The sequence below is a fragment of the Vibrio sp. ABG19 genome (assembly GCF_029962385.1).
In the GTDB taxonomy this organism is placed as follows: Bacteria; Pseudomonadota; Gammaproteobacteria; order Enterobacterales; family Vibrionaceae; genus Vibrio; species Vibrio ostreae.
Genome location: NZ_CP071708.1, coordinates 3,051,855 through 3,109,525, shown reverse-complemented (window position 1 = coordinate 3,109,525; position 57,671 = coordinate 3,051,855). Strand labels below are relative to the sequence as shown.

General features: G+C 48.7%; 44 protein-coding genes (1 of these 44 only partly in view). 33 read left to right on the top strand and 11 right to left on the bottom strand.

Annotated elements, in window-relative coordinates:
- Both J0X00_RS20295 and J0X00_RS20290 read left to right on the top strand, forming a co-directional pair.
- A protein-coding gene (locus J0X00_RS20295) for a Bcr/CflA family multidrug efflux MFS transporter (RefSeq protein WP_282477604.1) crosses the window boundary here: on the top strand, positions 1 to 799 show its 3' portion. Its footprint begins 410 nt before the window's first position; only the last 799 of its 1,209 coding nucleotides appear in the window; the start codon falls outside the window, past its left edge; the stop codon is at positions 797 to 799.
- Complete coding sequence (locus tag J0X00_RS20290; RefSeq protein ID WP_218563032.1) at positions 799 to 1,467, top strand: DUF2913 family protein; 669 nt, start codon at positions 799 to 801, stop codon at positions 1,465 to 1,467. The genes J0X00_RS20295 and J0X00_RS20290 overlap by 1 nt, the downstream gene beginning before the upstream one ends.
- Before the next feature lie 492 nt (positions 1,468 to 1,959).
- On the opposite strand, the gene J0X00_RS20285 is transcribed toward J0X00_RS20290, so the two are convergent.
- Positions 1,960 to 3,393 (bottom strand): DUF2867 domain-containing protein, encoded by a 1,434-nt coding sequence (locus J0X00_RS20285; RefSeq protein WP_282477603.1) that lies wholly within the window; start codon positions 3,391 to 3,393, stop codon positions 1,960 to 1,962.
- Between the two features lie 99 nt (positions 3,394 to 3,492).
- On the opposite strand from J0X00_RS20285, the gene J0X00_RS20280 reads away from it, so the two are divergent.
- The 5 genes from J0X00_RS20280 (at position 3,493) to nhaA (ending at position 10,711) form a co-directional block, all read left to right on the top strand.
- A complete protein-coding gene (locus J0X00_RS20280; RefSeq protein WP_282477602.1) occupies positions 3,493 to 4,869 on the top strand; it encodes an MATE family efflux transporter in 1,377 nt (458 codons plus the stop codon).
- 123 nt (positions 4,870 to 4,992) lie between these two features.
- Positions 4,993 to 5,664 carry an ABC transporter ATP-binding protein gene (locus J0X00_RS20275; protein ID WP_282477601.1) on the top strand — a complete coding sequence of 224 codons (672 nt, stop codon included), beginning with the start codon at positions 4,993 to 4,995 and terminating at the stop codon, positions 5,662 to 5,664.
- Positions 5,645 to 8,098, top strand: a complete 2,454-nt coding sequence (locus tag J0X00_RS20270; RefSeq protein ID WP_282477600.1) for an ABC transporter permease — start codon at positions 5,645 to 5,647, stop codon at positions 8,096 to 8,098. The genes J0X00_RS20275 and J0X00_RS20270 overlap by 20 nt, the downstream gene beginning before the upstream one ends.
- Entirely contained in the window at positions 8,098 to 9,228 is a 1,131-nt protein-coding gene (locus J0X00_RS20265; protein ID WP_136484800.1) for a lipocalin-like domain-containing protein, read from the top strand. The genes J0X00_RS20270 and J0X00_RS20265 overlap by 1 nt, the downstream gene beginning before the upstream one ends.
- 298 nt (positions 9,229 to 9,526) lie before the next feature.
- Positions 9,527 to 10,711, top strand: a complete 1,185-nt coding sequence (gene nhaA / locus J0X00_RS20260) for a Na+/H+ antiporter NhaA (RefSeq protein ID WP_136484802.1) — start codon at positions 9,527 to 9,529, stop codon at positions 10,709 to 10,711.
- 149 nt (positions 10,712 to 10,860) lie between these two features.
- Here nhaA and J0X00_RS20255 read toward each other — a convergent pair whose 3' ends face one another.
- Both J0X00_RS20255 and J0X00_RS20250 read right to left on the bottom strand, forming a co-directional pair.
- A complete protein-coding gene (locus J0X00_RS20255) occupies positions 10,861 to 11,472 on the bottom strand; it encodes an OmpA family protein (protein ID WP_282477599.1) in 612 nt (203 codons plus the stop codon).
- Between the two features lies 1 nt (position 11,473).
- A complete protein-coding gene (locus J0X00_RS20250; RefSeq protein ID WP_136484805.1) occupies positions 11,474 to 12,751 on the bottom strand; it encodes a TolC family outer membrane protein in 1,278 nt (425 codons plus the stop codon).
- 376 nt (positions 12,752 to 13,127) lie between these two features.
- Here J0X00_RS20250 and J0X00_RS20245 point away from each other — a divergent pair, with 376 nt between their 5' ends.
- From J0X00_RS20245 to nspC, 4 genes are all read left to right on the top strand, one after another.
- Positions 13,128 to 17,306 carry a VCBS domain-containing protein gene (locus J0X00_RS20245; RefSeq protein WP_282477598.1) on the top strand — a complete coding sequence of 1,393 codons (4,179 nt, stop codon included), beginning with the start codon at positions 13,128 to 13,130 and terminating at the stop codon, positions 17,304 to 17,306.
- A 555-nt stretch (positions 17,307 to 17,861) separates the two neighbouring features.
- Complete coding sequence (locus J0X00_RS20240; protein WP_136484809.1) at positions 17,862 to 20,747, top strand: pyridoxal phosphate-dependent class III aminotransferase; 2,886 nt, start codon at positions 17,862 to 17,864, stop codon at positions 20,745 to 20,747.
- A gap of 15 nt (positions 20,748 to 20,762) precedes the next feature.
- On the top strand, positions 20,763 to 22,007 hold the full coding sequence (locus J0X00_RS20235; RefSeq protein ID WP_136484811.1) for a carboxynorspermidine synthase: 1,245 nt from the start codon (positions 20,763 to 20,765) through the stop codon (positions 22,005 to 22,007).
- A 137-nt stretch (positions 22,008 to 22,144) separates the two neighbouring features.
- Positions 22,145 to 23,278: a carboxynorspermidine decarboxylase gene (gene nspC / locus J0X00_RS20230; protein WP_282477597.1), complete on the top strand. Its 1,134-nt coding sequence runs from the start codon at positions 22,145 to 22,147 to the stop codon at positions 23,276 to 23,278.
- 101 nt (positions 23,279 to 23,379) lie between these two features.
- Here the strand turns inward: nspC and J0X00_RS20225 are convergent, their stop codons facing one another.
- Both J0X00_RS20225 and J0X00_RS20220 read right to left on the bottom strand, forming a co-directional pair.
- Positions 23,380 to 24,978 carry a methyl-accepting chemotaxis protein gene (locus J0X00_RS20225; protein WP_282477596.1) on the bottom strand — a complete coding sequence of 533 codons (1,599 nt, stop codon included), beginning with the start codon at positions 24,976 to 24,978 and terminating at the stop codon, positions 23,380 to 23,382.
- Positions 24,979 to 25,369: 391 nt separating this feature from the next.
- Positions 25,370 to 25,882 (bottom strand): ACT domain-containing protein, encoded by a 513-nt coding sequence (locus J0X00_RS20220; RefSeq protein WP_136484817.1) that lies wholly within the window; start codon positions 25,880 to 25,882, stop codon positions 25,370 to 25,372.
- A gap of 334 nt (positions 25,883 to 26,216) precedes the next feature.
- On the opposite strand from J0X00_RS20220, the gene J0X00_RS20215 reads away from it, so the two are divergent.
- The 6 genes from J0X00_RS20215 (at position 26,217) to J0X00_RS20190 (ending at position 31,784) form a co-directional block, all read left to right on the top strand.
- Complete coding sequence (locus J0X00_RS20215) at positions 26,217 to 27,233, top strand: TRAP transporter substrate-binding protein (protein WP_136484819.1); 1,017 nt, start codon at positions 26,217 to 26,219, stop codon at positions 27,231 to 27,233.
- A gap of 69 nt (positions 27,234 to 27,302) precedes the next feature.
- The gene (locus J0X00_RS20210) at positions 27,303 to 27,860 is read left to right on the top strand and encodes a TRAP transporter small permease subunit (protein ID WP_282477595.1); all 558 of its coding nucleotides are present in this window, start codon (positions 27,303 to 27,305) and stop codon (positions 27,858 to 27,860) included.
- Positions 27,853 to 29,172, top strand: a complete 1,320-nt coding sequence (locus tag J0X00_RS20205; protein WP_136484823.1) for a TRAP transporter large permease subunit — start codon at positions 27,853 to 27,855, stop codon at positions 29,170 to 29,172. Before J0X00_RS20210 ends, J0X00_RS20205 begins: the two co-directional genes overlap by 8 nt.
- A 69-nt stretch (positions 29,173 to 29,241) precedes the next feature.
- Positions 29,242 to 29,739, top strand: coding sequence for a gluconokinase (locus J0X00_RS20200; protein ID WP_282477594.1), 498 nt, complete (start codon positions 29,242 to 29,244; stop codon positions 29,737 to 29,739).
- 279 nt (positions 29,740 to 30,018) lie between these two features.
- Positions 30,019 to 31,260: a CinA family nicotinamide mononucleotide deamidase-related protein gene (locus tag J0X00_RS20195; protein ID WP_282477593.1), complete on the top strand. Its 1,242-nt coding sequence runs from the start codon at positions 30,019 to 30,021 to the stop codon at positions 31,258 to 31,260.
- 278 nt (positions 31,261 to 31,538) lie between these two features.
- Complete coding sequence (locus J0X00_RS20190; protein WP_136484829.1) at positions 31,539 to 31,784, top strand: 30S ribosomal protein S6 modification protein; 246 nt, start codon at positions 31,539 to 31,541, stop codon at positions 31,782 to 31,784.
- A gap of 252 nt (positions 31,785 to 32,036) precedes the next feature.
- Here J0X00_RS20190 and yfaE read toward each other — a convergent pair whose 3' ends face one another.
- The 4 genes from yfaE to ubiG all read right to left on the bottom strand — a co-directional run bounded on the left by yfaE (position 32,037) and on the right by ubiG (position 37,062).
- Complete coding sequence (yfaE, locus tag J0X00_RS20185; RefSeq protein ID WP_136484831.1) at positions 32,037 to 32,315, bottom strand: class I ribonucleotide reductase maintenance protein YfaE; 279 nt, start codon at positions 32,313 to 32,315, stop codon at positions 32,037 to 32,039.
- Positions 32,315 to 33,448, bottom strand: a complete 1,134-nt coding sequence (gene nrdB / locus J0X00_RS20180; protein ID WP_136484833.1) for a class Ia ribonucleoside-diphosphate reductase subunit beta — start codon at positions 33,446 to 33,448, stop codon at positions 32,315 to 32,317. Before nrdB ends, yfaE begins: the two co-directional genes overlap by 1 nt.
- A 71-nt stretch (positions 33,449 to 33,519) precedes the next feature.
- Positions 33,520 to 35,802, bottom strand: a complete 2,283-nt coding sequence (gene nrdA, locus J0X00_RS20175; protein WP_282477592.1) for a class 1a ribonucleoside-diphosphate reductase subunit alpha — start codon at positions 35,800 to 35,802, stop codon at positions 33,520 to 33,522.
- A 552-nt stretch (positions 35,803 to 36,354) separates the two neighbouring features.
- On the bottom strand, positions 36,355 to 37,062 hold the full coding sequence (gene ubiG, locus J0X00_RS20170; RefSeq protein WP_136484837.1) for a bifunctional 2-polyprenyl-6-hydroxyphenol methylase/3-demethylubiquinol 3-O-methyltransferase UbiG: 708 nt from the start codon (positions 37,060 to 37,062) through the stop codon (positions 36,355 to 36,357).
- 350 nt (positions 37,063 to 37,412) lie between these two features.
- On the opposite strand from ubiG, the gene gyrA reads away from it, so the two are divergent.
- From gyrA to J0X00_RS20120, 10 genes are all read left to right on the top strand, one after another.
- Positions 37,413 to 40,127, top strand: a complete 2,715-nt coding sequence (gene gyrA / locus J0X00_RS20165) for a DNA topoisomerase (ATP-hydrolyzing) subunit A (RefSeq protein ID WP_282477591.1) — start codon at positions 37,413 to 37,415, stop codon at positions 40,125 to 40,127.
- 678 nt (positions 40,128 to 40,805) lie between these two features.
- Positions 40,806 to 40,985, top strand: coding sequence for a hypothetical protein (locus tag J0X00_RS20160; protein ID WP_136484842.1), 180 nt, complete (start codon positions 40,806 to 40,808; stop codon positions 40,983 to 40,985).
- 171 nt (positions 40,986 to 41,156) lie between these two features.
- Positions 41,157 to 41,804: a GTP cyclohydrolase II gene (gene ribA / locus J0X00_RS20155; RefSeq protein WP_136484844.1), complete on the top strand. Its 648-nt coding sequence runs from the start codon at positions 41,157 to 41,159 to the stop codon at positions 41,802 to 41,804.
- A gap of 173 nt (positions 41,805 to 41,977) precedes the next feature.
- Positions 41,978 to 43,237, top strand: coding sequence for an imelysin family protein (locus tag J0X00_RS20150; protein ID WP_282477590.1), 1,260 nt, complete (start codon positions 41,978 to 41,980; stop codon positions 43,235 to 43,237).
- Between the two features lie 117 nt (positions 43,238 to 43,354).
- Positions 43,355 to 44,737 (top strand): di-heme oxidoredictase family protein, encoded by a 1,383-nt coding sequence (locus J0X00_RS20145; RefSeq protein WP_282477589.1) that lies wholly within the window; start codon positions 43,355 to 43,357, stop codon positions 44,735 to 44,737.
- Between the two features lie 8 nt (positions 44,738 to 44,745).
- On the top strand, positions 44,746 to 45,771 hold the full coding sequence (locus J0X00_RS20140; protein WP_282477588.1) for an imelysin family protein: 1,026 nt from the start codon (positions 44,746 to 44,748) through the stop codon (positions 45,769 to 45,771).
- Complete coding sequence (locus J0X00_RS20135; RefSeq protein WP_136485000.1) at positions 45,761 to 46,837, top strand: DUF1513 domain-containing protein; 1,077 nt, start codon at positions 45,761 to 45,763, stop codon at positions 46,835 to 46,837. Before J0X00_RS20140 ends, J0X00_RS20135 begins: the two co-directional genes overlap by 11 nt.
- A 174-nt stretch (positions 46,838 to 47,011) precedes the next feature.
- Positions 47,012 to 48,565, top strand: coding sequence for a L,D-transpeptidase family protein (locus J0X00_RS20130; protein ID WP_282477587.1), 1,554 nt, complete (start codon positions 47,012 to 47,014; stop codon positions 48,563 to 48,565).
- A 178-nt stretch (positions 48,566 to 48,743) separates the two neighbouring features.
- Positions 48,744 to 49,292, top strand: a complete 549-nt coding sequence (locus J0X00_RS20125) for a YcbK family protein (protein WP_136484856.1) — start codon at positions 48,744 to 48,746, stop codon at positions 49,290 to 49,292.
- A gap of 104 nt (positions 49,293 to 49,396) precedes the next feature.
- Complete coding sequence (locus tag J0X00_RS20120; protein WP_282477586.1) at positions 49,397 to 50,053, top strand: MBL fold metallo-hydrolase; 657 nt, start codon at positions 49,397 to 49,399, stop codon at positions 50,051 to 50,053.
- A gap of 57 nt (positions 50,054 to 50,110) precedes the next feature.
- On the opposite strand, the gene J0X00_RS20115 is transcribed toward J0X00_RS20120, so the two are convergent.
- Entirely contained in the window at positions 50,111 to 50,803 is a 693-nt protein-coding gene (locus tag J0X00_RS20115) for a DUF2982 domain-containing protein (protein WP_136484860.1), read from the bottom strand.
- Positions 50,804 to 51,024: 221 nt separating this feature from the next.
- On the opposite strand from J0X00_RS20115, the gene J0X00_RS20110 reads away from it, so the two are divergent.
- The 6 genes from J0X00_RS20110 (at position 51,025) to J0X00_RS20085 (ending at position 56,894) form a co-directional block, all read left to right on the top strand.
- Positions 51,025 to 51,414 (top strand): MarR family transcriptional regulator, encoded by a 390-nt coding sequence (locus J0X00_RS20110; RefSeq protein ID WP_282477585.1) that lies wholly within the window; start codon positions 51,025 to 51,027, stop codon positions 51,412 to 51,414.
- Between the two features lie 366 nt (positions 51,415 to 51,780).
- A complete protein-coding gene (locus J0X00_RS20105; protein WP_136484864.1) occupies positions 51,781 to 52,869 on the top strand; it encodes a TRAP transporter substrate-binding protein in 1,089 nt (362 codons plus the stop codon).
- A 94-nt stretch (positions 52,870 to 52,963) separates the two neighbouring features.
- Positions 52,964 to 53,503 carry a TRAP transporter small permease subunit gene (locus J0X00_RS20100; RefSeq protein WP_282477584.1) on the top strand — a complete coding sequence of 180 codons (540 nt, stop codon included), beginning with the start codon at positions 52,964 to 52,966 and terminating at the stop codon, positions 53,501 to 53,503.
- Between the two features lie 11 nt (positions 53,504 to 53,514).
- Positions 53,515 to 54,798 (top strand): TRAP transporter large permease subunit, encoded by a 1,284-nt coding sequence (locus tag J0X00_RS20095; RefSeq protein ID WP_282477583.1) that lies wholly within the window; start codon positions 53,515 to 53,517, stop codon positions 54,796 to 54,798.
- A 106-nt stretch (positions 54,799 to 54,904) separates the two neighbouring features.
- Positions 54,905 to 56,272 carry a cache domain-containing protein gene (locus J0X00_RS20090; protein WP_282477582.1) on the top strand — a complete coding sequence of 456 codons (1,368 nt, stop codon included), beginning with the start codon at positions 54,905 to 54,907 and terminating at the stop codon, positions 56,270 to 56,272.
- Positions 56,256 to 56,894 carry a response regulator transcription factor gene (locus tag J0X00_RS20085; RefSeq protein ID WP_168797009.1) on the top strand — a complete coding sequence of 213 codons (639 nt, stop codon included), beginning with the start codon at positions 56,256 to 56,258 and terminating at the stop codon, positions 56,892 to 56,894. The genes J0X00_RS20090 and J0X00_RS20085 overlap by 17 nt, the downstream gene beginning before the upstream one ends.
- Positions 56,895 to 57,032: 138 nt before the next feature.
- Here J0X00_RS20085 and J0X00_RS20080 read toward each other — a convergent pair whose 3' ends face one another.
- Complete coding sequence (locus J0X00_RS20080) at positions 57,033 to 57,509, bottom strand: MarR family transcriptional regulator (RefSeq protein ID WP_136484875.1); 477 nt, start codon at positions 57,507 to 57,509, stop codon at positions 57,033 to 57,035.
- Positions 57,510 to 57,671: the final 162 nt, after the last annotated feature.

Sequence of the window (57,671 nt, the reverse complement as noted above, 5' to 3'; positions counted from 1 at the left end):
TGAAGATTTTGCCCGCGCGATGTCGTTTGTCACCTTGGTGATCACGATTGCACCGCTGGTCGCGCCGATGATTGGCGGTTATCTGGCGGTTTGGTTTGGCTGGCGGTCGATCTTCTGGTTACTGGCTGCTTTTGCTGTGGTTGTTATTGCCATGGTGTTGTGGAAAATTCCGGAGACCCTGTCTGACGAAAACCGACAGCCGCTGCATTTTCGCAGTACGATGAAGAACTATCTGCGTCTGTGTCGCAGTGGTCAGGCGATGGGGTTAATTATGGCCGGAGCTTTCTCGTTCTCGGGCATGTTTGCCTTTTTGACCGCAGGTTCATTCGTCTATATTGATCTGTACGGCGTGAGCCCGAGCGAGTTTGGCTATCTTTTTGCGCTGAATATCGTCGCGATGATCGGTATGACGACTCTCAACGGCCGTTTGGTGAAAAAAGTCGGTTCGCATGCCATGCTGCGTTTTGGTCTTTTTGTACAGTTAGTGGCTGGGCTGGGGCTGTTTATCGGCTGGTTCACCGGCGCTGGCCTGTGGGGGACGGTGCCGTTTGTGGTGATGTTTATTGGGACCATCTCTACTATCGGCAGTAATGCAATGGGGCTGCTGCTCAGCGGGTATCCGCGCATGGCCGGGACGGCGTCTTCTTTAGCGGGCACGTTACGTTTTGGCACCGGCTCGGTTGTTGGCGCATTGGTGGCAGCGATGCCTGGCGGAGAAAGTTGGCCAATGATTTTCGTTATGGCCGGATGTTCGTTATTATCTGCGAGTTTTTATTGGACATTAGGAAGAAAAGCATAGTGTCAGACTACTATCTGGAAATTCAGAACGTCGTAAACGCGGCGTTAGCAGAGCTGAGCGCAGAGCATAGCGCCGGAAAAGTGGCCGATGCTCCGGTCGCAAACAACCATTTTCTGGTGCACTGGGTGACTAAGGCGATCAAAAGTCAGCGTTTCCACCGCTGTGTGAGTGACGATTTGCTGCGTTGGCAAAAGGCTGGCCGCTCAAAGGGCAATCAGTCTGAGCTGCTTTTTACGTTTAAGCGCATTTCTGCTTACTACGCGCAATTTTTTGCCGGTGATGCCGCCGCGGAGTGCAACGTCATTACAGATAAAAAAATTGAGCAGTTCCTCGATACGATGGAGCAAGCGGATTGGGAAGTGTCAACTTCAGAGCCTCTGGTAGGTTGCGGTAAAGTACAGATCTTTACCGACGGCCAGAACTCGCTGGCACTGTGTGCCGAGCAGTGCGAGTCGTGTTTTGACGGTGAGCTGCTGGTTAAACCGATGAGCTGGTTTGTCCGTGGTTACCACGCCGGCTTTATTGAGAAGGCGGCCGAAGCAGGTTTTATGGTACATAAGCGCACTGATTATAAGTCGAACGTGAAGTACCACGGCGAGTATTTGATCTATCCGGGTAATCAGGGTCAGCAAGTGGCTGAAATCCCTCTTAGCTTTAAAGCTGATTAAGCCGGTAAATCACGCTTGAGTTTTGTAACAGGAGAGGAATACCTCTCCTGTTTTTTCATCTTTAAACAACCTACCTCAGAAACGGTAACGCCAATAGACGGCCCCAAATATCCCCTCATAGCTTTGCATCACATCCCCCATGTTCTCTTCCTGCACGAACAGGTAGTCACTTTCACGGTATTTTTCATAGCGGATATTAAGTAATACATTCTGGTCGTCGGAGATTTGATAGTCACCGGTCAGCTCGAAGCGATGTGCGCTTGCTCTGTTATCAGGATAGCGGTAACTGTTTGAGCTGCGAGAATATATTGCTGAGTAATAAAGGCGTGTCCGTTTACATCATGTCCGTTTACACCACTATCGAGTGCAAAGTTGACCGAAGCATCATAGCCGTAATCTTTGCCATCACTGATGCCGATATCCGGAGTCGGGTACTGGTCATCGGCGTACCAGGTTTCGACAACCAGCTGCAGGCCGGGGATACCCTTGGGGCTAATCGTCGTGCTCCGCCAATTGGCAGATTGCTCTCACCATGCCGTTAAAAATAAACAGGTGGGCCGGCATCATGGCAAACCAGTAAAGTAATCCTGCAAACCCTTTTGGGTGCCACCAGGCGGTAATATTCAGCTCCCTTACGTCACCTCGATCTTTAATCGTTACTTCTAAGCGACCAAGCCCCGGACCTTTCATACCAAATAACAGGGAGAGGAAATGCGGCTTTTCGACCCAAATCACTTTCCAGGAGTCGATAAAGTCACCCACCTTAAGTTCCGGGCCGGGAGGCGATACCCGGATTGGCTTGCCTCCACCGACCAGAAAATCCAGCCATTCTCGGGTGCGCCACAGAATGTTGGCAAAGAAATAGCCCTTCTCCCGGCTACCGATCTGCTGTGCCACCTGCCACAATGCGTCAGCAGAGGCGTGTGTCCTTATAGTGGCTCCGGCACATTTAGGATAATAGCCGTAGCCGGCTTGCCAGCGCTGCAAAGCGGCGGGGTCGAATCCCCAGACGTTGCTGCGCACGAAAGTGCCTTCCTGTTCGATGGTGGATTTCGCTGCGTCATAGTAGCTGATTAACGGTTGCGGATAACGAGTGCGAATCGTGTCGGAATCGGTGACGTAATCATGTTCCAGTCCGGCTAATAACGCCCGGCCAATGCTTGATGGTACTGAGGTGACCAGACCCAGCCAATAGGACGCCATGGCTGGCGTCAGCATGCGGGTTGACCAGAGTCGAAAAGGTTTGCCGGTCAGCTGACAGATGACTCTGAACTGATCACGATAAGAGAGTGTATCCGGGCCGCCGGCTTCCAGTATCTGATGTCCAGATGGATTTTCCTGTGCCAGTTTGAGCAGATAGTGATTCAGATTTTCCAAAGCGATCGGGTTGGCTTTGGAGTCGACCCATTGAGGCGCAATTAACAGAGGCAGGTTATAGACGAAATCACGCATGATCTCGAACGCTGCTGAGCCTGGGCCGACAATCACCCCTGCGCGCAATTCTGTCACCGGGACGTGACTCTGGCGTAGAATATCACCGGTCTCTTTCCTTGCCTTAAGATGGTTCGACTGGCCTGTGGCTGGTTGCAGCGCGCTGAGATAGATGACGTGGCGTACCTGGCTTTGGTCCAGTGCGGATTTAAAGTGATGAGCAAGGGATAACTCATATTCGATAAAGTCATGGCCTTGCGCCATACCGTGCACCAGAAAAAACACCAGCTCGAACTGAGGCACGAGCTGAAGTGTTGCCTGCTCATCAGCCAGGTCCAGATGGGTAATCGTCAAGTGCGGATGGGGTGAGGTTCTTAGCGTCAGGTAGTCGGTCTGTCGAGCAGCCGCGGTGACATCGTAACCTTGTTCCAGTAATAGAGGGAGGAGCTGCGATCCCACATATCCGGACGCGCCCAGAACCAGAACTTTCTTCATGATCGCCTCTTGCAATGGAGTGGTGTGATTAGGTGCATAAGCGTATAATAACGGTTCATTTTTAGCCTTGCTATCAAACTCTTGTCCTGAGGTGGTCGGTTGTCTGTTGTATCTCAAGTTTTACATTACACCAAAGGTGATTTCTTTCGTCATCTGATTGCGATTGCGCTGCCGATCAGTTTGCAAAGCATCATGTTTTCCAGTCGCGGCTTAGTCGATGTGTTGATGCTGGGACAACTGGGCGAAGCTGAAATTGCCGCTGTCGGCGTCGCTGCGCGTGCAACCTTTGTGACCACGATTATGTTGGTGGGCGTGACAACCGGTGGCGCTCTGCTGACCGCACAGTACTGGGGGGCCGGTAATCAGCGCGGGGTGCGCGAAAGTACCGCATTAACCTGGCTGGTTTCTATGTTTTTTGCGCTGTTCACTGTGGCACTGTTTCTGATTTTTCCCAGTGAGATTATGGCACTGGCCACTGAGTCACAGCGTGTTAATGGGCTAGGCTCCCAGTACTTAATCATCACTTCTTTCAGCATGCTGGCGGTTGCATGCGTCAGCAGTATGGCAGTCGGATTACGAGCCATGCATAAACCGGGTATCAGCACTTTTTTCAGCGGGGTTGGGATCCTGGCGAACGTTTTCCTCAACTGGTTACTGATATTCGGTAAATGGGGATTTCCTGCCCTTGGTATTCAGGGGGCGGCGATTGCGACTGTGATCAGTGGATTGGTCGAAGTCGGCTGCCTGTTTGGTTATTTGTATGCCAAGCAGCATTTGTTGGCGTTCCATCTTGGCGATATTCGCGCGGTACTGGTGTGGAAAACGATTGTCCGGTTTCTTAAGCTCTCTTTGCCGACCACCGTCAATTTTCTCGGCTGGGCGGGTGGGCTGTTTGTCTATCATGCCATTATGGGGCAAACCGGTGTTCAGGGTTTAGCGGCACTGTCTGTGATGACGCCGGTAGAGTCAATCTCGCTCAGTCTTTTGATTGGGATGTCGAATGCGGCCGCGGTGTTAGTCGGCAACCAGCTTGGCGCCAGAAACTTTGACGCGGTTTATTATCAGGCGATTGGTATTGCGGTAGTGAACGTGGTCGCCGCCGTGGTGGTGGCATTTTTACTCAATCTGGTGCAGATCCCCATTCTGAATTCGTTTAGTGCACTGACTGAGCAGACTCGCGATCTGGCGGACAAATTCATCGTGATTCTGAGCCTTGGAATAGTTCTTCGTTCTGTGCCTATGATGCTGATTGTCGGGGTATTACGAGCTGGCGGCGATGTCAAATTCTGTCTTGCCCAGGATACCGTCGCCCAGTGGTTGATTGGCATTCCTCTGGCGGCATTTGCAGCCATCTATTTACAGGTGGCGCCGGAATGGATTTATCTGCTGTTTCTTACCGAAGAAGTGGTGAAATGGTTTGGTTCTATTTGGCGTACAAAAAGCAAGCGCTGGATGCGCAATTTGATCGAAAACTAGATATATGACATCTTACCAATGCATCTTGATGTATATTTTGTGACCCCATGTCCAAAATACTTTCTAGAGTGCGGGAATTAGTGTAGATTCTCAGTCCTTAATTTATCGACGGTGAGTGATTTAATGTTACAACTGATAGACCTGTCCAAAGGATTTATGGATGGCGATGAGTTTCACCCTGTATTACAAGGGGCAGAGTTGACGTTAAATCGGGGCGATCAGTTGGCATTAATGGGCGAAAGCGGCTCGGGCAAGAGTACGCTGCTCAATCTGATTGCAGGTCTCGACACCGTCGATTCGGGTGAAATCTGGTTTCCTGATTTTGCCATGCACAAGAATGCAGAGCATAAACGCACTGCCTTTCGCCGTAATAATATTGGTCATATTTTTCAGCAGTTTAATCTGTTACCAACCTTGAATGTTGCCGACAATATTCGTTTTTGTCGTCAGCTTAAAGGGCTGCCAGAGGATCAGGGATTATTGCGCCAGATTTTATCGGCGCTGGATTTAATGCCTTTGCTTGGTCGTTATCCGGAAGAAGTCTCCGGTGGGCAGCAACAGCGTGCTGCGATTGCGCGCGCCTTGTATATGGAACCGACATTATTGCTGGCCGATGAGCCGACCGGAAGCCTGGATGAACGTAATGCTGAAGCGGTAATGCGCTTGCTGACCTCACTGGCGCATCAATTCGAGTGTTCCCTGCTGTTAGTGACCCACAGTGAAAAAGTCGCGAGCCATATGGAAGGGTGTATCCGCCTGCAAGGAGGGCAGTTACATGTTATGGCCCGTAGTTAAAGCACTACTCGGGCATTACCGTCGTTACCCGCTACAAATTTTTCTCGTCTGGCTCGGCCTGACACTCAGTGTTTCCCTGTTAGTTGGCGTTACCGCAATCAACAACCATGCTCGTCAAAGTTACGAACATGGCGAAAAGCTGTTTTCTAACCCTCTTCCTTATCGAATCCGTACCAAACACGTCGCCAATAAAATTCCTCAGGGCTTCTACGTCCAGTTGCGTCGGGAGGGTTTCAACCAGTGTGCTCCGTTTGACAGTTACCGCCTGACAACCAAATCCGGTGCTGATTTCACTCTGCTCGGTATTGATCCGGTCGCCATGCTGCCGCTGGGGAATGGTCTGACATTAGATCAGATGAGTATGTTGGCGCTGATGCAAAAACCGTCCCCTTTGATGGTGAGTCAGGATTTTGCTGCGCTGCAAGGCTGGTCCGCCGGCGATCCGGTGACTCTGGACGATGGCACTGAGCTCGGCCCTGTGGTGATTGATACGCACAACTTGATTAACGGCACTCGGATTGTTGCGGACCTGTCATTAGTTCGTGAGCTAAGACCAAGCGCTGGCTTGTCGGTTATCGCCTGCACGGATATGCCGCCGGAGAAGCTACAACAACTGAAAAGAGCTCTGCCAAATGGAATGACGTTAGTGCGCAGTTCGCGCGCAGAGCTGGAATCTCTCACTCAGGCTTTCCATATGAATCTGACCGCGATGGGAATGCTGGCGTTTTTGGTAGGGTTATTTATTTTCTACCAGGCGATGTCGCTGTCGCTCATCCAGCGTCAGCCTTTGGTTGGTATATTACGTCAAACCGGGGTCTCTGGCTGGCAACTGGCGAAAGCGTTATCACTTGAGTTGCTTGTTCTGGTTATTCTGAGCTGGCTGTGCGGCAATGTGTTTGGCCTGATCCTGGCCAATAAGTTAATGCCAGCGGTATCGGCCAGCCTGGCTAATCTGTATGACGCCAACGTAGGGCTGGCGATAGACTGGGATTGGAGCTGGAGTTCATACAGCTTATTTATGGCAATTTTCGGGGCGTTTGCTTCTTGTGCATGGCCATTGATCCGGTTGCTAAAATCGCAGCCGATACGACTGACAACCCGTCTTTCCCTGATGCGTTTTGCCCGTTCTGAATTCACGTTACAAGCCTTGATTGCGAGCTGCCTGTTTGTGGCAGCAATGGCGGTGTATCAGGCGCCGAAAACTCAGTCGTCCGGCTTTGCCATTATCGCGTTACTGCTGATCAGTGTGGCTCTGATGACGCCATTCATAATCTGGAATGTATTTAAGAGTTTCTCTTACACCATGCGCTGGGTAAAAGTACGCTGGTTCTTTGCCGATGCAGCAGCGAGTATGAGTTATCGTGGCGTAGCGACAATGGCATTTATGCTGGCTATGGCGGCCAATATCGGGGTGGAAACCACGGTCGGCAGTTTCCGTGAGACGACAGAAAAATGGCTGTCACAGCGTCTGGCGGCTGACTTATATCTCTATCCAACCGTGAGTTCGGCTGCCCGGATGAGTGAATGGCTGTCGAAACAACCGGACGTCGATAATGTCTGGTGGCGCTGGGAGAAAGATTTCTCGACCAATAATGGTGCTTTGCAGGTGGTCAGTACCGGTACTTCGCAAGGGGAACTGGATGCTCTGACTGTGAAGCTAGGTGTGCCTGACTACTGGTATCATTTGCATCATTCGCGTGGCGTGATGGTCAGCGAATCCATGGCGATTAAACTGGGCATACGACCGGGTGATTATATCGATCTCTCGATGCCATTGGGCCAGGGCTGGCTGGTGGTCGGCGTCTATTATGACTATGGTAACCCTTATAATCAGGTGCTGATGTCTCATCGCAACTGGCTGTACGCTTTTGCTGGTACGGGGAATGTCGCTCTGGCCGTGAAGATGAAAGATGATACTCAGGTCAACGTGCTGAAAAAGCGTCTTGATTCGGTATTCAGGCTCGATTCGGAACGGGTGTTCGACAACCATAGCCTGCATAAAAAAGCCATGCGGGTCTTTGACCGGACTTTTGCTATTGCCGATACCCTGGGTAACATCACCTTGTTAATTGCGGTGTGTGGTATTTTCTTTGCGACCGTTGCCGGTGAAGTCTCCCGTCAGCGGCATATTGCTTTGCTGCGTTGTCTGGGCATGTCTGGAAAAGAACTGGTCGCAGTCGGGGCGTTACAGCTGTTTGTGTTTGGCGCGATTTCTCTGATTATTGCGCTGCCGTTGGGGATTGTATTGGCTAAGTTAATGATTGATGTTGTGATTCGTCAATCGTTCGGGTGGACAATGGCATTGCAAATGATTCCGTCTCTTTATATGCAAACCGCCATGTTGTCGATGCTGGCTCTGATTATTGCAGGGGCTCTACCTGTGATGCGATTGGTTCGTCGCTCGCCAATGAAATCATTAAGGGATGCGCTGTAATGGCAGTACTGAATAAAAGACTGGTGAAGCTGTTGGTGGTTACGACCGTATTGGCGGTTATCGCATTGATCGGTTCATTACTGTATGCCATCTTCGCTCCGACCCAATACCAGCCCGATGACAACGATTTGGATTCTCTGTTTGCCTCACAATCGCAAAAAGTATTTGAATCGGCACTGCCGGGTAAGTCTGTGGTTTTACCCGCAGACTTCGCTATGCATCCGGACTATCAACATGAGTGGTGGCACTTTTTTGCCAATGTCAAAGATACGCACGGCAACGAATATGGTGTGCAATGGAATTATTTCCGTATCGCGCGTGATGATCTGGAGCATCCGGGCTGGGATAACTCCCAACTCTATTTTTCACATGTGGTGATCTCGACCCGTGATCACGTCTGGCGTGAACAACGTATGGCCCGCGGTGGTATCGGACTCGCCGGGCTCAATGCAAAACCTTTTCGGATGTGGATTGATAACTGGTCCTGGAGTGCTAAAGATGAGAACCCGTTCCCCGGGCGTTTGAGCGTTAATACCGATTCTTTCGCGTTGTCGCTGAAGATGGAACAAACCGGACAGTATGTGATTCCCGGTGAGCAGGGTTATCAGGCCAAGCATAACCTGATGCCGGTTGCGTCATATAATATTCAGGCGCCGTTTATCAAGGTACGTGGTTCGCTTAAACTTAGCAATAATATGCCTCCGGTTGCAGTTGAAGGGACGGCGTGGATGAGCAAAGAGTGGGGCAGCGGTTTGCTGGCAGAAGGTCAGCGTGGCTGGGACTGGTTCGTGCTTGACCTCGATCAGGATACCACACTGACAGTCAGTCGATTCCGACACAATCTGCAGTTACCCTATGTATTCGGAACCTTGTCGACCCGCAATGGTAGAGTGATCACACTGAATGAATCTGATGTGATGATCACCCCTTTGCACATGATGTCTTTGGCGAACGGTAAATTAGTCCCGTTACAGTGGAATATTTCGATCCCAAGCCAGAATATCAATATTACCACCAGTGTACTCAACCAACATTTGTGGCTACCCTTCGCTCTGCCATACTGGCAGGGGCCGATTTACTCGTTCGGAACACACCGTGCTCACGGTTTTATGCAACTGACGGGTTACTAAACTATCATTTTCTGTAATACGTTAAAAACGACAAACACTTCATACTTATGAGTCGGAACGGGAACATCTTAGATCTTCCCGTTTTGTTATTTTCCCTCAAAAGCGGTTTTCTTTACTCGATTTCCTATACTTAGAGTTTGGGATTGTTTAAACGGAATAAACGTAACATGAAGCTTAACTGTTCGGGATTTTCGAGGTTTATGTTCATTACAAGCGATTTCTCAAGCGATAAGTGAGTGGATACACTCAATTTATTCTTTTGTTTATCGTTGACTAACATAACGACAAGGACGATTTAATGACTGACACAATTCGTGACTTTTTCAAAATGGAATCAGCCGGAGGGATCATCTTAGTGATCGCTGCGGTGGTTGCCATGACCATTGCAAACTCACCTCTCAATGAATTCTATCAGGGTGCACTGCACAGCTACCTGTTTGGTATGTCTGTTTCTCACTGGATTAACGATGGCCTGATGGCTGTGTTTTTCATGTTAATTGGCCTGGAAGTAAAACGTGAGCTGCTGGAAGGGGCACTGAAGTCGCGTGAAACGGCCATTTTTCCGGCTATCGCCGCTGTAGGTGGTATGCTTGCGCCGGCACTGATTTATGTGCTGTTTAACTCGGGAGATCCTCAAGCTATTCAGGGGTGGGCGATCCCGGCGGCAACTGATATCGCGTTTGCTTTGGGTATCATGGCGTTGTTGGGAAATCGGGTGCCGGTGAGCCTGAAAGTATTCCTGTTGGCGCTGGCCATCATTGATGACTTGGGTGTGGTTGTGATCATTGCGCTCTTCTATACCAGCGATTTATCAACCATAGCGCTGACAATTGGCTTTATCATGACGGGTGTGCTGTTCCTGCTTAATGCTAAACACGTTACCAAAATCAGTGTTTACATGGTGGTTGGCCTGATTTTGTGGGTTGCGGTACTGAAGTCGGGTGTTCATGCGACACTGGCCGGTGTGGTGATCGGTTTTGCAATTCCTCTGAAGGGCAAACAGGGTGAGCACTCTCCGCTGAAACATATGGAACATGCACTGCATCCTTATGTGTCGTTTGGTATTTTGCCTCTGTTTGCATTCGCTAACGCAGGTATTTCACTGGCCGGTGTTTCTCTGGCTGGTCTGGCTTCAACCCTGCCTTTAGGTGTTGCGCTTGGCCTGTTACTGGGTAAACCTCTCGGGATTTTCACCTTCAGTGTTGCAGCGGTAAAAATGGGTGTGGCTAAATTGCCGGAAGGTATTAACCTTAAGCACATCTTTGCAGTATCTGTGCTGTGTGGTATTGGTTTCACCATGTCGATCTTTATCTCCTCACTGGCGTTTGGTAGCGCCAATGCAGACTACGACACCTATGCTCGACTGGGTATTTTGATGGGTTCCACCACAGCAGCGATTCTTGGTTACGGCTTGCTGAGTCTGTCACTGCCAAAGAAGAAGGTTGAGAATGCGGCGTCTGCTCAAGTAGACAACAGAACCTGATAAGGGCAAGTGTCCGAAAAATATAAACGAAAGGCCCCGAAGGGCCTTTTTTGTTGTGTCTGGCTTCGTTCTTTACCACTTTTGCTGTTCATGACTTTCATTATGACGCCCGTTTCGTGGTGGCGAAGGCCCAAGATGAAGATGGTCAGCTATTTCTTTTTGGTGGTAAAAATCGTCCATTCTTCAACTACTTTTTCTTTTAAGCCCACAACGGTTGCTGTAACGCGCCTGTTTACCGCATGCGCTGAATTGGAATCGCCATCGTCGACTAAGCGGCTTTCACCATAGCCGACAATCCTCACGCGCTTAGCGTCAATACCGTAAGAGAGTAATTTGCGTTCTACCGCGTCTGCGCGTTGCTTCGATAAGTCCAGGTTATAATCATTTGTGCCGACTTTACTGGTATAGCCCTGAATCTCAATAGAAGCACTGGGATATTTTTTCAGAAACATCGCCATTTCCTGAATTTGATCGGAAAATACCGGGTTGATTTCATAGGAGTCATGGGCAAACAAAATATGTAGCTGGCGCTTATCTGAATCCTGAATCACTTCACCGCAACCATCATTATCGATCAGTGCTCCTTTGGGTGTATCCGGACACAGATCACGTGCGTTGATCACGCCATCCCAATCGTCATCTTGCAGATCGGCAACCTGATTCGCCAGCGGCGTTTTGATGTAATCATATTCGTCACCAGCCAAGCTGGGACAAGCTGCCAGGCTGATCATGACAGAGAGTGAGAGAATGGTTATTTTCATATCAGTACTCCACTTTCTTGGTCCATTCCTGCGGAATATCGACCAGCAGGGCGTCAATCAATACGCCAACCGCATTCATAACACGATATTTTGCGTATTGCTCGGCATAGTGCGCATCCAGATAATCCCGGCGAGCTTCAAACAGTTCATTTTCTGTGTTTAGCAGGTCAAGCAGGGTTCGCTGGCCGATCTGATACTGCTTCTCGTAAGCAATCACGGTTTGCGATGCAGAATCGACATGGTCTGCCAGAAAGTCCTTTTGTTGCAGAGTTAAGTCGAGCGCGCTCCAGGATAGTCGCAGTCCTTCTTCCACCTGACGGTAGGCGTTATCGCGTAAATCTTTTGAGCGATTGAGCTGATATGCAGCACTTTCACTGCGGTCACTGTCGCTGCCCCCGTTATACAGGTTGTAGTTTAAGCGTAGCATCGCGATGGTTTCGCTCGCTCCGCCGCGATCACCACCTGCATCATCACGCCAAGTCTGGCGTGCTTCAAAATAGATGGTCGGATAGTAGGGGCTTTTCGACTGCTTATACTGGAAGCGGGCAGCGTCGACATCCGCGGCTGAGACCTTGATGACCGGATGGTTGTCCAGAGCAAGCGCCATAGCATCGGTCAACGACAACGGAATTTTAGCGGCGTCTGCGCGGGGATAAATCAGGCCGAGTGGAGCCTGACCGACCAGACGTTCAAACTGTGTGTGAGTGTCAAACAGATTATTCTGGGCAGCTAATAAGTTGCCCTGTGCCCGGGCTATCCGTGCTTCAACCTGCGTCAGGTCCGCAGTCGAGCCGATACCGGAGTCTACGCGTCGCTTGATATCCCGGTAGATGCGTTTATGCACAGCCAAATTACTTTCTGACAGAGCCAAAACTTCTTTTGCTTTAACTGCATTGAGATACACATCAGTCACCTGTAGCGCAAGATTAGAGGCGTCATCAAGCAGTTGTAACCGCTCGGACTCTGCATCAGCGGCGGTACGGTCCATATCGTTCAGAGTGGCATTACCATCCCAAATCAATTGGTTAAGAATAATACTGGCTTCTTTGCGGGTCAGGTCTGTGTCTTCGTTGCCGGTGGATGAAGCAGGGCGGATACCTTCGTACCCGATGCCTGCATCAAGGTCCAGCGTAGGGAGATAAGCTCCGGCGGCAGCATCACTCTCTTTAACACTACTGACGTATTGGTTGTAACTGGCTTTTATTTCAGGATTATTTGCCAACGCAAGCGCTACAGCCTGCTCAAGTGTCTGAGCTGAAGCTTGCAAGGATATAGACAACAAACATCCTGCCAAAAGGGGAATGGTCCGTTTCACAGGGTCGCTCCTATTAGTATTTGAATGATTTGTTGAGGCATTCTGATTCGTACTGCAGACACGAATTTACAGCGATTGCTATCTCAAATCGGAGGTTACTGGAAGCTTAGTTGATAATTTAGAAAGTTGAGAGATTAGTTCAAAAAAGTGCTAATGAATAATTTCTATATATATTGATATCTTAGTCAGTATTAGGATTAAAACTCTAAATATTGAGTTGATTGTCATTAGTGAGGTCACTACGTTTGTGTTATGAGAATAGTTGATTAGGTGTCGGGTCTTTTCAGACCAGGCATCTGCATGCATATCGAGCCTATTCAAACTTCAAGGAATGATGCTCATGAACACACGTACTCTCGCTTCTACGATGCTGGCTAACGTTACCCTGATCATTGATAGAAATGGTCAGTTCCGCGAACAAGCTGCAAATATGCCCCTCAGACCGGGCGACGTTGTCGTTCAGGTCAGCGAAGGTCCTAATCCACAAGTCACTGCCGAGTTGGTGAGCCCTGCCAATACTGCAAACACCAATCTGGACGGAGAAATAGCCCAGATTATTCAACAGTTAGAACTGGGAGCTGACCCGACGCAAAATCCTGATTTGGCGACCGCAGCAGGCGGAACTAACGGTTCCAGTCTGACGACTTCTGCCAGTATCAGTCGTACCGGCGATGAAGTGCTGGCGTCCACCAGTTTTGATACTTCCGGCCTGGAAGGTCTGGGGTTGTCGGCAACGCAAAGTCTGGCGCTGACCGATTTGGTCGCAGATACCGTTACGACATTACTGTTGAGTGGAAGTGATAGTGCTGAGGCGGATGAAACGGATGAGCCGGTGACTCTGGAAGGTGTGTTGCAGATAGAAGGTGCCGATGGACTGGCATTTATTGCGCAGCAGGATGTGGCGGGAGATTATGGTCAGTTTTCGATTGATGCCGATGGCAACTGGGTGTTCGTTGCTAATAGTGCCTTCGATGAACTTAACACCGGTGATTCGATTGTTGACCAGTTTCAGGTGGTGGGTACGGATGGCAGCACCCACACGGTTACTGTGACAATTAATGGTACTAATGATGTGCCGGTGTTTGTCGATGTGAATGACGCGGGTGATTATTCATTTAGTTATGATGAGGGTCAGACAGAAGGACAGACGATTGGCCAGGTAAGTGCTATTGACCCCGATAATGAGGTTCTGGCTTTTTCGATTAAGAATAACGTTCAGGACGAGCAGGGTAATGATCTATTCCAGATTAATAGCGAGACTGGTGAAATCAGTTTGACCGCTGCGGGTGTTGCTTCGCTTGCCAATGATTACGAACTCCCGGCTAACACGCACGGCATAGTGGTGACGGTAACGGAAGTTGACGGTAACGGTACGCCTCAGTCGGCGGATGTTGATGTCATATTGAGTGAACGTGATATTGACGACAATGCGCCGGTATTTAACCCAAACGATCCGGATAACCCGGACGGGGCGCAATACGCGTTTGAATATAACGAAAACAGCACGGTTAATGATGTGCTGGGCACGGTGCAGGCCACGGATGCGGACGGTGAAGAGGTCACCTACAGCATCAAACAGAACGTGTTTGACGGCGACAACAACGCGCTGTTTACCATTGATGCCACCACAGGGGCGATCCGTCTGACTGACGCGGGCGTGGCGGCGTTTGCCAATGACTTTGAACTCGACCCGAACGAGCACAAGTTGATGGTGACCGCGACCGAAGTGGCGGGACTGGGCGAGCAGCAATCGACTGATATTCCGGTCGCGCTGAGCGAGCTCAATCTCGATGATAACGCGCCGGTATTTAACCCCAACGATCCGGATAACCCGGACGGGGCGCAATACGCGTTTGAATATAACGAAAACAGCACGGTCAATGATGTGCTGGGCACGGTGCAGGCCACGGATGCGGACGGTGAAGAAGTCACCTACAGCATCAAACAGAACGTGTTTGACGGCGACAACAACGCGCTGTTTACCATCGATGCAGAAAGCGGAGAGATCCGTCTGACCGACGCGGGCGTGGCGGCGTTTGCCAACGACTTTGAACTCGACCCGAACGAGCACAAGCTGATGGTGACCGCGACCGAAGTGGCGGGGCTGGGCGAGCAGCAATCGACTGATATTCCGGTCGCGCTGAGCGAGCTCAATCTCGATGATAACGCGCCGGTATTTAACCCCAACGATCCGGATAATCCGGACGGGGCGCAATACGCGTTTGAATATAACGAAAACAGCACGGTCAATGATGTGCTGGGCACGGTGCAGGCCACGGATGCGGACGGTGAAGAGGTCACCTACAGCATCAAGCAGAACGTGTTTGACGGCGACAATAACGCGCTGTTTACCATTGATGCCACCACAGGGGCGATCCGTCTGACCGACGCGGGCGTGGCGGCGTTTGCCAATGACTTTGAACTCGACCCGAACGAGCACAAGCTGATGGTGACCGCGACCGAAGTGGCGGGACTGGGCGAGCAGCAATCGACCGATATTCCGGTCGCGCTGAGCGAGCTCAATCTCGATGACAATGCGCCGGTATTTAACCCCAACGATCCGGATAATCCGGACGGGGCGCAATACGCGTTTGAATATAACGAGAACAGCACGGTCAATGATGTGCTGGGCACGGTGCAGGCCACGGATGCGGACGGTGAAGAGGTCACCTACAGCATCAAGCAGAACGTGTTTGACGGCGACAACAATGCGCTGTTCACCATCGATGCCACCACAGGAGAGATCCGTCTGACTGACGCGGGCGTGGCGGCGTTTGCCAACGACTTTGAACTCGACCCGAACGAGCACAAGCTGATGGTGACCGCGACCGAAGTGGTGGGGCTGGGCGAGCAGCAATCGACCGATATTCCGGTCGCGCTGACCGAGCTCAATCTCGATGATAACGCGCCGGTATTTGACCCCAACGATCCGGACGAAAACCGCTACGTGTTTGACTACTATGAAGGTCGGGTGATCACCAGTGAACTAGGTCGAGTATCGGCTTCAGACGCCGATGGGGAAAGAGTGACTTATAGCATCACTCAAAATGTCTACTTTAACGGCATGGCATTATTTGCCATCAATGCCGTCACCGGTGTAATTAGCTTAACTTCAGAGGGGGTCGCGGCGTTTACGAATAATTATGAGTTGGCTACGAATACGCATAACCTGGTAGTGACAGCTACAGAGGATGAAGGCTTGGGCATGGTTAAGTCGACAGATATTGAGGTGATACTTAACGAGTTAAATATCGATGATGCCCCGATTGCGGAGAACTTTACCGTTCTGCTCAGCGATAACGTTGAAAGCACGATCGTGTTCGATTCGGATGACCCACAGCAAGACCATATTTCGGATATAGACGATGATGCTGCCGGTATTCAGGTCATGATTGTGCTGACATCATTGCCTGAGACAGGAACCTTGCTCTATACCGATGAATTCGGTGTCACCCGTGAGCTGACAAACACCGATCTCTATGTGGAGGGAGGAGATAAAGTCCTGCTCGATCCGCATTACATCAGCTTCGTTCCTTCCGGGGATGAAGTGGTGATTGGCTCTTCAGAAGATGGCTCTTTAACTGATAACAACGATGGGACCTACACCTTTACGCTAGAGAATGGTAATCAGGTTGAAATCTCAGCAACTAAGGTCAACGGAAACCGGACCGTTGCTTCAGATGTTGATCTGATTAACCATAATACTCAGGGGACTGGTTTCTCTGTGGAAGGAGGGGGTGGTATCAATACTACCGAAACCCTGACCGTGGATTTTAGTGACAACCCGTTCTACAAGATCAGCTTCGCGGTGGACGGACTGAATAATAACCACGTTGCGACCGTAACTTTTACCTTTCTGGATGGATCGACGCACGTCGAATATTATGATGTGAATCAGGCTGATTATAGTTATGTGTCAAGTCAGCCAATTGTCCAGATGGACTTTTCTGCATCCAGTAACGATGCAACGACGGGTTCCAATTATGTTGTGACCTATCTGTCTGGCTCTGAAGTTGTTACCGAGGATACCAGCTTTAATTACATGGCGGTCGATTCTGATGACCAGCTCAGTAACCAGGCCACGGTCACCCTGGATGCCGATAGTACCACGCCATCTTTTGATGTCGTCATTGGAGAAGACGGTGAGCCTATCATCCACGCGCAAATGGGCAATGATCTGCTCATTGGCTACGGCGGTCAGGCGGATGTATTCACCTGGCTGGATGCGGCCCTGGACAACAGTACTGACGTGGTCAAAAACTTCGAACGAGGCAGCGATACTTTAGACCTGACATCGGTGCTGAGCGATGATGAAACCTTCAACGATCTGCTGGCAAAAATCAGTATTGATGAAGTGGAAAGCGGCGATGAAGACCTCACGCTGAGAGTGGACCATGATGGTGGCGAACAGACCATCATCATTGAAAATGGTGTTGATATTTTCGACATCACAGGTGCGCTGGATACGGATACCGCCAACGCGATACTTAACCAAATAGTCAAAAATGATACCGTTTAATTAAGTGACCTGACATAGCCTCCGTTTAACCAACGGAGGTTGTGTCATTTCTTACTTTTATAACTTTCTGAATATTCGATAATTGTTATATTTTCTGTTGACTTAGTTGTAATTTATCGTTGAAAAGTGATTGCAGCGGAAAGTCATTTTATGGTAATTTCCGCAACAATCTCGGACAGTGCTTCTGGGGGATACGCGTAGTGACCATTCAGGCTGATTGGGACATTACGTAGGGTAGGTATCAGCAAGCCCTTTTGCTGATAGACGGGATACTCTTGCTGTGGGAACAGCATGTGAATGGGAAACCCAACATTGAACTCACTTAACTTACACACATTAATCAGCTTTGTACTTCCTCTGTGCCCTGTTCGCCAGGACAGTAGCATAACCGAACCTTGATTCCTGTTTTTTAGTGATTAGTCATCAAGCTGATGACCTTTAAGTTAATTCCGAATTTGTCTGCGGACACAGTCGGGACGTTTTGCTATTTGTCATTTCTCTTATCAACCATTTCCCGAGAAATAGACAGAACTTTAACCATTCAAGGGGACGAAGATGAGTACAGCCTTTGAAGTCGATAACGCTATCGCAACTATGTTTTCCAACCAAGTACCAGTATTAGACGGTACTTATGATCTAACTCCGGATGACGTCCTTCTTGAACAGGCAGAACATGAGTCCGCAGTGCGTTCATACCCACGCCGTTTACCGATTGCTATCAAGCAGGCTTTTGGCTGTCTGGTAGAAGATACCCGTGGTCAGATCTTTTTGGACTGTCTTGCAGGTGCAGGTACGCTGGCACTTGGTTACAACCACCCAGAAATCAATCAGGCTCTGAAAGATCAACTGGATTCAGGTCTTCCTTACCAGACTCTGGATATTGCCACTAAAGCAAAAACCAACTTCATCAAAGCGGTGAAGGGATTCCTGCCAGAAGAACTGGGTAACAACTGTGTGATTCAGTTCTGTGGACCATCGGGTGCTGATGCGGTAGAAGCTGCTATCAAACTGGCTAAGCAAACCACAGGTCGTAACACCCTGTTCGCGTTCCGTGGTGCATACCATGGTATGACGAATGGCACCATGGGTATGATGGGTAACCTGAATACGAAAGCACGTCGTACTGGCCTGATGTCAGACGTACACTTCATGCCTTTCCCATACAACCTACGTTGTCCGTTTGGTCTGGGTGGCGATGAAGGTGCGAAAGCGAGCATCCGTTACATTGAGCGTCTGCTGAACGACGACGAAGCGGGCATCATGAAGCCGGCTGCGATCTTCGTAGAACCGGTTCAGGGCGAAGGTGGTGTCATTCCAGCACCCGCATTTTTCCTGCGTGAACTGCGTCGTATCTGTGACGAGCACGGCATCCTGCTGATTTTTGATGAAATCCAGTGTGGTGTGGGCAAATCTGGCTACAACTTCGCATTCGAAGAAGCGGGCATCGTACCTGACGTACTGTGTCTGTCTAAAGCGATCGGTGGTGGTATGCCAATGTCTCTGCTGGTGATTAACAAGCAACACGATACCTGGAAACCGGGTGAGCACACCGGTACATTCCGTGGTAACCAGCTGGCAATGGTATCGGGTGCGAAAGCACTGGAAATCATTCAGCGTGATAACCTGGTTGAACAGGCGAATATCAAAGGCCAATACCTGCGTATGGGTCTGGAAAAAATTCAAAGCCGCGTAAACTGCGTTGCAGAAGTGCGTGGTAAAGGTTTGATGCTGGGTCTGGAAATCAAAGATCCAAGCGGCGAGCTGAACAAATTTGGTGAGCCAAAAGCGGCACCACAACTGACTCTGGACATTCAGCGTGCAGCGCTGGAGCGTGGCCTGATGGTTGAAAAAGGTGGCCGTGAAGGTTCGGTTATCCGTTTCCTTCCACCGCTGGTCATCTCATTTGAACAGATTGACTTTGCTCTGCGCGTGCTGGAAGAAGCAATGCTGGTTGCCGGCGGCGGTCAAAAAGACCCTGAGCAGGCAAACCAAGAGTGGAAAAAGCATTTCATTCATACCGGTCATATGGGCAGCCAGGAGTTTGCTCAGGTAATGAACCACACGACCGCTGCAATGAAAGCCGTATTTGAAGAAGTGGATGCACCGTACTCTGGTATTGATCCTAAAGCGCTGGAAGCAGCGATTTACGCGGTTGATCTGGATAACAAGAATGCGTCGCTGAAAGAGGTGATTACCGATACCGCTGAACTGGTGGCTAAGAACTCTATCATCGTTCAGCACCCGGATTGTATTGCACACCTGCATACGCCGCCGCTGATGCCTTCTGTTGTGGCTGAAGCCATCATCGCGTCTCTGAACCAATCAATGGATTCATGGGATCAGTCTTCTGCAGCAACCTTCGTTGAGCAGAAAGTGATTGACTGGATGTGTGAAAAATATGAGCTGGGCGCGCAAGCGGACGGTATCTTCACCAGTGGTGGTACTCAGAGTAACCAGATGGGTCTGATGCTGGCGCGTGACTGGATTGCTGACAAGCTGAGCGGTCACTCGATTCAGAAACTGGGTCTGCCGGACTATGCTGACAAACTGCGTATCGTGTGTTCGAAGAAATCACACTTTACTGTTCAGAAGTCTGCTTCTTGGATGGGACTGGGTGAGAAAGCGATCCTGGCTGTCGATGCTCTGCCAAACGGCACCATGGATGTGACCAAGCTTGAAGCTGTGGTTGAACAAGCGAAAGCAGACGGCCTGATCCCATTTGCTATCGTAGGTACTGCAGGTACTACTGACCACGGTGCTATCGATGATCTGGTGACGATCGCTGACGTTGCTGACAAGCACGAAATGTGGATGCATGTGGACAGCGCATACGGTGGCGCTCTGATTCTGAGCAGCCATAAAGATCGTCTGAGTGGTATTGAACGCGCGCAATCAGTGAGCGTTGACTTCCACAAGCTGTTCTTCCAAACCATCAGCTGTGGCGCGCTGCTGCTGAAAGATAAGAGCAAATTCAAGTACCTGCTACACCATGCAGATTACCTGAACCGTGAGCATGACACGCTGCCAAACCTGGTTGATAAGTCTATCTCAACAACAAAACGCTTTGATGCCCTGAAAGTGTTTATGACCATGCAAAACGTAGGTCCTAAACAAATGGGCGCAATGTACGATCACTTGCTGGATCAAACCCAACAAGTGGCCGAATTGGTTCGTCAGCATGAAGCTTTTGAGCTTCTGGCTGAACCATCTTTGTCTACCGTGTTGTTCCGCGCGGTAAACAATCAGGCGTCTGACCTGGATGAACTGAACAAAGTTGTTCGTCTGGAAGCCCTGGTACGTGGCGTAGCTGTACTTGGCGAAACCATTGTGGATGGCAAAACTGCCTTGAAATTCACAATCTTGAACCCATGCTTAAAGACTTCGGATTTCGAAGCTTTACTGGCTAAAATTGAAACTCTGGCTATTGAGCTAGCGAAATAAAGGTATACGGATACTATGTCTATTCTACAGATTGGGGCGGGCGGCGTTGGCTGGGTGGTCGCACATAAAGCGGCACAGAACAACGACGTGCTGGGTGATATTACCATAGCTTCGCGTTCTATCGCGAAGTGTGAGAAGATCATTGAATCGATCAAGGGCAAACAAAACCTGAAAGATTCTACTAAGAAGCTAGAAGCTCGTTCAGTGAATGCTGACGATGTAGACGCTTTGGTTGCGTTAATCGAACAAGTGAAACCGGATCTGGTGATTAACGCCGGTCCTCCATGGGTTAACGTGCCAATCATGGAAGCCTGTTACCGTGCAAAAGTGTCCTATATGGACACTTCTGTTGCGGTTGATCTGTGCTCGGAAGGTCAGCAAGTACCTGAAGCGTACGATCAGCAATGGGCGTATCGTGATAAGTTTAAACAAGCGGGGATCACCGGCATACTGGGCGCGGGTTTTGACCCGGGCGTAGTGAGTGTGTTTGCCGCTTATGCGGCAAAACATCTGTTTGATGAAATTGATACTATCGATGTGATGGACATCAATGCGGGTGATCACGGTAAAAAGTTCGCCACTAACTTTGATCCTGAAACCAACATGCTGGAAATTCAGGGTGACTCTTTCTTTTGGGAAGAGGGGGAGTGGAAACAAGTACCGTGTCACACTCGTATGATGGAGTTCGATTTTCCTAACTGTGGCCCTTTCAAGGTTTACTCAATGGCGCACGATGAAGTTCGTTCGCTGAAAGAGTATATCCCGGCTAAGCGCATTGAATTCTGGATGGGATTCGGTGACCGCTACCTGAACTACTTCAACTGCATGCGTGACATCGGTTTACTTAACCCGGAACCAGTGACTCTGCACGATGGTACCAGTGTTCATCCGCTGCACGTGCTGAAAGCACTGCTGCCGGATCCGACGTCTCTGGCGCCGGGCTATACTGGTCTCACGTGTATCGGTACCTGGGTTCAGGGCAAAAAGAATGGTGAGCAGCGTAGTGTCTTCATTTACAACAATGCGGATCATGAAGTGGCTTACCAGGATGTTGAGCATCAGGCTATTGCTTACACGACAGGTGTTCCGGCAATCACGGCTGCTCTGCAATTCTTCCGTGGTGAATGGGCTGAAGCTGGCGTGTTCAACATGGAGCAGTTGAATCCAGATCCGTTCCTGGAAACCATGCCGTCAATCGGCCTGGACTGGGAAATTCAGGAGCTGCAACCTAGCGAACCAGTTATCAACATTCTAAAGTAATTTTGACTTGCGGTTTGTCAGTTGAAATGAACTTAGATTGAGATGTAATAAACAGCCGTCACTTGTGATGGCTGTTTTTTCCATTTAAAGACTCAAATGATGATGCCTGCAGCAGGCAGTAATCAGGAAGCGAGACAATGCAAAAAAGCGAATTGAAAACCCCATACTTCATGATTGATGAAGGGAAATTGATCGAAAATCTGGAAATAGCCAAACGTCTGAAAGAAGTGTCAGGTGTTAAGCTAGTTCTGGCTCTGAAATGTTTTTCTACCTGGGGTGTGTTTGACATCATCAAACCTTACCTGGACGGCACCACAAGTTCAGGCCCGTTTGAAGTTAAACTGGGCTATGAAAAATTTGGTGGTGAAACTCACGCTTACAGCGTGGGCTATCGTGAAGATGACGTAAAAGAAGTCGCAGATATCTGCGATAAGATGATTTTTAACTCCCAGTCACAGCTGGCAGCTTATCGTCACCTGGTAGAAGGAAAAGCCTCTGTGGGTCTACGTCTTAACCCAGGTGTAAGCTACGCTGGCCAGGATCTCGCTAATCCGGCACGTCGTTTCTCTCGCTTGGGTGTGCAGGCAGACCACATTGATCCGGCCGTGTTCGAGAGTATCAATGGTGTCATGTTCCATATGAACTGTGAGAACAAAGATGTCGATGCGTTCATCAGCCTGCTGGATGCTATCTCTGAGCGCTTTGGCGCGCATCTGGATAAGCTGGACTGGGTGAGTCTGGGCGGTGGCGTATTCTTTACCTGGCCGGGCTATGATGTCGATAAGCTGGGTCTGGCGCTGAAAGCTTTTGCTGAAAAACATGCGGTGCAACTGTACCTGGAACCGGGTGAAGCGATCATTACCAAAACCACTGATCTGGTGGTCACCGTTGTTGACCTGGTTGAGAACGGCATGAAAACCGCGATTGTAGATTCTGCAACCGAAGCGCATCGCCTGGATACGCTTATCTACAATGAGCCTGCCTCTGTCCTGGAAGCAAGCGACAACGGTGAACACGAATACGTGATCGGTTCTTGTTCTTGCCTGGCAGGTGACCAGTTCTGTGTGGCGAAGTTTGAGCAGCCACTTAAAGTCGGTCAAAAACTGCATATCCTCGACAGCGCTGGTTATACCATGGTGAAGCTGAACTGGTTTAATGGCCTGAAGATGCCTTCTGTGTACTGCGAACGTACTAATGGCGACATTCAGAAGCTGAACGAATTTGGTTATGAAGACTTTAAGCGTTCTCTGTCGCAATGGTCAGTAAAATAATACCGTTGCCGCTTTGACAGCATAAAAAAATCCACCGCTAACGGTGGATTTTTTATTCGTGCCGATGTGGTTATGTGGTTAACTGGTGGCCGGAACCCTTATCAAAGTTTAAAGCGGGTCAGCTTACCATCTAACTGGCGTGACAAGTCGGCCAGCTTTTCGCTCTCTTCAGCCAGATAATTGGCGGCTTGCGACATCTCCAGCGCGGCGTCATTGATACCGCTAACGTTACGGTTCATATCTTCTGCAACGGCACTTTGTTCTTCGGCTGCCGTTGCGATTTGCGTTGCCTTGTCACTGACGTGCTGAATATGGCTCACTATCTGTGACAAATCACTGCCTGCATTTTCTGCGCGTTCGACACTGTTATAGGCCAGGTCCTGGCTCTTCTGCATCGCGCTGGCGGTCGTCACGGCAAGTTGCTGCAGCCGATTAATAGTCGTCTGAATCTCTTCGGTGGAGTGGTGGGTGCGGCTTGCCAGGTTACGCACTTCATCGGCTACCACGGCAAAGCCGCGACCTTGTTCGCCAGCGCGGGCAGCTTCAATCGCGGCATTGAGTGCCAGTAAATTGGTTTGTTCTGAAATGCCGCTGATAACAGCCGTCACTTCACTAATCTGCATCACGCCTTCTTTCAGTTTGTTAACCTGTTCGGCAGCCACTTCCAGTTCGTTCGATAAAGTTTTAATGCTGTCGACACTTGAGTGGACATCATTGTTGCCGGTACCGGCTTCGCTGCTGGCATCGAGAGTATCTCGCGCAGTCTCTTCGGCGTGTCCGGCAACTTCTGCCACGGTCGCACTCATTTCGTTCATTGCCGTCGCTAACTGGTTTAACTGATCCCGTTGTGCGACCACGGCCTGACTGGTCTCCTCGGCCGAAGAAGCTATTCGTATCGCAGCCTCAGCGACTTCACCGGCTGAATGGACGGACTCGCGCAGCGCCGAGCGCATCGAGCTAACGCTCTCATTGATACGCCGGGCGACAACACCGATTTCATCTTTACCTTCTATCTGAACTTCAGCCGTCAGGTCGCCCTGTGCCACAAGCTTCATGGTATCTTTAATGCGTTCGAGCGGCGTCACAATAGCCCGGCTGATGATAAAGCCGAACAGCGACATCACCACGATCACTGCCAGAGTGGCGAGCGCCATGTTCAGAAACTGTTGTTGTACCGCCGTTTGAATATCATCGACCAGCATGCCTGAGCCCAGGATCCAGCCCCAGGGTGCAAAACCTTGTACGGAAGAGAGTTTTTCGGCAGGCTGACCTTTATCGTTCTGCCAGTCGTAAGTGAGAATACCTTGCTGACCATTGCTGGCCAGGTTAACCATATCGAACCAGAAACGTTCGCTGTCGCTGCCCATCTGCTGACCGACCAGTTCCGGGTGCAAAGGATGAACAACCGCCTCGCGTGACTCATTAATAACGAACACATAATTGTCGCCGTCAAATCGTAACGCGTTAATCAGTTTCTTCGCTTCAGCCTGAGCCTGATCTTTGGGAAGTGTTTTTTCAAGAAATGAAACTTGTGAGAGAGTGCTTTTTAAAACGGCATTGAGGCGTGCTTCACGTTCAGTACGCAGATTATTTTGCAATGCGTTCGATGCGATCAGCAGTAAACTGATGAAGCCAATGATCCCGACAGCAATAATGATCGCCAGCTTGTGGCTGACTTTAATATTCTTAAGCTTAAACATCTTTATCCTACCCAACGTTGATTGACAGCATGCTTGTTTTGGCTTTGTACAGAAGGAATATTGTTCGAATTATAAGTGTTGTATCAGAGTACGTTGTTACTGCTGGGACTCTGCTTCTAAGCATCAAGTTAATTTCAAAAAAAATCAATATAAAAAATGTGGTTTGTTATCTGCTTCAAGAAAACACAGGCAGTTATTTTCATCATTATTTATTTGCTAAAAAATAATTATTTGCATTCGAGAAGAGAATTATTCTAACCGTACGTCATGTTATTTTTTGTATGAATTTCCTTCATAAAAAAAAGGCCATCGACCTCCTGAATAACGATATATTCTATATTGTTGTCATTTTATAACGTCCTGATAGGGCGCAATTATAATGAGGTCGGTTTTATGTCTCGATAATTACCCGGGTATCTTCGCTCAGAGCTTCGAGTTCCTTAGCGACGTCTTGTATTGCTATTTCCGCGGGCAGACGAATGGCTAAATTAGCCGTAAACAAACTTGAACTGACGCCGCCACCTCCGGCGATAAATACCCGTTGGCAATCCATATCGAGAATATGAATGCCCTGGTTATCCAGCACATGAGTGATCTCGTTGACAATTCCATAACGGTCATTAGCATCAAGCCGAATCTGATAAATCGTGTCTGATTGATGTGGGGTCGTATCACAGTCGACAATTTGCACCAGTAAATCGGGGTAGGAATGAAAGGCCTCTTTCACCGTTTGGACTTTTGCGGTGGGGACTTCAACCTTAATCACAGCAGCCACTTGTTCCTCGATAAAATTAACCTTACTAATTAGCCACTTACCATCATTCTCATGGGTGATCGCAGCAAGTTGTTTAATCGTTGACGGGGTTGCTGTACCAACAAAGTTCACTATAAAAGTGCTGTTCATTCCGACCTCCGAACCTCATTCAATTTATCGCTATTAAAGAGTTTAGATGTTGTGTGTGTTTAAATATTGACCGCTATCAACCTTTTCGATAACCAGCGCGGAAAATTTTGGATTAATCCGCCGCTGTTCGCAATTTTAACTAAACTGCACAAAGGCTTATGTTGTGGTGGTTATAAAAATAACATCAGTAAGCTGGATGTTAATGAATGTTTAAAAGCTGTGATCAACTTCATGGACAGTCAATGGGAGTTGCCAGTAACATTCACACCGCAAGTTACCGGTAACATAATATTCATAAACCGGTGTTAGACGTGAAACTCGAAAGGATAATTCTATGAAAGCTATGACGAGAACAATTATCGCCGCAGCGGTAACAGGTTTGGTATCTATGTCTGCAATGGCTGCGGATTTCAAGCTGAAAATCCAATCTTCGGATCCATCCGGAGATCGCAACTTCCAGATTCAGCAAGACTGGGCCGAGCGGGTCGAAAAAATGTCCGGCGGACGTATCGATATTGACCTGTTACCTGTTGGGGCAGTGGTTAAACACACCGAAACCCTGAGTGCGATCAAAATGGGGATCCTGGATGGTCATCTGACCGCGACTGAATTCTTCTCTGGTCAGGATCCGGCTTTCGGCCTGTTAGGTAACATGGTGGGTGCCTGGTCAGATACAACCCAACTGCTGCAATACATGAACTACGGTGGTGGCAACGAACTTTTAACCGAACTTTACAAACCATACGGTGTTCATTTTGTTGGTGCTTCAACAACAGGTGTTGAATCTCTGGTATCTAAGAAGCCGCTTGATGGTGTTGCAGATCTGAAAGGTCTGAAACTGCGTGCGCCAGAAGGGCTGGTGCAGCAAGTCTTTGCGGCGGCGGGGGCGACACCGGTTAACCTGCCGGGTTCTGAAGTATTCACCGGCCTGAGTAAGGGCGTCATTGATGCGGCGGATTACACCGTATTCTCGACTAACCAAAAAGCAGGCATGAATGATGTCGCGGCTCATCCGGTTCAACCGGGTTTCCACTCTCTGCCTCTGATCGATGTTTCTATCAGCGAGAAGAAATGGGAAAAAATGCCGGCAGATTTGCAACAAATTCTTGTGACGTCAGTACGTGATTTCTCTTATGACATTACCACTCAGCTGAAAATTGCCGACCAGGCAGCGGTGAAAGAAGCCAATGCTAATCCTAAAATTACCATTCATAACTGGTCTGATGAAGAACGTAAGAAATTCCGTGCTATCGCACGCGATCAGTGGGCGGTATTTGCAGAGCGTTCTCCGAATGCGAAGAAGGTCTATGATTCTGTGACTACCTTCCTGCAAAACAACGATCTTCTATAACTATCCTATATATTTTCTTTCCATTGAGAGAGGGCGACTTTGCCCTCTCTGTTAAAGCAAGAGTTCGTTATGAGCGAGAAGAAGCTACCGGCTGCGCCTATTCATGATGAGCAGCCTAAAAACGCGCTGGACGTTTGGATTGTGCGTGCTGGTAATGCGTTCAGTCTGCTGTTTCTGGTAACGGTTGCGATTTCTTTTTATGAAGTCGTCATGCGTTATGTGTTTGACTCTCCCACCACTTGGGTACATGAGACGGCGGCCTTTATCGGTGGTGCGTTATTTGTGTTTGGTGGTGTCTATGCCATGGCATCGAATAAACATGTTCGTGTGGTGCTAATTTATGATCATGTGTCACCACGTGCACGTCATTATCTTAATTTAGTCCATCACATTGTCGGATTAGCCTTTGCCGGCATGATGGCGTATGCCTCTTATATTACTGTTGAAGCTTCCTGGTTTGCACCGTGGGGCGAGATGCGTCTGGAAACCTCAGGTTCTGCTTTTAACCCGCCTTATCCGGCGCTGCTGAAAGCGGTTATTTTTGTCACTCTGATTATTTTGGTTGTGCAATTTGTGTTGCACCTGATTCAGGAAATTCAAGCCCTAAGGAAAAAGCGCGATGTTTGATCTTTCTTCAATTGGTATTGAATGGGGCAGTCTGCTCATGCTGGTGATGATGATCGGCTTGCTGCTGACAGGTATGCAGCTGGCGTTCGTTACCGGTTTCGTTGCCATCTTCTTTACCCTGGGATGGTTTGGTGTCGATGCTATTCCTCTGATTACCAGCCGTATGTACAGCTTCGCTTCGGACTACATTTTCCTGGCTATTCCGATGTTTGTACTGATGGCGGCGATGCTGGATCACTCCGGGATTGCGCGCGATTTATTTGATGCGATGAAATCCGTCGGACGCCGTGTGCGTGGCGGTGTGGCCGTACAAACGCTGCTGGTTGCAGTACTTTTGGCATCGATGTCCGGCGTTATCGGTGGTGAAACCGTTCTGTTGGGTATTCTGGCACTGCCACAGATGCTGCGTCTCGGTTATGACCGCAAACTGGCTATCGGTACAACCTGTGCCGGTGGTGCGTTGGGTACTATGTTGCCGCCAAGTATCGTACTGATTATTTATGGTATGACCGCCAGTGTATCAATCGGCGACCTGTTTAAAGCCGCCTTTGTTCCGGCGTTTATTTTGGCGATGTGTTACGTTGCATATGTGCTGATTCGTTGTTATCTGAATCCTTCACTGGCACCGGAATTTGATCAGCAAGAGCTGGAAGAAGATAACGAGCGCCCGAATTACTTTAAAGCACTGTTCTTCCCGCTACTATCGGTGGCTGTGGTATTAGGCAGTATTTATACCGGTGTGGCATCGGTCACCGAAGCATCGGCCCTTGGTGTCGTCGGTATTATGTTCAGTGCGGTTATTCGCGGTGAGATGGGCTGGACGATGCTCAAAGAGAGTGCTATCGCCACTATGCGTACCTGTGGGATGATCATCTGGATCGGTATTGGCGCGACGGCTCTGGTCGGGGTTTACAACCTGATGGGTGGTATCGACTTTGTTGAAGAGACGATTCTGGCTCTGTCGGGCGGTAGTGCCATTGCGACTTTGCTGATCATGATGGTGATTCTGCTGGTGTTGGGTATGTTCCTGGACTGGGTCGGTGTTGCTCTGCTTACCATGCCTATTTTCGTACCTATCATCATCAATCTGGGCTATGACCCAATCTGGTTTGGTGTTGTGTTCTGTCTGAACATGCAGGTTTCTTTCCTGTCACCACCATTCGGTCCGGCGGCTTTCTATCTCAAATCGGTAGCGCCGAAGGACATCAGTCTGGGATTGATTTTCTCGTCACTGATTCCGTTTATTTGTATGCAAATTCTGGTACTGGGACTGGTTATTGTGTTCCCGCAACTCGCGATGTGGTGGCAGTAACCTTAAGCGACCAATTTCAATTTGAGCACAAAGGCCCCATTTGAGTGGGGCCCAGGGAAGTATTGTCCTATGAAAGCGAAAAAAATCTTAGTAATGGGTGTATCCGGTTGCGGTAAGAGCTCAGTTGGCAGCCAGATGGCACAGCGATTGGGTCTGACCTTCTTTGACGGTGATGACTTTCATCCTCAGCACAATGTCGACAAAATGAGTCAGGGTATTCCTCTGACCGATGAAGACCGTTACGGTTGGCTGCAAACGCTCAATCGTCTGTTTATTGATAATGACTCAGCGGTCATTGCCTGCTCGGCGCTTAGGCCGCAGTATCGCGATATCTTGCGCGAGAATAATGACGAGTTAGTGATCATCTATCTGCAAGGCGATTACGACACCATTTGGTCGCGCTTAAGTCAGCGTGCAGACCACTATTTTCAGGGTGAAAAAATGCTGCGTAGCCAGTTTGAAACTCTGATTGAGCCTGGTGCTGATGAAGCGATATTTATTGATATTACTCAGCCGATGGATGAGGTGGTTGCGAAAGCGCTACAGGCGATTGCGGACAAAAACTGAACTCGATAGTAAGATCATAACCTTCATTGCTGCTGTGATGACTATATCGATAACAAAGCGCCTCCGGGCGCTTTGTTGTTTATGTAACTCAAGGATTGGCTCTGAAGCTGAGCCACAAGGTGCCAGAGCCGCTGGGTTGCACCAGCACATCGATATGAAATTGATATAAAACTGGGAAATTGACATGAAACTAATAGAGAGATACGGTCGATCGGCGATATAGTGAAACAACAAGCAGTCTGTACTATCAGACGCAATGAGAACAACAAGGTTATATCTATGCTTAAAATAGCAATGTTAAGTACCGGTGAGGAAGTACTGCATGGTGACATCGTCGATACTAATGCAGCCTGGATGTCCCGCGAATTTTTTGAACACGGCTTTTCTTTATCCAAGCGTTCGACAGTCGGCGATGCACAGCCTGTATTAGCAGAAGAAATGCTGATGCTGAGCTTTAATAACGACATTGTGATTGTGAATGGTGGCCTTGGGCCTACCACTGATGACTTAAGTGCGGCTGCGGCATCACAGGCCGCTGAGCAGCAACTGGTTCTGTTCCCGCAGTGGCTCGAGCGTCTGGAGGCCTTTTATGCGGCCCGAAACCGCACCATGCCGGAAAGCAATATTAAGCAGGCGATGTTGCCGGAAAACGCGACCATTATCGATAACCCGATCGGTACTGCGTGTGGTTTCAAAATGCAGATTAACGACTGCTGGTTCTATTTTACGCCCGGTGTCCCAAAAGAGTTTAAGCGTATGGTGGCTGAGCAGATCCTGCCTGATCTGAAGCGTAACTATCCGGAGCAGGCTGGGCTGGAGTGCAGCCGTTTGTATACCTTTGGTTCCTCTGAATCAGGGATCGCAGACAAACTGGATAAGCTGCATCTGCCGCAGGGCTATGTGCTGGGTTACCGTTCCTATATGCCCTTTATTGAGGTGAAGCTGTTTGGTCCGAAGAGTGATCTCGATACGCGGGTGAAATTCCTCCAGCTTATGTATTCCCTCCTGGAGCAGCATGTGGTGAGTGTTGATGAACCGATGCTGGCCCATATCGGCCATCTAATGGCCGATAAAGGTCTTTCATTGTCGATAGCAGAACAAGCAACCAAAGGCTGGTTATCGCACTGGTTGCTCAGTAATGAGCAGGTCGAAGTGTTGAGTGGCCATAGTTGGGTTCTGAGTCATGGTACGGATGCCGGACTGGGTGAAAAAGATCCGCTCGCAGCGGTGTTTGCTCTGGCCGGTGCGACCAAAGATAAATGCACGACCGACCTGGCGCTGGTTACCGGCCCTCTGAATGAGGATACATTCAGTGTCGCGCTCTCTTCTCCGCAGGGAGAGTGGGGGCAACTGTTTAAATTCAGCCGTGCGTTCAGCGCTCAGGAACAAAAGGAGCTGATGGGTACCGTTGCGGCCGATATGCTGCGTCGTTATTTGTCCGGTAAAAACGTTCTGGCACAGTACGGTTCGCTGTCGACGTTGAAGGAACTCTACTTGCCGGCCAATGTACTTAAAGGCTGAGTAGATGGTTAACGGTTAATGAGTCGGGCTGATTTCTCATTAGAAATAACCCGAATGCTAATAAACGGATTGTCTATCCATCGAATGGGTAATAAGACATTGAATTATATGCTTATTACCCATCTGGCTTTATCCCCGCCAGTTATACCAAAATTATCTAAATGTTAAGCACATGATTTATTGGGTGATGCTAAAACTGTCTTAAATCTGAGCCATCTCGTTTGCGTGATTGCACTTAAACTAAGTTCTGTTGTGTTCCATTTCAGCGGGAGGCTGGTATGTTCCATCAATCAAGGATTTTGGTTTGGTATGAAGTGGCAAGTCAGAAAGTGGTTCTGGGAGAGGCTGTAGGGAGTGTGAATCGGGATGTGGTTTCTTTATGGCTGCATGCCCCGGCAGACAGCAACCAGATCGATTATCAGGGTTATCGTTTGTCTCTGTATGATGATGGTGGAAGAGAGATCGCCAATAAGTCGGTCTCTATGGGGACCGCCGATCAGATTTTAGGTGGTGAGTTTAAGTAGGGAAGGAGCACAGCCGCTGTTAATGCCTGCATTTTATATTGTTCCGCTTAAAAATTCGTATTGTTCCAGCTAACTCGTATTGCTTCACTTAAATATGTGGCGACAAGAGATGTATGTGGATAGATGTGCTTAGGGCAGGCAGCGAGTTGAAGAAAAAGCGCAACTAAAAAGCCAGAGTCGTGCACTCTGGCTTTTTTCATTGCGTTGCTCAGTGTGTTTGGACGGTGACACCGCTAAACCACTGAGTGGCGACTAGGCGCGTTTGGCTTTGACATGATAGTTGACGTTGACCAACTCTACAGCCGTTTTGGCCTTACAGATACACGGCAAGATTTCATCACTTTCTGTGTAGGCCATAGCAAAACCAACGTATTCGACTTCACCTGATAGCAGAGTACAGCGGCAGGCGCCACAATGGCCGTCCCGGCAGTTGTATTCAGGGTTCAATCCGGCCTGCTCCATGGTTTCGAGCAGAGTATTAGACGGATTGGACTCAATGTTGACGATTTTGTTGATTTTAATCGAAGCCATTACAGTTCAAAGCCCTCGAAGTCATTGGCTTTGACTTCGTTGTCGATTTGACCGACGAGGTAAGAACTGATTTCTGCTTCCTGTGGCGCAACCTGAACGTTGTCAGAAGACAACCAGGCATTGATCCACGGAATCGGGTTGCTGGTCGCACCAGGGTACGCCGGCTCGAGACCAACCGCATGCATACGAATGTTGGTGATGTACTCAACATACTGACACAGGATGTCTTTGTTCAGGCCAATCATCGAGCCGTCTTTGAACAGATATTCTGCCCATTCTTTCTCTTGCTCAGCGGCCTGCTTGAACAGGTCAAAACTCTCTTGCTTACACTCTTCAGCGATCTGCAGGAAGGCAAAATCATCCATACCGTTGCGCAGCAGGTTGATCATATGCTGCGTACCGGTCAGGTGCAGTGCTTCATCACGGGCGATCAACTTGATGATTTTCGCATTACCTTCCATCAGTTCACGTTCGGCAAAAGCGAATGAACAGGCAAAGCTGACGTAGAAGCGAATCGCTTCCAGTGCGTTAACCGACATCAGGCATAGGTACAGCTTTTTCTTCAGGCCGTTTAGCGTGATGTGAACAGTTTCGCCGTTGATTTCGTGGCTACCTTCACCGTAACGGTGGTAATCGTTACTCATTTTGATCAGATCATCGTAGAAGTGAGCGATGTCTTTCGCGCGCTTGATGATGTGCTCATTCTCAACGATGTCGTCAAACACCAATGCAGGATCGTTCACGATGTTACGGATGATGTGCGTGTACGAACGAGAGTGGATGGTTTCAGAGAATGACCAGGTTTCAATCCAGGTTTCCAGCTCAGGAATAGAGACCAGAGGCAGCAGAGCGACGTTCGGGCTGCGGCCCTGGATTGAGTCAAGCAGGGTCTGGTATTTCAGGTTGGAGATAAAAATGTGTTTCTCGTGATCTGGCAATTTCGCGTAGTCGATACGGTCGCTGGAGACATCTACTTCTTCCGGACGCCAGAAAAAAGAAAGCTGTTTTTCAATCAGCTTTTCGAAAATATCGTATTTCTGCTGGTCGTAGCGTGCGACGTTAACCGGCTGACCCAGAAACATAGGTTCTTTAAGTTGGTTATTTTTTGTTTGAGTAAAAGTACTGTAAGCCATTGTGCCTTCATCCGTTTCGCCCCCTGCAGAGCAGAGGGCATTCAAGTCAATTAGTGTCAGTTCAAATCTGATTAGATCTTACAAGCACCGCTTGCGCAATCGTCGTCGGCTGGTTGAACCGCATCTTTCTGATCGTCTTTCGCACCATCACGAGTGTTATGGTAGTACAGTGTTTTCACACCAAATTTATACGCAGTCAGCAGGTCCTGAAGCAGTTTCTTCATTGGAACCTTGCCGCTTTCGTAACGACTTGGGTCATAGTTAGTATTGGCTGAAATTGCCTGGTCAACAAATTTCTGCATGATACCGACTAAGTGCAAATAACCATCATTTGAACCGATGTTCCACAGCAGTTCATAGTTGTCTTTCAGACGAGTGAACTCAGGAACAACCTGTTTCAGAATACCATCTTTAGACGCTTTGACGGAAACGTAACCACGTGGCGGCTCGATACCGTTGGTTGCGTTTGAAATCTGTGATGACGTTTCTGAAGGCATCAGAGCAGTCAGCGTTGAGTTACGCAGACCGTGCTCCATGATCTCGCTACGCAGTGCATCCCAGTCGTAATGCAGTGCTTCGTCACAGATCAGATTGATATCGTTCTTATAGGTATCAATCGGCAGCAGACCTTTCGCGTAATTGGTCTCGTTAAATGCCGGACATGCACCTTGCTCTTTAGCCAGGTTCACCGACGCTTTCAACAGGTAGTACTGCATCGCTTCAAAGGTTCGGTGAGTCAGGGCATTCGCGCTGCCATCTGAGTATTTCACACCGTGTTTCGCCAGGTAGTATGCATAGTTGATCACGCCCACACCCAGAGTACGACGATTCATGGTTGACTTGTAAGCCGCTGGCAGAGGGTAGTCCTGATAATCCAGCAGTGCATCAAGCGCACGTACCACAAGCTCAGCCAGTTCTTCAAAATCATCCAGATTCTGGATTGCACCCAGGTTAAATGCAGACAGAGTACACAGCGCGATTTCGCCGCTGTCATCTTCAACGTTCACCAGAGGTTTGGTCGGCAGAGCAATTTCCAGACACAGGTTAGACTGACGTACCGGAGCAACGCTCGCATCAAACGGGCTGTGAGTATTACAGTGGTCGACGTTCTGAATGTAGATACGACCAGTTGATGCTCGCTCCTGCATCAGCAGGGAGAACAGCTCAACCGCTTTAACGCTACGCTGTTTGATCGAAGGATCGTTTTCGTATTTAACATACAGGCGTTCGAACTCGTCCTGGTCCTGGAAGAATGCATCGTACAGGCCCGGTACATCAGACGGTGAGAACAGAGTGATGTTGCCACCTTCCACCAGACGTTTGTACATCAGCTTGTTCAGCTGCACGCCGTAGTCCATATGACGTACACGGTTTTCTTCAACACCGCGGTTGTTTTTCAGTACCAGCAAAGATTCAACTTCACCGTGCCAGACAGGGTAGAAGACTGTCGCTGCGCCACCACGAACACCACCTTGAGAACAGCATTTCACCGCCGTTTGGAAGTATTTGTAGAACGGGATACAACCTGTGTGGAACGCTTCGCCACCACGGATCTCAGATCCCAAAGCACGAATACGACCCGCGTTAATACCGATACCGGCACGTTGGGAAACGTATCGTACGATCGAGCTCGCTGTTGCGTTGATTGAATCCAGGCTGTCACCACACTCGATCAGTACACATGAACTGAACTGACGGGTAGGCGTGCGCACGCCAGACATAATTGGCGTAGGCAATGAAATCTTGAACGTCGATGTCGCATCGTAAAAACGTTTTACGTAATCCAGACGCGTAGCTTTCGGGTACTTAGCGAACAGGCATGCTGCTACCAGAATGTACAGGAACTGTGCACTCTCGTAGATCTGACCGGTTACGCGGTTTTGTACAAAGTACTTACCTTCCAGCTGTTTGACTGCAGCGTAAGAGAAATTCAAATCACGGCGATGGTCGATGAAGTCATTCATCAACTCGAATTCTTCGCGTGTATAGTCTTCCAGCAGGTGTTTGTCGTACTTACCTTTTTCCACCATCGCAGATACGTGATCCAGCAGCAGTGGCGGCTCATACTGGCCATACGCTTTCTTACGTAGGTGGAAAACCGCCAGGCGTGCAGCCAGGTATTGGTAATCCGGCGTCTCTTCTGAAATCAGATCCGCAGCGGATTTGATGATGGTTTCATGAATGTCAGAGGTGGTAATGCCATCGTAGAACTGGATATGAGCACGAAGTTCTACTTGTGATACAGAGACATTGTCCAGACCTTCAGCGGCCCATGCGATCACACGGTGGATCTTTTCTAGATCAATCTTTTCTTTGCGGCCATCACGCTTGGTGACAGTGAGTTGTTGGTTCATTCTACTTTATTTCCCTAACAAAACTGATAAAAGCCGTATTTTTGAGTAATTCTTGTAAAGTGAATCCCGGCTTTGTGATCAAGTTCGCCCTACATATAGAGTCCTAAACACTATATGTAGGGGTGCATCAGTATTCGGGTTACAAGATAGTGCTATTGAGGGGGTAATGCAAGTTGGAGATCTTGAACAGTTTGTGGATAACTTGCGAAATAAAAAAATTCAGTTAGTAGACACTCACCGATGACGAAAGGGCAGAATTACGTGTAAGAAATTGTGATTCTCAGATCGCTTTTTTCGTAACCAAGAGAGAAAAAAAATCTCTTGATCTTTAGGTAAAAACTCTATCGCCGTTTTCGTCAGATCAACGGCGAGGATCAATACAAAAATACGCTAAAACTTGACCATGTGGTGATAAACCAGGCGGCGGGTTTTAGCGTACACTATATGTAATTAAAGAGTCCGTTGCCAAAGCATACAAGTTAATACTGTCGTCGTTTACGTCTTACGCCAGCTCACTGAGGTCTGAAACCGACGTTACTTATGCTTGGGCCATCAGATTAACCTTGTGTGCACAATGTAATTGACATCCACATTGCGACCGAGGCGGTAGGTATCTGTCAATGGATTGTATTGCAGACCGGTAATCCCTTGCTCTTGCAGGGAAGTGGTGTCGATCATTTTCATCATTTCTGAGGGACGAATAAACTTCTCGTGATCGTGAGTGCCTTGCGGAACAATCTTGAGTAACTTCTCTGCGCCGACGATGGCGAACAGATAAGATTTAAAGTTACGGTTCAGGGTCGAGAAGAAGACATGACCGCCAGGTTTGACCAGCGCTGCACAAGACTGAATGACGGACAGCGGATCCGGGACATGTTCCAACATTTCCATACAGGTTACGACATCATAAGCCTGCGGGTTTTGCTCTGCGTGATCTTCAATAGTACTTTGGATGTAATCGAGTTTGGTTCCCGTTTCCAGGGCATGCAGTCGGGCTACTTCCAGCGGCTCTTTGCCCATATCCAGCCCGGTCACCTGAGCGCCTTCACGCGCCATGCTTTCTGCCAGGATGCCTCCGCCGCAGCCGACATCGAGAACTTTTTTGCCAAACAAGCCGTTGACACGTTCTTGTACATAGTTGAGACGTAGTGGGTTGATCTGATGCAGTGGTTTAAACTCGCCTTCCAGATCCCACCAACGTGATGCCATTTCTTCGAACTTCTTGATTTCGTTCGGGTCGACGTTTTGAGGTTTACTCATACTTGTTATGCCTGTATTACGCGTCCATGGATGAGTCCGCATTATAGCGCTGATCGCTTGTTACACCAGTTGTTCTGCCTGAATAAAAAAAGAACGAACAAAAAATAATCTGTTTTCAGTTGGATATGGGAGTAGTGTGTAAATTCTCGGCAGTTGATTCACAACAAAGGTCACAACCTGATAAAAGGGGAGGGAAAGTGATGCCGAACCTTAGAAACTTGTGTTATATTTTTTCACCTTATAAGTATCAATAATATCCAGGTGTGTGGACGAAACCATTTATGTTGATTCCGGCATAGGGTTCGTTTTGTCTGGATATACCGATCAAACTATAGAGGGATAATGGCTCTATGAGCGATCTAGCTAAAGAGATCACGCCCGTAAACATTGAAGATGAGCTACGAGGTTCATACCTTGACTACGCGATGTCAGTTATCGTGGGTCGTGCTCTTCCTGATGTGCGTGATGGCCTAAAACCAGTTCACCGTCGCGTACTGTTCGCGATGAATGTGCTGGGTAACGACTGGAATAAACCATATAAAAAATCTGCCCGTGTGGTTGGTGATGTAATCGGTAAATATCACCCGCATGGCGACAGTGCTGTATACGATACCATCGTACGCATGGCGCAGCCTTTCTCGCTGCGTTACATGCTGGTCGATGGTCAGGGTAACTTTGGTTCTATCGACGGTGACTCCGCCGCGGCAATGCGTTACACCGAAGTACGCATGTCTAAAATTGCCCATGAGCTGCTGGCTGACCTGGACAAAGAAACGGTTGATTACGTACCGAACTATGACGGTACCGAACAGATCCCTGCGGTTCTTCCGACTAAAATTCCAAACCTGCTGGTGAACGGTGCTTCCGGTATCGCTGTAGGTATGGCGACCAACATTCCTCCGCATAACCTGACAGAAGTTGTTGACGGCTGTCTTGCTTATATCGACAACGAAGAGATCACTATCGATGAACTGATGGACTACATTCCAGGTCCTGATTTCCCGACAGCGGCTCTTATCAGTGGTCGTAAAGGCATTATCGATGCTTACAAAACGGGTCGCGGTAAGATTTACATGCGTTCCAAAGCGGATATCGAAACAGACAAAAATGGCCGTGAGACCATTATTGTCAGCGAGATCCCGTACCAGGTAAACAAAGCGCGTCTGATTGAAAAGATCGCTGAACTGGTGAAAGACAAGAAAGTTGAAGGTATTAGTGCACTGCGTGACGAGTCGGATAAAGACGGTATGCGCATTGTTATTGAGTGTAAGCGTGACGCTGTCGGCGAAGTTGTTCTGAACAACCTGTACACGAACACCCAACTGCAGACCACTTTCGGTATTAACATGGTCGCGCTGGACAATGGTCAGCCTAAACTGTTTAACCTGAAAGAGATGCTGAAGTGCTTCGTGGATCACCGCCGTGAAGTGGTGACGCGCCGTACTATTTTTGAGCTGCGTAAAGCACGCGAACGTGCCCATATCCTGGAGGGTTTGGCACTGGCTCTGGCGAACATCGATGACATCATTGATCTGATTCGTAAAGCGCCCACGCCGGCAGAAGCCAAAGCGGGTCTGATTGCCCGTGGTTGGGATCTGGGTAATGTTGCGGCTATGCTGGAACGCGCCGGTACTGATGCTGCTCGCCCTGAATGGCTGGAGCCTCAGTACGGTATTCGTGATGGTCAGTACTTCCTGACTGAACAACAGGCTCAAGCGATTCTTGACCTTCGTCTGCACAAGCTGACTGGTCTTGAGCACGAGAAGATCCTGGACGAATACAAACAGTTGCTGGAGCAAATTGCAGAACTGATGCACATCCTGGCGAGCACTGAGCGTCTGATGGAAGTGATTCGTGAAGAACTGGAAGCGATTCGTGACGGATTCGGTGATGCTCGCCGCACTGAAATCACGGCAGCCAGCCACGATATCGATCTGGAAGAGCTGATTGCCCGCGAAGATGTAGTTGTGACGCTGTCACATGAAGGTTACGTTAAGTACCAGTTACTGAGCGACTATGAGTCTCAGCGTCGTGGCGGTAAAGGTAAGAGTGCGACCCGCATGAAGGACGAAGATTACATCGAACGTCTGCTGGTGGCGAATACTCACGACAATATTCTGTGCTTCTCGACCCGTGGTAAGACCTATCGTCTGAAAGTGTACCAATTGCCGCTGGCAAGTCGTACTGCACGTGGTAAGCCTATCGTCAATCTGCTTCCTCTGGAAGAGAACGAACGTATCACTGCGATTCTGCCGGTAACCGAGTTTACGGAAGATAAGTTTATCTTCATGGCAACCGGTGACGGTACAGTTAAGAAGACTTCGCTTGATCAGTTTGCGAACGTACGTGCGAACGGTCTGATTGCCGTCAATCTGCGTGACGACGACTCGTTGATTGGTGTCGATATCACTGATGGCGAAAATGAAATCATGCTGTTCTCGAAATTCGGTAAAGTCGTTCGCTTTAAAGAAGCCGAAGAATCTGTGGTTGTGGATGAGAACGGAAATCCGGTTCTTGATGAGAATGGTCAGCCAGAGATTAAGTTCAAAGGTGTTCGTCCTATGGGGCGTACCGCTTCAGGTGTACGAGGTATGAAACTGGCAGAGGGCGATAAAGTGGTATCTTTGATCGTTCCTAAGACTGACGGTGACGTACTGACGGTAACTGAAAACGGTTATGGTAAACGCACGGTGTTGGCGGAATATCCGACCAAAGGTCGTGGCACCCAGGGTGTGGTTTCTATCAAAGTTTCTGATCGTAACGGCGAAGTCGTAGGTGCGGTACAGGTCGATGAAGGTGATGAATTTATGATGATCACTAACGCCGGTACTCTGGTACGTACCCGTGTCGCTGAAGTGAGTCAGGTTGGTCGTAACACCCAAGGTGTGACACTGATTCGTACCGCTGAAGACGAGAAAGTCGTTGGCCTGCAGCGCATTGAAGAAATTGAAGATGCGGATTTACCGGAAGATATCGATGCTGAAGCGCAGTCGGTTTCATCGGATGAATCAGAGCAGCCAGAGAGCAACGCAACTGATTCAACAGATAGTGACTCTGACGCGTAATGACTGTCGTTGTTAAAAAGTACTGTCGTTGTTAAAAAGTACGATGGTTGAAAAACACTATAGTTGACAAAAAGCCGGGCCGTTGAGCCCGGCTTTTTTATAACGCCACTGACGGTTTATTATGAACAGATAGTCTGTTACGGCACTAATGGGTTATCACTAAATGGGATATCAGGAACGGATAGTCTATTAAGTCATAAATAGCTATATCAGCCGAGTCACTGCTCAATCAAATCACGACTGCGAAAAACACACGCCTTGCCAGACTCATTATTGTTAAACCATATTTTGGCGTATGGGAAGGTTTGGTATTTGGATTAGCTTTGATCCAAGGATCATTGGTTTTGATCCGGAGGCGGTGACGATCGCTAAATCTCAATTAGTGCACAAACAATCATCAGGATGGCTATAAAACCCGATTGAATACAGTGCGTTAAGTGAGTTTGAGTTTAATTGTGTATCTATTAATAATATAGATTTGATGGTTGTATTTATTGAATATATCTATTGGCATGATCATTAGTATTTATATTGCGATCATATTGATAAGCAGAATCTAAATAAAAATAACAACATATAAAATGTGACAATTATTCCAAAAATTAAATTTCAGTCACATTGATTTCGATAAAATGATATTATTTTGACATAGAGACAAATAATCAGCGGGAAAAGGCAGTGGACTATTCAGTGATTAAGCAATTAAAGCAGGACTTTTATGCACAGATTAGTGCATTGCAGTCTTATGCTCTGCCACAATCAAAACCTACTTTGTCTTTCCTGACGCCGGAAGAACTTAAAGAGCTGGAACAGCTTTGGGTTGAACTGGCGGTATGGAAAAAGACACAGAGCCATTAATTTACTGAATTATAAGTACTTTTCTCAAACCCAGCCCTTATCAAAAAGCGCTGGGTTTTTTATTGCAGTTTTTCTAAATTGTTATATTATAACATTTAGATGTTTTTGTGATCTTTTCGTTGAAAATTGGGGTATCAGTCCCCATAGTATGTTCACAGAGAGAGTTTTAGAATGCATACAATAACAAGCATGCATCCAGTAATGATTCAGGTGAGTGCAGATATGGCGGAAGTTAGAGCCAGAGTTGATTTTAAAGTAGGTGCGCAGAGCAATATTGATGCAGAAATCCTCTCTTTCAGAGGGTTGAAGACCGATAAAGAGCATGTCGCTGTTATTTTCAAATCAGCAGATAAAAATCAAGAAGTTCCTTTAGTGCGTATGCATTCAGAGTGTCTGACCGGCGATGTTTTTCATTCGTCGCGCTGTGATTGTGGCGAGCAGCTGGAGGAAACCATTAATAAGATGGGTGAGCATGGCGGGATTATTTTATACCTGCGCCAGGAAGGTCGCGGTATCGGTTTATATAACAAAATCGATGCGTACCGTCTGCAGAGTGAAGGTATGAACACTTATGAAGCTAATAACCATCTCGGTTTTGGGGATGATCTGCGTGATTTCAGTGAAGCTGCACAAATGCTGCAGGCTTTAAACGTAGAAAAGATCCGTCTGGTGACCAACAATCCGAAAAAGGTACGTGAACTGAAAGAGTACGGTATCGACATCGTGGAAGTGGTACATACTGCAGCCCACATTAAATCAGGTAATGAGAATTACCTCCGTGCCAAAGTGTCTCACGGCAAGCATCAGCTCAAGTGGTAGTTTTGTAAGCGCTGATAAGCCGACTTCACATTTCATTGATAAAAACCTCACTTCGGTGAGGTTTTTTTTGTTACCACTTGAAAAAGAATTGTAAATTTGTATTATCGCGGCTAAGAGTGAAAATGATAATAATTAGCACTACGTATTAATCAAAGCAAAACAAGGATGCTTTAATGAAAGTTAAGTCACTTTTAGTCCAATCTATTGCAGCCTCTTTGGCCCTCTCTTCTGCGGCCAGTTTCGCGGCTGTGAGTCAGGACCAGGTCGTTGAACATTACGCAGACGTTGCCCACGCCGTGTTCGCGGATGCTCTGGTTACTGCGAAAAAACTCAATCAGTCAATCGATGCTTTTCTGGCTCAACCGTCACAAGCTCAGCTACAACAAGTCAAACAAGCCTGGTTACAAGCGCGTGTACCATACCAACAATCTGAAGTTTTCCGTTTTGGTAACGCGGTTGTCGACGACTGGGAAGGCCAGCTGAATGCCTGGCCGCTGGATGAGGGGCTGATCGATTACGTAGCGGATGATTATCAGTATGAACTGGGTAACGCGGGCGCAAGCGCTAACATTATTGCCAATAAAAGTCTGACGATTGGCGCGACGACGATGGATGTGGCTGAAATTACCCCTGAGCTGATTGCCAGCCTGAATGAACTGGGTGGTTCAGAGGCGAATGTGGCATCAGGCTATCACGCGATTGAATTCCTGCTGTGGGGACAAGATCTTCATGGCACGCAGCCAGGTGCGGGCGAACGTCCATATACGGATTATGTCCAGGGCAGCGAATGTACTCATGGCAACTGTGACCGTCGTGCGCAATACCTGAAAGCATCCGCTCAACTGCTGGTACAGGATCTGGAGTGGATGGAAAAGCAGTGGTCTGCGGATGAGAAAGGTAACTACCGTCAGGAGCTGCTTGCTGATTCTGCACAAAATGGCCTGCGTAAAATGTTGTTTGGTATGGGTTCGCTTTCACTGGGAGAGTTGGCTGGCGAGCGTATGAAGGTCGCTCTGGAAGCGAACTCTACAGAAGATGAGCATGACTGTTTCTCTGATAACACTCATAACTCTCACTTCTATAACGAGCAGGGTATTTACAATGTTTATACCGGTACTTACGCTCGCGTTGACGGTTCAACGTTAAAAGGTGCGTCAATCTTTGATCTTGTTGCCCAGAAAGACGACAAAGCCGCCAAAGAAATCATGCAGCAGTTTGACGCTGCACGCGATCAGGTTGGTGAACTGGTGACGTCAGCAGAGAAAAACAATCAACACTTTGATCAACTGATTGCTGCCGATAATCCGCAAGGTAACGCTCTGGTTAATAAAGCCATTGCGTCTTTGGTTGCACAGACCGCATCTATTGAGCGAGCCGCGAACGTGATTGGTATTGATAACCTGAATCCGGACACCGCTGATCACGAGTTCTGAGCCAGTAGCTATAGTTATTGAACCTCTGAATTAACACGACCCAATCGCCCGGGAGTTCACGCCAGTGACTTTTCGGTCGGTTGGGTTTCTCGCTTTGAATAATAAGAGAATAACGGAATGAAATGGGTTTACTCTGCGCTCCTTGTGGGGATAATTTCAGCTCAGGTATGGGCCGCTGATGTTGCATCAGGCGGGGCAACCAGTACCCGTAAAGATGGGCAGAATGCCTATTCGATGCCAGCCTCAAATCTCCCGTTATCGAAACGACTCGATTTCAGCGTAGGAAATAGCTTTTTTCGTAACCCCTGGGTGGCCGCGCCATCTTCTACTGAAGCTCGTGACGGTCTCGGACCTCTGTTTAATACCAACGGGTGTCAGAACTGCCACATTAAAGACGGGCGAGGACATCCCCCTGAACAGGGTGATCAACAAGCGGTATCTATGCTGGTTCGTCTGAGCATTCCGGCGTTGACTGAACAGCAAAAATCGGTTTATCGTCAACAAGGCGTGGTACCCGAACCAACCTATGGTGCGCAACTGCAGGATTTTGCATTGCCTGGCCACAAGGCGGAAGGACAAATTCGTATTACCTATGATGAAGTCTCGATTCAGTTTGCTGACGGGACACCGGTGCTGCTGCGAAAACCGATTCTTGCCATTACCCACCTTGCTTACGGTCCGATGCATCCGGACACTCAGTTTTCCGCCAGAATTGCACCGCCTATGATTGGTCTGGGGTTGCTGGAGAGTATTCCTGACAGTACGTTATTGAGTTGGCAGGATGTTAACGACGATGATAACGATGGCATATCCGGACGGGCGAACAAGGTCTGGGATATCGAGCAGGATAAAACCGTCATCGGTCGTTTTGGCTGGAAAGCCGGACAACCTTCACTGATGCAGCAAAATGCCTCAGCATTTAACGGTGATTTAGGCCTGACCAGCCGCCTGTTTCCTACTGAGAACTGTTCGCCACATCAAGCATTGTGTGCCAGTCTGCCGAATGGCGGTGAACCTGAAGTGAGCGACAATATATTGAATTTTGTCGAGTTTTATTCACGACATCTGGCGGTGCCGGTACGACGTAACGTCGACGACCCTGACGTCTTAGCCGGAGAACAACTGTTTCAAAGTGCAGGCTGCGCAGGTTGTCATAAAACAGAGGTTAAGACGGGTAAGCGTCCTGAATTGCCTGCACTATCTGAACAAATCATTCATCCGTATACCGATTTGTTGTTGCATGATATGGGAGAAGGCCTGAGTGATGGCCGGCCGGAGGCACAAGCCCGTGCCAGCGAGTGGCGCACACCGCCGCTGTGGGGGATTGGTTACACTCAGGAAGTGAACGGTCATACCTATTATCTGCACGACGGACGCGCACGTAATTTAATGGAAGCCGTACTATGGCATGGCGGTGAAGCCCTCACTGCACGTGACCAGGTACTGCAGTTTGATCACAAGCAGCGCGCCGCGCTGATCGCATTTTTGAACTCTTTATAGGTGTGAGAATGACATTCAAATCTATAACACCGTTTGCTTTGGCACTCCTTGTCTCTGCTTGTCAGAGCACTGGCTTTGGGCAGGGACAACCGCAGCAGACCCATCATATCAGCCAGCCGGTTTATCTGGCCGAGTATCAGGCAGCTTATCGTTTTAAACACCAAGCTGAACAGCTTCAGTCCGCTTTTACTGATTTTTGTGACAATTCTAATCTGTCCGGTGACGTATTAAAGCAGCAGTGGCATAGCACCATGCTGGCCTGGATGGCACTGCAAGGTCAGGAACGTGGCCCGGCAGCAGCACTTGAGCAGAGCTGGAATGTTCAGTTCTGGCCGGATAAAAAGAACACCACAGGCCGTAAGATGCAGAGACTGCTGAAGCAGGACCAGAGCTGGAGCAGCGCCGATATTGCCCGGCAAAGTGTGACTGTGCAGGGGTTGGGTGCGTTGGAATGGGCACTGTATGACAGTCAGTCACCATTGATGTCAGCGCCTGAAAAGGCGTGCCCGGCTGTCACAGCGATCAGTGCAAACCTGGCGACCAAAGCCGCTGTCATTGAACAGGCCTGGCAACAAAACCCATGGACGAAAATGGATGAGCCGACCTGGCTGTCGGCGTATATTGCTCTGCTCTCAAATCAGCTTGAGTACAGCATGTCGAAAATGAGCCGTCCGCTGGCCAATATCGGTCAGCCACGTCCGTATTTCTCTGAGTCCTGGCGTTCAAAAACCTCGATGCTCAATCTGAAGGCGAACATTGAAGCGATGCAGACGCTGTATCTGAGCAGCCTGGATGGTGAACTGCGAGCACGCCAACTCAATGCTCTGGCGGATCGGGTCAAAACCCAGTATGCCAACCTGGTCTCGACCTGGCCACAAGATCCGAGTCTGTTTGACATGCTGCAAAGCAAAGAGGGCTATCGTGATGTTTTGTCGCAATATAACAAGCTAGAACAATTAAAATATCTGCTGCATGACGAAGTCGCCGTTGAACTGGGCGTTGTAATAGGATTTAACTCAAGTGATGGTGACTGATCAGAATCGTCGTTCGCTGTTAAAAGCGGCATTATTCGGCGCGTGTGCTCCGGTAATGCCACTTGGCTGTGCGAGCCAGCCTGCATCGAAGCCTGCCTTGATTGGCTGCGCAATCAAAGGACGAGATAAGTTCAGTGCTGTGATTGCCGACCGGAATGGGCAAGCGATCAAGCAACTGCCTCTGCCGGGGCGCGGGCATGGCGTCGCCGTACATCCTAAACTCACCCAGGCCACTGCGTTCGCGCGTCGCCCGGGGACATTTCTGATGGTGTTTGATTATCAGAGCGGTGAAATGATTCAGCTGCGTCCGGCAGATGATCAGCGTCACTACTATGGTCACGGGGTGTATTCCAATGGCGGTGAGTGGTTATATGTCACTGAGGGAGAGCGCGGAACCAGTCGCGGCATTATTGGTGTGTACGATGTTGCCCACCAGTACCAGAAAGTTGCCGAGTTTTCCGGTTTCGGAATTGGTCCGCATGAAGTGATTGTGATGCCGGATGATCGTCTGGTGATTGGCGTCGGCGGTGTGCATACCAACGGCCGTGAGCCCCTCAATCTGGACAGCATGCAGCCAAGCCTGACTTACCTGACTCCGAACGGGACGATCCTTGAACAGGTGGCGTTGCCTGACCATCATCTCAGTATTCGCCACCTCGCGCACGATGGCAGTGACACAGTACTGTGCGGCCAGCAATATCGCGGCAAACCAGAGGATTACCCGTCACTGCTGGCAATGCATACCCAGGGAGGGGCGTTAAAACCGTTGCTGGCAGAACCTGAACAGTGGGCTCGTTTTAACCATTACATTGCCAGTATAGCGGCTAACGAACAATGGATTCTGGCGACATCGCCACGCGGAAGCTGTTACGGCATCTGGTCCAAACAAACCGGTGAGCTGGTTGAGCTGGCTGCGTTACCTGATGCATCCGGCGTGGTGGCTTATGGTGATGAATTCCAGGTGAGTTCCGGCTCGGCTTTAGTGATTAACCATCGTTATCCTGAGCGCGCGGTTCAGCATGTCTCAAATGTGCAGTGGGATAATCACTGGTCGCCAATAGCGTAAACCGCAGCACAAGGCAGAAAAAATTCCCAGTGCAGGAATCGCGTGTCAAGGCTGAAACAGGGTAAATGCCCTGGACGTAATGAAAACGACGCAGTTTTAACACACGTCAGAGTTATCATATGCCCATATCTTTTGCCATACTGAAGTATTGGCGGGCGACATGGGCATAATATCATGCAACGTTTAGGCATCCTTTTCTTCTTACTGATTTGTATCAGCACTCCGCTGTCTGCTTCTCCCTATTTCAATAAACTGGGCTGGCTTGAAGAGCCTTCTTCGGTCGAACCACTGTTACAGTTCCCCGCGCAATTAGAACGTATTTACCATGAGAATAATGATCAATTGATCTGGGTGGATATGCGGGATACTCAACATTTTGAACGCCAGCTTGATTTGGTGCGTCTTGCCAATATCAGCCCGTTGTTTGAACGTCAGTTACAAGCCCTCATTCATTATCGCAACCAGGGTAAATGGTTTGAATATGAGCTGCTGGCGACCGATACGCTGATGCTTTACTTAAGTTATGCCGAACAGGCACCACAGCAGGGGGTAAGCTGGTTTTTTGAACAGAAAAAACTGTTGAGTCTGCCTCAGCCAAGCGAGCAGGCATTGCTGGATCTGCATATTGCCATCGGTACGCAAAACATCAGTAGGCTGATTGATCAATACACGCCGTCCGATCCCGCTTATCGACAGCTACTCAGTGCCTACCGTTACCTGAATCAGCAAACGCCATTGATTATGCCGGTCTATGTTCAGGCCGGACTTAAGAAGCCCGGTGATAGTCTCGAGGACCGTAACACGTTGATCACGCGGTTGGCTTTGGTGAATATTGATGTGAGCGAGGTAAGTGACGCTGTCATGTGGTATGACAACACTCTGGTCGAGCCGGTCAAACAGTTTCAGCGTATGCATGGACTTAAAGTGGATGGTTTCATTGGGAGCAACACTCTGAAATGGCTGAATCTCAAGCTGGAGGATCGTTTGGCTTTGCTGGCTATCAATGCGGAGCGGATGCGATTATGGCCAACTGATACTGACACCAGTATTGTGGTCAATGTCCCCGGTTTCGAACTTAAATACTGGCACTCGGGTAAAGAGGTGTTTCAGTCCAAAGTGGTGGTAGGTAAGGTCAGCCGGCCGACCCCCGTGATGAATACCCGGCTTGACTCTCTGATTCTCAATCCGACCTGGAATGTGCCTTATAAAATTATGGTCGAGGATATTTTGCCGCTGGCTAAACGTGACCACACCTATCTCAGCCGGCATCATATTGATATTATTGAGAGCTGGAACTCCAGCCAGAAAATGGACCCGACTCAGATTGACTGGACTAGCGTCAAACCTAAAGCCTTTCCGTATCGTTTACGTCAGCAGTCAGGCAATCAGAACGCGCTGGGTTTGTATAAATTTAATACGCCGAACAAGCGCGCCATTTACTTGCATGATACACCGAGCAAACACCTGTTTAATAATCCGTCCCGCGCGTTCAGCTCCGGTTGTATCAGGGTTGAGCATGCCGATCGTCTGGCTGTGACTTTACTGGAGATGCAGGGAATCAATGATAAAGATTTAATGCAGGAGCAACGGGGAAGTAATCATTCGATCCCGCTTAAAAAACGCATACCTGTGCATATTATCTACCAAACAGTGTGGTACGAGGCCGGAAGCATCCACTATCGGGACGATATTTACCGCTTTGACCGCCTGAAAAATGACAGGGGATGATCCAAATCTAAATTTGCGAAAAAATGACACAGGGAAAATCCCTTTATTGGTCAAATAGTAAACTTATCTTATGACGTTCTGTGACCAAACTAGCACAAATTATGCATTTGATCTTGTCTGAGGAGTCCGGTAGTTTGCCGGATTATTAAGATCGAATTCCGTAGTTAAAGGTGTTGTTTTGAGTCTGTCACGTCGCGATTTTTTAAAGTTCGCCGGTTCTGGTTTGGTGCTTGCAACCTGTGCTCCGGGCATAGCCCATGCTTCTTATCCCCATAAACCTCGTGTGTTGGCTCTGAATAACCTGCATACCGGTGAATCATTAGAATCTTGTTATTTTAATGGTCAGCGCTATGTGCGTTCTGAGTTACAACGCCTGAATCACATTTGCCGTGATTTCCGCCAGGACGAAACCCATCCGATGGATAAAAATCTGTTCGACCAGATTTCTCGTATTCAGCAATTACTGGGGGTAGAAAGCGAAGTTCAGATTATTTCTGGTTATCGTTCGCCGGTAACTAATGCCATGTTGCGTAATCGCTCTTCCGGTGTGGCGAAAAAAAGCTTCCATATGCTGGGACAGGCAATCGATTTTCGCCTTGATGGTGTGTCACTGAAACAAGTGCATGATGCAGCGTTAAGTCTCAACGCGGGCGGTGTCGGGTACTATCCCAAGAGCCAGTTTGTCCACATAGATACTGGCCCGGTACGTCGCTGGCAAGGCTCGTAAACGAGGCTCGGAAATTATCCACAATCCGGGGCGCAACTTGTCAAAATGAGGCGGTAATGTCATAGTTCGGGCAACTTATTTTATTGTTTCGAACAAGGTTGCCCATGTCTTTAAAATACCAGATCGTTCCTGTGACGCCTTTTGCGCAAAACTGCTCCATTGTATGGTGTGATGAAACCATGCAGGGGATTGTTGTCGATCCGGGGGGGGATGTTCAGCAACTCAAAGCGTTGATTGATGAACTTGGTGTCAAGGTCGAGCAACTGGTGTTGACTCATGGCCACCTAGATCATGTTGGCGGTACTGAACCACTGGCTGACATGCTGGGTGGGGTGGCCATTGTTGGTCCGCATCAGGACGATGATTTCTGGCTGCAAGGGCTGGAAGGTCAGAGCAAGATGTTTGGTTTTCCTCTGACCAAAGCGTTTACGCCGTCTCAGTGGCTGCAGGAAGGGGATACCATCACCTTCGGTCAGCAGGTTCTTGACGTCGTTCATACCCCGGGCCATACCCCGGGCCATGTTGTCTTGTTCAGCAATGAAGCTCGTCTGGCTTTCGTTGGCGATGTACTGTTTAACGGCAGTATCGGACGTACAGACTTTCCGCAAGGTGACTTCAATACCCTGATCAATTCCATCAAAACTAAATTGTGGCCGATGGGTAATGATGTGACTTTTGTCCCCGGTCATGGCCCGATTTCCACCTTTGGTCACGAGCGCGCCAGCAACCCATTTGTTGCGGATGAAATGCCGTTGTACTGATCACATTGAACGGACAGCTTAGTACTCAGACTCCGTTAATGTAGCATTAGGAATCTGCTAATTTTCTGCACTGTGATCAGGTAAAGGTTCTGGCTCGGCCGCGGCAAGATAGCGCCGGGTCAGACCGACAAACGCCTCCGCACTGCGATCCAAATCACTGCTGGCAATAAACACATCATAGCCGTAAAAGCGGCGCTGATAGCACATGCGATTGGCCAGCATCGCCATCAGACCACGATAGATCTTGCCGCCATGTTCGCAAAACGGGCGACTGTCGAGCACCATGTCTTCAAACTGATGATGCTGGTTGTGTTGTCTGGCACCCAGATAAAGCAGTGCCCGCTGCCGGAGCAGGATCTCGGTGGCAATACGCGGGCAAATAGCGTCCAGATACGGCTCGTAGCTTTTGAGTCGTATGCCAATCCAGGGCAGAGGTTGATGCCATCCTTCCTGTTCGTAGCTGCAAATGCCTATCTGGCTGATGTTATTCCACTTTACTACCCAGCCGCCATGAAACAGGTGCTGCTGAAAATGGGTGGGTGTCAGCGTATAACCGATCCAGCTTTTACGGATCAGCCAGTAGCCGCTACCACACAATATGCTCATAGCGATGAGAGACAAAAGGGCTTGTTGCCACCCCGGAGCCAGAATGACCAGAAACAAGGTCGCGACGATGGCAATAAAACCAATCATGCGCAGATAGGGAGAGCGCAGATCAAAATGGTGGTTGGATAAATGAACGGTTTGCATAAGGTTCACGGCAATTGTCTGTTATTTCTCTGTATTTATACTCAGTAGTGCAACAAGGGATCAGTCAGGCGCATGTCTAAATTGTAGCCAATTATGGCCGAATATCGTGTTTTTGTAGCCTAACTTGACCAACACCCTACAAAAGGCTGACGAATTTTGATATAAAACGCGCTTCAAATTTTCACCACTGCGCTTTGTGCAGTGAAATGGAGACATACTCGATGAGACTTGCTCATAAGCGTAACGTGCAGGCTAAACTGCAAAAACGCATTAAAGCGATTGCAGCAAACCTTGCTTCAGCGCCGAAAACAGCAAAGCCTGCAACTGCAAAACCTGTTGTTGAAAAGAAAGCCGCGGTTAAGCCAGTGGCTCAACAAGTAGCAGCAGCGAAAAAAGTAGACGTAGCATTAACTCCAAAACAGCAACAGGTGCTGGATATCGTTGCCGCCAATGCTGAAGGCATCAATCCTAAGTCGATTGGTCTGGCAGCAGGTCAGGAAGATACCAAAGCAGCTTCCTGGGCAACCGGCGCTCTGAAAAAACTACTGGACGAAAACCTGGTCGTTAAAGAGCAACTTTCAGGCAACAAAGTTATCTACAAAACGATTTAACGTCATCTGTTTCGGATCACTGTTGTTTGCAAAAAAGCTCCGTGTGTCGGAGCTTTTTTCGTTTTCATTCCTGCCGTTTGTCACAAATTGGCCACTTTTTGCCTGAGTCACCTCCAGACAAACAACTACGTAGTTCTGACCGTCGTTATCCGCATTTTGATTTGTGACTGACCTGTAAAATTAAGCAGATACACAAAACTTATCATTAATCACTTACGTGGTTCTACTTATCCCTTTCGATTGAGCCCTCTACAAGCCTGTTAATTACTGCGTAATCACGCTCATTTCATCATCACGTAAGTTATCCCAAAGTAGAGGAGGAGATAAGGCTCACCAGAGCCTTAATAAAAACAAAGGGACGTGAAAATGAGTCTGATTTCAAAATCTGTAAAACGTGTCGTCGCCGGAGTGGTTGCCGTCACTGCCTGTTTTACTCTGTTGACTGCCAATGTAAGCGCGGCTGAAAAAGTGTATCGTCTGAAACTTGCCGAAACCTGGGGGCCAAACTTCCCGGTTTTTGGCGATACCACGAAAAATATGGCTGCCATGGCAGAAAAAATGTCAAATGGTCGTCTGCAGATCCGGATTGATTCCGCCAACAAACATAAAGCGCCATTAGGCGTGTTTGATATGGTCAAATCCGGTCAGTACGACATGGGGCACTCGGCTTCTTATTACTGGAAAGGCAAAGTACCGAATACCCTCTATTTCACGTCCATGCCGTTTGGCATGACCGCGCCTGAACAGTATGCCTGGTTCTACCACGGTGGCGGTATGGAACTGATGCAGAAAGTGTACGCGCCGCATAACATGTTGTCTTTCCCCGGCGGCAATACTGACGTACAGATGGGGGGCTGGTTCCAGAAAGAGATCAACTCAGTAGAGGATTTGCAAGGTCTTAAAATGCGTATCCCTGGCTTTGCCGGGGAAGTGCTGGCAGAACTGGGTGCTAAACCGACTAACATTGCCCCTGGAGAGCTATACACTTCGCTGGAGCGCCGTACTATCGATGCGCTGGAATGGGTAGGTCCTTCACTTGACCTGCGTATGGGATTCCACAAAATTGCACCTTATTACTACACCGGCTGGCATGAGCCGGCGACAGAACTGCAGTTCCTGATTAATAAACGCAGTTGGGAACGTCTGCCTGCTGATTTACAGGAAATTCTGCGTGTTGCAATGCGTGAAGCGGCCTATGACATGTATATCCAGTCTGTACATGAAAGTGGTAAAAACTGGGCGTCCATCACGACTGAATACCCGGATGTGAAGGTAAAAACTTTCCCGCCACAAGTGATTAAAGCGCTGCGCGAGGCCAATGACCGTCTGTTAGCTCAACATGCGGCGGCCGATCCTGAAGCAAAAGAAATTCAGCAATCCCAAGCCAAGTATATGAAGGAAGTTCGTGCCTGGACTGACATTTCAATGCGTGCTTACCTCAATAGCGAACAGTAGAGTCTGGGCTAAAGCATTAACCTGATAATAACAAACCAAGCTCCGTGTTTCACTGATGTCACGGAGCTTATATTCGAGTTTCAGGGAGTTTGAAATGAGAAGTCTGGTCTATATCGAGCGCTTGTTTAATCATATCAGCGATTTCTGGGGATGGGTCTCCAGTATTCTGTTTATTCTGCTGGTGCTCAACGTCGTGTACGACGTCGTGATGCGTTATGTGTTTAATGATGTGTCGATCGCTTTTCAGGAGCTGGAATGGCATCTGTTTTCTGCCGTTTTTCTGCTGGGTATTCCTTATACCGTGAAAGCGGGCGGTCATGTTCGGGTCGATATTATTTATGAGCGGCTATCGTATAAAGCTCAGGCCGTGGTCGATACTGCAGGCACCTTACTGTTTTTACTTCCGTTTTGCCTGCTGGTGGCTTACTTCGGTATTGATTTCGCCAAAGAAAGCTTTGAACTGGGGGAAACCTCAGGTGATCCGGGCGGGTTACCGTATCGATGGATCATCAAAGCCATCATCCCGCTGTCCTTTCTGTTTATGGCGATCAGTGGCCTCGGGCTGATACTTCACTCCGTGAATAAATTTGCCAACCCTTGTCTGTTATCCGCTAGCCACACTGACTCGAAGTAAAGGATGACCTTATGATTGGTATTGTGATGTTTTTTGTGGCGCTGTTTGCGCTGCTGATCGGATTCCCTGTCGCGTTTACCTTTGGCGGCATTGCGTTAATTTTTGGTGTGTGGGCGGAAGGGATCGATATGTTCGCGTTCATGCCATATCGTATCCAGTCTATTATGGAAAACACGGTTCTGATGGCGGTGCCGCTGTTTGTCTTCATGGGATTGGTTTTGCAAAAAACCAAGCTTGCAGAGCAACTGCTGGAGTCGATGGGGCGCCTGTTTGGCGGTGTTCGTGGTGGTATCGCTATTTCGACGGTATTGGTTGGTGCTCTGTTGGCCGCATCCACTGGTGTGGTAGGTGCGTCGGTGGTGGCAATGGGACTGATCTCACTGCCGGTGATGCTGAAATACAATTACGATAAAGGCCTGGCGTGCGGCACTATCTGTGCCTCCGGGACATTGGGGCAAATTATCCCGCCATCCATTGTCTTGATCCTGCTCGGTGATGTACTCGGTGTACCGGTCGGTGACCTGTTTCAGGCGGCCCTGTGGCCTGGTTTAGTGCTGGTGGGCGCTTATGTTCTGTATATCCTGATTTACGCGAAGCTGAATCCGCTCGCCGCTCAGCCGATAGAGCGCGACAGCAGTAAAACCCGTTCAGAGGAAGTAATAGAGGCATTGAAAGCCGTTGTTCCGCCTCTTGCTCTGATCATTGTTGTACTCGGGTCGATATTTGCCGGTGTGGCGACTCCGACTGAATCGGCTGCTTTAGGGGGAGCGGGTGCACTGCTGCTGGCGTTAGCCTACCGTCAGTTCAGCTGGAAGATGGTCTATGCTGCATCGAAGGAAACGGTGAAAGTGACCGCCATGGTGTTTGCTATTTTGATTGGTGCAACGGCCTTCTCCATGGCGTTTACCTACACCGGCGGTGACTTATTGGTAGAAGAGTGGATGCTGGCGATTCCGGGCGAAAAATGGGGATTCCTTGTTGTGACCATGTTGGTAATTCTGGTGCTGGGGTTTTTCATCGATTTCGTCGAGATCTGTTTTATCATTGTCCCTATCATTGCTCCGGTTGCCAGTCTGCTCGATATTGATATGACCTGGTTTGCCATTTTGATTGCGATGAACCTGCAGACTTCATTTCTGACACCACCATTCGGTTTCAGCCTGTTCTACCTCAAAGGTGTCGCGCCCAAAACAGTAACAACCGTTGATATCTATCGTGGTGTCGTTCCCTTTATCGCGATTCAAATTGTGGTTTTGGCTTCTTTGCTGGTTTTCCCTGGGTTTTATGGAATGTGATCGGATTCGAGGTTGTTACTTCCTTATTTCTTAAGTTGAAAACAAATTGATAAAGTAGGGCGGCTTGCTGATATGCAGTGAGCCGCTTTTATATTTGGGGAAACGGATGCCTCTTAAAGCCAAATTGATATTATTGACACTGTTACCTCTGCTGTTGGTGACGGCAAGTATCAGCTGGATCTCGATACATCAGGCCAAACGCCTTGGTGAAAGGGAGGTGGAGAGTTTCCGCGCGAATCTGATTAAAGCGCGTGAAACGGCTCTTAAAGACAGTGTCGATTTGGCACTGGACTCTATTAGTCTGGTGTACAACGATCCCCAGTTGTCACAGCAAGATGCACAGGACAGGGTAAAGCAGATCCTCACCCGTTTGCGTTACGGCGCAGACGGATACTTTTTTGTTTACGACCAACATGGCGTCAATCTGGTGCATCCCATTCAATCGGAGCTGATTGGTCGCGATTTACTGAAACTTCAGGATAGTGAAGGTGACTACCTGATTGAGGCGTTGTTGTTTCAAGCGCAGTCAGGTGGTGGATTTCATCAGTATCTGTGGCAGAAACCATCCAGTGGCGAGATTGTTCCCAAGCTGAGTTATGTTGAGTGGCTGGACAAATGGGGCTGGATGGTTGGCACTGGGCTGTATATCGAAGATGTCAGTCAGGAAGTGGCTGCCATGCAGGCCACGATAAATAACAATATCGATACCACCTTCTTTTCAGTGGTTGTCATTCTGGTGGTCACGGTCGCAGTCATTATCGTACTGACATTGGCTATTAATTTGCACGAGCATCGTCTGGCTGATAAAAACCTCAAAGAACTGGCGCATAAAACCGTCATGTTTCAGGAAGATGAGAAAAAACATCTCGCGCGGGAACTGCATGATGGCATCAACCAACTGCTGGTCTCGAGCAAATGTCATCTGGAGCTGCTGAGTTATAAGCTGAAAGATGACGTACTGGCCCGGCATGCCGAGAAAGCGCAGCAATCCTTGATGACCGCGATTAATGAGGTACGCAGAATCTCGCACAATCTGCGTCCTAGTGCGTTAGATGATATCGGTCTCCAGGCTGCGATCGTCACCTTGCTTGATGATTTTCAGTCGCATTCCGGCATTCAGGCCGAAAGTCTGTTTGATACTCCGCCTGGTTATAAACTCAAATCTGAGGTGTCCACCACCTTATATCGAGTGGTGCAGGAATCGCTGAATAATATTGAAAAACACGCGCGGGCGAAGCATGTCAGTGTGATCGTGCAGCAAATGGGGAGCATGCTGCAACTGATTATTCGTGACGATGGCGTCGGTTTTCATCTCAAGGGAGCGTTGGCGAAAAGTGGAATCGGGTTACGCAACATGCAAGAGCGGGTCGAGTTTCTCGGCGGTGATCTGGAACTGATGAGTGAGCCCGGATTCGGTACCGAAATTACAGTTCTGCTGCAACTGGATGGATCAATGTATGGAAAAGCCAATTAGAGTCGTGATTGTGGATGACCATCAGGTCGTCCTCGAAGGTTTTATGGCCCGTCTTGAAATGGAGCCGGAAATAGAGGTCGTTGCAACGGCAGGAAACGGGGTTGAAGCACTAGAAGTGGTGAAGCAGCATCGACCGGATGTGATTCTGATGGACGTCAGCATGCCGATTATGAACGGTATTGATGCGACCCGTCTGATTAAGGAAGCGGTCCCCGATGCTAAAGTTTTGATGCTGACGATGCACGATAACCGTGAATACATCATGAAAGTGATGCAGGCTGGTGCAGTGGGCTATATGCTCAAGGAAATTTCAGCTGAAAAAATGGTTCAGGCGATTAGAACCGTGAATCTTGGCTCAACTTACTTTTGCGAATCCGCGACCCAGACGTTATTTACGCAGGATGTGGAACCTGTGGCGCTAAAGCCGAATCCGCTCAGTCGCAGAGAAGAGGCGGTATTGAAGCTTGTCGCACAGGGCCACAGCAGTAAGAAAATCGCGTCCCTGCTTAGTATCAGCTACCGAACGGTCGAGACGCATCGTCAGAACATCAAGCACAAATTAGATATTCACAGTACCGCTGAACTGGCCCAATACGCTGTTCAGCATGGGTTGCTGGAATAAACTGTACTATGGTTAACAAACAAAGGGTTAACAAACAAAGGCTGGATGTGGCAAACCTTTTGCATTATCTCGATATAAGAACAACGGATTACGTTTGCAATCCGTTGATTAGGCGAAAGTAGTATGGATTCAAACGATTTATTCAGCTTTAGTAATACTGCCGATTTCCAGCATGGGTGCCACATCGTAGTTTTCGGCATTCATCATTGAGGATAAACGCTGAACTGAAGAAAGCAGGAGGCTCTGTTCCCAGTCTTCCAGTTTTTGGAATCGCTCAACAAAGTCTTGCTGCAGTGGCTGAGGTGCATCTGCAAGCAGCTTAAGGCCTTCGTCGGTCAGGTGCGCATGGACTTTACGCTTGTCAGAGACACTGCGAATGCGCTGTACATAACCATTACGTTCGAGGCGATCAAGGATAGTCGTCGCTGTTGCCTGACTCATATTGGTATGCTTGGACAGTTCACGAATGGTGACTTCACCCAACTCCTGAATTGATCGCATTAAAATCAACTGAGGACCAGTCAATCCAGCGTTTTTGCTAAGCTTTTTAGAGTGCAGGTCAATGGCTCGGATGATCTGGCGAATGGCAACCAGTACTTCTTCATGTCTTTCCAAAATGTTCATCCACGACTTATAGGAGAATTTAGGCGCGACGATACATTAGTTGAAGCGCGATGAAAAGTGTTGACATCATACTTTTTTTACAGGGATTTTAGACGCTTTTTATGTATCTAAAACGACATAAAATGTTTTGTACACGAAGTACATGCTTGTTCT

What these genes read in the sequence shown, in the direction of transcription:
- J0X00_RS20275 (WP_282477601.1), top strand. Translation starts at nt 4,993, where the DNA reads ATGTTACAACTGATAGACCTGTCCAAAGGATTTATGGATGGCGATGAG.
- J0X00_RS20135 (WP_136485000.1), top strand. Translation starts at nt 45,761, where the DNA reads ATGGTGACTGATCAGAATCGTCGTTCGCTGTTAAAAGCGGCATTATTC.
- J0X00_RS20110 (WP_282477585.1), top strand. Translation starts at nt 51,025, where the DNA reads ATGAGACTTGCTCATAAGCGTAACGTGCAGGCTAAACTGCAAAAACGC.
- J0X00_RS20150 (WP_282477590.1), top strand. Translation starts at nt 41,978, where the DNA reads ATGAAAGTTAAGTCACTTTTAGTCCAATCTATTGCAGCCTCTTTGGCC.
- J0X00_RS20095 (WP_282477583.1), top strand. Translation starts at nt 53,515, where the DNA reads ATGATTGGTATTGTGATGTTTTTTGTGGCGCTGTTTGCGCTGCTGATC.
- J0X00_RS20240 (WP_136484809.1), top strand. Translation starts at nt 17,862, where the DNA reads ATGAGTACAGCCTTTGAAGTCGATAACGCTATCGCAACTATGTTTTCC.
- J0X00_RS20105 (WP_136484864.1), top strand. Translation starts at nt 51,781, where the DNA reads ATGAGTCTGATTTCAAAATCTGTAAAACGTGTCGTCGCCGGAGTGGTT.
- nspC (WP_282477597.1), top strand. Translation starts at nt 22,145, where the DNA reads ATGCAAAAAAGCGAATTGAAAACCCCATACTTCATGATTGATGAAGGG.
- gyrA (WP_282477591.1), top strand. Translation starts at nt 37,413, where the DNA reads ATGAGCGATCTAGCTAAAGAGATCACGCCCGTAAACATTGAAGATGAG.
- J0X00_RS20285 (WP_282477603.1), bottom strand. Translation starts at nt 3,393, where the DNA reads ATGAAGAAAGTTCTGGTTCTGGGCGCGTCCGGATATGTGGGATCGCAG.
- J0X00_RS20255 (WP_282477599.1), bottom strand. Translation starts at nt 11,472, where the DNA reads ATGAAAATAACCATTCTCTCACTCTCTGTCATGATCAGCCTGGCAGCT.
- nrdA (WP_282477592.1), bottom strand. Translation starts at nt 35,802, where the DNA reads ATGAACCAACAACTCACTGTCACCAAGCGTGATGGCCGCAAAGAAAAG.
- ribA (WP_136484844.1), top strand. Translation starts at nt 41,157, where the DNA reads ATGCATACAATAACAAGCATGCATCCAGTAATGATTCAGGTGAGTGCA.
- J0X00_RS20205 (WP_136484823.1), top strand. Translation starts at nt 27,853, where the DNA reads ATGTTTGATCTTTCTTCAATTGGTATTGAATGGGGCAGTCTGCTCATG.
- J0X00_RS20190 (WP_136484829.1), top strand. Translation starts at nt 31,539, where the DNA reads ATGTTCCATCAATCAAGGATTTTGGTTTGGTATGAAGTGGCAAGTCAG.
- J0X00_RS20115 (WP_136484860.1), bottom strand. Translation starts at nt 50,803, where the DNA reads ATGCAAACCGTTCATTTATCCAACCACCATTTTGATCTGCGCTCTCCC.
- nrdB (WP_136484833.1), bottom strand. Translation starts at nt 33,448, where the DNA reads ATGGCTTACAGTACTTTTACTCAAACAAAAAATAACCAACTTAAAGAA.
- J0X00_RS20200 (WP_282477594.1), top strand. Translation starts at nt 29,242, where the DNA reads ATGAAAGCGAAAAAAATCTTAGTAATGGGTGTATCCGGTTGCGGTAAG.
- J0X00_RS20090 (WP_282477582.1), top strand. Translation starts at nt 54,905, where the DNA reads ATGCCTCTTAAAGCCAAATTGATATTATTGACACTGTTACCTCTGCTG.
- J0X00_RS20120 (WP_282477586.1), top strand. Translation starts at nt 49,397, where the DNA reads ATGTCTTTAAAATACCAGATCGTTCCTGTGACGCCTTTTGCGCAAAAC.
- J0X00_RS20100 (WP_282477584.1), top strand. Translation starts at nt 52,964, where the DNA reads ATGAGAAGTCTGGTCTATATCGAGCGCTTGTTTAATCATATCAGCGAT.
- J0X00_RS20130 (WP_282477587.1), top strand. Translation starts at nt 47,012, where the DNA reads ATGCAACGTTTAGGCATCCTTTTCTTCTTACTGATTTGTATCAGCACT.
- J0X00_RS20140 (WP_282477588.1), top strand. Translation starts at nt 44,746, where the DNA reads ATGACATTCAAATCTATAACACCGTTTGCTTTGGCACTCCTTGTCTCT.
- J0X00_RS20225 (WP_282477596.1), bottom strand. Translation starts at nt 24,978, where the DNA reads ATGTTTAAGCTTAAGAATATTAAAGTCAGCCACAAGCTGGCGATCATT.
- J0X00_RS20270 (WP_282477600.1), top strand. Translation starts at nt 5,645, where the DNA reads ATGTTATGGCCCGTAGTTAAAGCACTACTCGGGCATTACCGTCGTTAC.
- nhaA (WP_136484802.1), top strand. Translation starts at nt 9,527, where the DNA reads ATGACTGACACAATTCGTGACTTTTTCAAAATGGAATCAGCCGGAGGG.
- J0X00_RS20210 (WP_282477595.1), top strand. Translation starts at nt 27,303, where the DNA reads ATGAGCGAGAAGAAGCTACCGGCTGCGCCTATTCATGATGAGCAGCCT.
- yfaE (WP_136484831.1), bottom strand. Translation starts at nt 32,315, where the DNA reads ATGGCTTCGATTAAAATCAACAAAATCGTCAACATTGAGTCCAATCCG.
- ubiG (WP_136484837.1), bottom strand. Translation starts at nt 37,062, where the DNA reads ATGAGTAAACCTCAAAACGTCGACCCGAACGAAATCAAGAAGTTCGAA.
- J0X00_RS20195 (WP_282477593.1), top strand. Translation starts at nt 30,019, where the DNA reads ATGCTTAAAATAGCAATGTTAAGTACCGGTGAGGAAGTACTGCATGGT.
- J0X00_RS20265 (WP_136484800.1), top strand. Translation starts at nt 8,098, where the DNA reads ATGGCAGTACTGAATAAAAGACTGGTGAAGCTGTTGGTGGTTACGACC.
- J0X00_RS20215 (WP_136484819.1), top strand. Translation starts at nt 26,217, where the DNA reads ATGAAAGCTATGACGAGAACAATTATCGCCGCAGCGGTAACAGGTTTG.
- J0X00_RS20235 (WP_136484811.1), top strand. Translation starts at nt 20,763, where the DNA reads ATGTCTATTCTACAGATTGGGGCGGGCGGCGTTGGCTGGGTGGTCGCA.
- J0X00_RS20145 (WP_282477589.1), top strand. Translation starts at nt 43,355, where the DNA reads ATGAAATGGGTTTACTCTGCGCTCCTTGTGGGGATAATTTCAGCTCAG.
- J0X00_RS20245 (WP_282477598.1), top strand. Translation starts at nt 13,128, where the DNA reads ATGAACACACGTACTCTCGCTTCTACGATGCTGGCTAACGTTACCCTG.
- J0X00_RS20085 (WP_168797009.1), top strand. Translation starts at nt 56,256, where the DNA reads ATGGAAAAGCCAATTAGAGTCGTGATTGTGGATGACCATCAGGTCGTC.
- J0X00_RS20220 (WP_136484817.1), bottom strand. Translation starts at nt 25,882, where the DNA reads ATGAACAGCACTTTTATAGTGAACTTTGTTGGTACAGCAACCCCGTCA.